Source organism: Arthrobacter sp. S39, assembly GCF_004320525.1.
GTDB lineage: Bacteria > Actinomycetota > Actinomycetes > Actinomycetales > Micrococcaceae > Arthrobacter.
Map to the genome: position 1 here is coordinate 1 of NZ_SIHX01000017.1, position 56,077 is coordinate 56,077.

Genomic DNA, 56,077 nt, shown 5'->3' on the forward strand with positions numbered 1-56,077 from the left:
ATCCCTGGACAACGAAGCGGACCACCTCCGCCCTTGGCACCAGGGCGGAACCACCGGCGTGTCGAACCTGGGAAATCCATGTCCCCGTCACCACCGGCTCAGACACACCAGCGGGTGGAGACCTACCCCGGCCACGAAAAACGAGCCGCCCGGCTGGATCTCACCGTCCGGCCGGCACTACACCAGCGAACACCAGGACTGGGAACCACCACACTTACCCAAAGAACTGCAACCGGAAGTGGCAGCCACGCCAACGTCCAACGTGGCAGCAACCGAGCACGGGCCGCCCCCAACCTCGCGTGACAAATTCTGCCGCCCGGACTTCGCCCACACCGGGCTCTCCCTGGGAGAAGACGGCCTCGAGCGGTTCCTCCATGCCCACGCCTGACCCGCGACCCACTGACACAGAGAAATCATCCGGGCGAAACACCCCGGCAACCTCGCCACGGCATGCTTGGCCTTACGGGGATACAACGAGTTGGAGGCGGCTCACATGGGAACTCAGGGGAACAACACGGGACGCGGCAGGGTCAGCACTGGCCGGATCCATACCGGACCGGTCCAGACCGAACGGGTCGGCACTGACCGGCTGCAGGCCGGCGACTACATCGAGGCGTGGCACAACGGCAAGCTTTTCCACCAGGGCCGGGTGACCGACGTCGTACCCAAACTGGATCTGTTCTGGATCCTGGACGCACGGTCCGGCACCCGCAGGCTGCTGGACCCGGAGGCGCTGGACATCATCAGGCGCGAAGACATGGCACTGGACGGCAGCGAACCCCGTAACTACCCAGCGGGAGCGCCGGACCGAACCCCTAACGCGGAGCCGATGTCCGCCTGAATTAGGGAGGTCCGCGTCCGGCTGCGGGTGTACCGTCAAAAGGGGACCTGGCTTCGGCGAAGGAGGCGGAACATTTGAACCAGAACCAGCTGGGGGCAACCACCGGTGAGAGCCGGACGGCGCGCGATGCGCCAGCGGGCGGGGACGAACACAGACTTTTGGAGCTTGTCCTGGACAGCCCGGAAATCACGTCGTTCCTCACCGAGCTGGCCATCATGACGGCGTCCTGCCTCTCCACCCAGGACAACCTCATTGAGTGCGGCGTGACTGTTGTACGGGAGAAAAAACCTGCGACGGCGGCCTGCAGCGACGCGCGGGCGGCATCCCTCGATGAACTCCAGAACGGCTTCGGCGAAGGGCCGTGCCTGACTGCCCTGCACGAGAACAGCACCACGCTGGTACCCGACCTCCTGGCCGAGGAGCGCTGGCACCGCTACACCGAGGCCGCGCTGGATAACGGCGTCCGGTCCATCCTGGCCGTCCCCCTGAACCTGGGCGGCGAGGCGCAGGGCGTCACCAACCTCTACTCCAGGCAGCCCAACGGATTTTCGGATCTGGATGTCCTGACCGCCGAAAACTTCGTGGCCAACGCGTCCCGGTCCATGCAGCTCGCCCTGAGCATGGCACGGCTCAAAGGGGTGCACGACGACCTGGTGGCAGCCATGCAGTCGCGGACCATTATCGACATGGCGGTGGGCGTGGTGATGGCGCAAAACGGCAGCAGCCAGGAGGAGGCCATCAGTATCCTCACCCGGGCGTCCAACAGCCGCAACCTGAAGCTGCGCGACGTGGCGTCCACGGTGGTGGGCTCCGTGGGCCGCAAGGATACGGAGAGCCGGGCCTCTTAAGGAGAACGGACAGTACGACGGCGGTGCGGGGCCGGCAAACAGACAAACCCCATCCACTGCAATGATGAATCCGTGACTATCGCAAAAACGGTTCTGTTGTTCGCCCTGGCCGCTGTGGCTGAAATTGGCGGGGCCTGGCTCGTTTGGCAGTCGGTCCGCGAGGGCAAGGAGTGGTGGTGGGCCGGACTGGGAGTCATTGCCCTGGGAATCTACGGCTTCGCCGCGACGCTGCAACCGGACGCCCACTTTGGCCGGATTCTCGCCGCGTACGGCGGCGTGTTCGTGGCCGGGTCCCTTGCCTGGGGCATGATCTTCGACGGGTTCCGGCCCGACCGGTGGGACGTCACGGGTTCCATGATCTGCCTGCTCGGGGTCGCCGTGATCATGTTCGCGCCGCGCAACGCGGGCTGAACAGCCCATTATGAGTACATGATTGCGTGAATACATTCACGGATGTACTTTGGTTGCGTGGAAACCCTCGTTCATGCCCCAGTACTTGCCCGGTTCGGCTACGCGGTCTCTGACCCTACCCGGGCCCGGATTCTGCTGGCTTTGGCGGATGCTCCCGGCTATCCGTCGGACCTGGCCGACTCCCTGGGCGTCTCGCGGCAGAGCATGTCCAATCACCTGACATGCCTGCGGGGCTGCGGGCTGGTGGTCGCCGTTCCGGACGGACGGCGGACCCGGTATGAGCTCGCGGATGCCAGGTTGGGCCACGCGATCAGGGACCTGCTGGGGGTAGTCCTGGCCGTGGATCCCGCCTGCTGCGCTCCGGACGGGACGTGCCTGGTATGACCACCACCATTCAAGTTGCACCTACAGCCGCCCGCCGTGCGGTCCTGAACCGCCGCATCCGCCTGTTCGCGGCCGCGACAATCACCTACAACGTCGTTGAGGCAATCGCCGCACTCTGGGCGGGCAACCTTGCTGATTCTTCGGCCCTGATCGGCTTCGGACTTGATTCGGTGATCGAGGTGGCTTCCGCCGTCGCCCTCTCCTGGCAGTTTTCCGCGAAGGACCCCGAACGCCGCGAGCGCCTGACCCTGCGGATCATCGCCATCTCCTTCTTCGCCCTTGCCCTGTTCGTCTCCGTGGATTCGGTCAGGTCCCTGACCGGCGGCGGCGAGGCGCAGCATTCCACTCCCGGCATCGTGATCGCCGCCCTGAGCCTGGCCATCATGCCCGTCCTGTCCTGGCTCCAGCGCCGCGCGGGCCGGGAACTTGGCTCCCGCACCGCCGTCGCAGATTCAAAACAGACCCTGCTGTGCACCTACCTCTCGGCAGTTCTGCTGCTGGGTCTGGTGCTCAACAGCGCACTGGGATGGTGGTGGGCAGACGCCGGCGCGGCGCTGGTCATCGCCGGGATCGCCGTCCGGGAGGGCCTCAATGCCTGGAAAGGGGACGCCTGCTGCGCCGTCGTCCCGGCCAAGGGCACCGCAGGCGACGACGGGAAAGCTGATGCTTGCTGCGCTGGCTGCGGATCCGGCACCGACCCGGACGAGGACACGTGCGCATAGAACTCCTCCACATCGATGACTGCCCGAACACGGCGGAAGCCCTCGAGCGGCTGGAACTCGCCCTCGCCGCGTTGGGGCGCCAGGACGTTCCGGTCATTTTGCGGGAGGTCAAGACGGCGGTAGATACGGCCGGGACCGGATTTGCCGGCTCGCCCACCATCACCGCAGACGGGGCCGACATCTTCCCCGACGCGGCGCCAGCGAGCGATCTCGCCTGCCGGATCTACCGCACGCCGGACGGTCTGGCTGGCGTCCCGACACTCGATCAGCTGACGGAAGCGCTGGCGCGCCATGGCCTCTGAGATGTACCGCCAATGTTCCTGCTGCGGCCGGACCGTGAAGCGCGAAAAGCTCCATGCCCTCGGTGCCGAGCCCGCCTATATCTGCCGAAGATGCGGGCTGTGGGTCGCATTCCGGCGCCGGCCCAAATCCGCGCGGCGTACCATCACCGAATGACCACGTTCATTCTGATACCCGGCGCGGGCGGGACAGCCTGGTACTGGAGCCATGTAGTCCCCCTGCTGCAGGAGGCTGGCCACGAGGCCGTCGCCGTCGACCTCCCCGGTGACGACGACGGCGCCGGGCTGCCCGAGTACACGCGCCTGGTTCTCGACGCCATCGGCGAGCGGTCCGACGTCGTGCTCATTGCGCAGTCACTCGGCGGCTTCACCGCACCGCTCGTCTGCGCCCGGGCCTCCGTGCGGGAACTGGTCCTGGTGAATGCGATGATCCCGGCACCGGGCGAGACGCCGGGCGCGTGGTGGGACAACACCGGCTGGGATGCCGCGCGGCTGGCTGCAGCGGCGGCCAACGGCTACAGCCCGGAGTTCGACGACGGCATTTACTTCCTGCACGACGTCCCGCCGGACATCGCGGCCGAAGGGGAACCGTATCAACGCCCCGAAGCGGGCGCGGTGTTTGCCTCAGTGTGCGACTTCACGGAGTGGCCCGATATCCCGACCCTTGTCCTCGCCGGCAAGGCGGACCGGTTCTTTCCCGTGGACTTCCAGCAGCGGATCGCCCGCGAGCGCCTCGGGATCGACCCTGACGTCATAGCCGGCGGCCATCTCCTCGCCCTGGCAAACCCCCGCGGCGTGGCCGACTACCTGCTGCGGGGCTGAACATAGGACCGTTTGTCCAGCTCCGGCCGTTGCACCAAAGATAAATGTCAGCCCCTGCCCGTACCCTCCGTGGAGAAGCAAAAGCCGAACCCTTGGAGAACGCGTTACCGTGACAACAACAGCAAGCGAAACAACCCTCGATGCCGCAGTGGACGTCCGCTTCATGTCCGGCCGGCCCTTGGCCATCCGGCACGCCGGGCAGATCTGGGTCGTCGCGGAAGATCCCGTGCAATGGTTCACCAGAGACTCCTGGTGGGACACCCGTCGATCGGCGCCGGTAGGTATCGGGAACGTCGTGGACATCGAACACTGGCGCGTGCAGGTCCGCCTCGGATCCTCCTCCTCGGCACTGCGGACCTTCGAGCTGCGTCGCGAGCCGTTGTCCGAACAATGGCTCCTCGAATCCATCGCCCATGGCTGAGCCCCAACCGGGGGTCCACCCGGATCGGGGGCGAATGCAGAGCAGCGTGGAACAGCCTGGTCTGCCCCCGCTTCAGCGTTAGGCCTGTTAACTGGCTTCGCCCGCTTCCCCGTGGGGGGGAGGCGGGCGGAGTCGTTTGCCGCGGAGTGCCCTGCCGTGGGCGGCGCTCGGCCTCAGCTGATCTTGCGGCGGTAGATGGCGATCGCGAAGGCGTAGCCGACGGCCAGCAGGCCGACGAGCCAGGCGAGGGCGACCCAGATGTCACTGCCGACGGGCTCCTGCGCGAACAGGGCCCGGATGGTGTTCACGATGGAGGTCACTGGCTGGTTCTCGGCGAACCAGGCGACCGGGCCGGGCATCGAGTCGGTGGGCGCGAAGGCCGAGCTGATGAACGGCAGGAAGATCAGCGGGTAGCTGAACGCGCTTGCGCCGTCCACAGTCTTCGCCGAGAGCCCGGCGATCACTGCGATCCAGGTCAGGGCGAGGGTGAACAGGATCAGCACGCCGGCGACGGCAAACCAGGCGGTCACGGATGCTCCGGTGCGGAACCCCATGAGCAGCGCGACGCCAATGACGAGCGCCACCGAGACCAGGTTCGCGGCCAGGGAGGTGAGCACGTGCGCCCAGAGCACGCTCGACCTCGCGATCGGCATGGACTGGAAGCGCTCGAAGATGCCGCCCTGCATGTCAAGGAACAGCCGGTACGCGGTGTAGGCAATACCGGACGCGATGGTGATGAGCAGGATGCCGGGGAGCATGTAGTTGATGTACGACTGGTCGGATCCGGTGTTGATCGCACCGCCGAAGACGTACACAAACAGCAGCATCAGCGCGATCGGGGTGACGGCGGTGGTGATGATCGTGTCTGGGCTGCGGAGGATGTGGCGCAGCGAGCGGCTCGTCAGGACCCTTGTGTCGCCGAGAACGTGGGTGGTCATCGGACTTCCTTTCGTACTGGAACCGGGCCGGCGCTGCGGTCGGCGTCGGCGGTGTTGGTCGGGTCGTCGTCGGCGGTGCCGGTCTCGCCGGTGTCGCCGACGAGGGCGAGGAAGACGTCCTCGAGAGAGGGCTGCTTCTCCACGTATTCGACCTTGGCGGGCGGGAGGAGCTGCTTGAGTTCGGCGAGGGTCCCGTTCTGGATGATGGTGCCCTTGTGCAGGATGGCGATGCGGTCGGCAAGCTGTTCGGCCTCGTCCAGGTACTGCGTGGTGAGCAGCACCGTGGTGCCCTGGCCGGCCAGACGCTTCACGGTCTGCCACACCTCGATGCGCGCCTGGGGGTCGAGCCCCGTGGTCGGTTCGTCGAGGAAGATGACCGGCGGGTTCCCGATCAGGCTCATCGCAATGTCGAGCCTGCGTCGCATGCCGCCCGAGTACGTCGCCACCTTCCGGGAACCCGCATCGGTGAGGGTGAACTGCGCGAGCAGCCCATCCGCGATCGCCCCCGGGTCCGTCAGGTGCCGCAACTTGGCGATGAGCACGAGGTTCTCCCGGCCGGTGAGTACTTCATCGACCGCAGCGAACTGGCCGGTCAGGCTGATCGACTCGCGCACATCGCCGGGCTTCGCGGCGACGTCGAACCCATTGACCGTGGCTGTGCCGGCGTCGGCCTTCAGCAGCGTGGACAGGATCTTCACCATGGTGGTCTTCCCGGCCCCGTTGGAGCCGAGGAGGGCGAAAATGCTGCCCGCCGCCACCTCGAAGTCCACCCCGCGCAGGACGTGCAGGTCCTTGAACGACTTCTCGATGCCCTGCACCCGGATCGCGGGTCCGCTGACCCGGTTTCGTGTCACCTCGGTGCTCATGACCCTGCCTCCTTCGCTTTCGCCTTGTCGACCGCCTCGTTCAGGCGGGCCCGTTCCTTGTCGATCCACCGTTTTCCGCCGTAGGCCTGGGCGAAGCTCTCGGCGAACTCGATGGGGTCTTCGCCGACGATCTCGCTCACGGGTGTGCCGTCTATGGCGGCGCGTTCCCAGAGGTCCGCGAGGTCCACGAACATCTGCACGATGGTGTCCCCCTCGGTGACCCCGCCGTAGTACATGAAGTACCTGTTGAAGGCGGTCGCCACGGAGCGGTAGGGCTCAGGCAGGGCATCCAGCCGGGCCTTGGCCTGCTTGTACTGCTTCTTCTGCTCGAGCGAGCCGGTTACCAGCTCGATCCATTTTGCTGCCATGTCACTTTCCTCCCGTGCGGAGCTGTTCAAGCCGTTCGGACAAGAAGCTCCATGTGTTCCAGAATTCGTCCAGTTCTTTTTCGCCCAGTGCGTTGAGCGTGTACACCTTGCGTGGCGGCCCTTTTTCGGAGGGCCGCTTCTCGACGTCCACCAGGCCTTTTTGCTCGATCCTGACGAGCAGTGCGTACACGGTGCCCTCAGCGATTTCGGTGAAACCCTGCGCCCGGAGCAGCGTCGTGATTTCGTACCCGTAGGCCGGGCTCCCGGTCAGGAGGGCCAGAACAATGCCCTCCAGCGTCCCTTTGAGCATCTCCGTCATTTGCTTGCCCACCGGACACCTCCTCCACTACTCAGTGTTACTAGCTACTAGTACATAGTATCGCTAAGTAGCTGATGCGCAAGCCCCCAATTTGCGGCAGGAATGGACCGCCGGTTGTGGCTGGTCCACGTTGCCGTTAAGACCGCGTCAAGATTCCGTACGGGTGCATTAAGGATTCGTCAGGAACGCGTCGCGCCCAGATTCCCGGGGGTTGACTGGGACCAGCCCCACACGGGGGTGCGTTCGAAAGGAACCTGCAATGGCCGACGCGGCTGTAGTTGGAATCCTCATGGTGTCCATGGGATTCGTCATGTGGATCGGCCACCTTCTGGCCGAAGTGGTCAGCGGTGCAAGTGATCGCGGCGAGGACGGACTATGAGCCTGGATGCGATCATCTGGCTGGCGTTGGCCGTTGCCGGCGTGTGCCTGTCCGGGTACCTGCTGGCGGCCCTGATCCACCCCGAAAAGTGGTGATCCAGCCATGACATTCAACACCGCATCATTCCTGATCCAGGTCTCGGCGCTGCTGCTGGCCCTTGCCGCGTTGCATAAACCTCTCGGCGTCTACCTTGCACGCGTATTTGAGGGCACCACCTCCACCAGGCCGGAGCGGCTGTTCTACCGCCTCGCCGGCGTCGACGCGGGCACCGAACAGACCTGGTCCGTTTACCTGCGCAGCGTCCTGGCGTTCTCCGCGGTGTCCATCCTGGTGGTCTTCCTGCTCCAGCGGCTCCAGGGCGTGCTCCCGGGCAGCGGGACACTGACCGGGGTGGACCCCTGGGTGGCCATGAACACTGCCATCTCGTTTGTTACCAACACCAACTGGCAGACCTACGTGCCAGAAACCACCGTCGGCATCTTCGTGCAGATGGCACTGCTGGCGGTGCAGAATTTTCTGTCCGCGGCGGTCGGAATCGTCGTCGCTGTGGCACTGATCCGTGGCATCGCCAGGGCGAAAACCGACAGGCTGGGGAACTTCTGGGTGGACCTGGCCCGGACAACGTTCCGCGTCCTGCTGCCGATGGCCGTGGTAGCGGCTGTGGTGATGGTCATTGGCGGAGTGGTGCAGAACTTCTCGCCCACCGACGTCATCAACCAGGCAACCGGCACAACCCAGAGCATTCCGGGCGGTCCGGTGGCCTCCCAGGAAGCGATCAAAATCCTCGGCACCAACGGAGGCGGCTATTTCAACGCAAACTCCGCCCACCCGTTTGAGAATCCCAACGTCTTCATCAGCCTGTTCCAGGTGTTCCTGCTGCTGCTGATTCCCTCTGCCCTCCCCTACGCCTTCGGCCGGATGGTGGGCGACCAGAAGCAGGGCTACACCGTGGCCGCCGTGATGGGAACACTCTGGCTGACCTCCGTTTCCCTGACCGGGTGGGCCGTCGCAGCCGGCCAGGGAACCGCGACGGCGGTTGCCGGCGGGCTGGGCGAAGGGTTCGAGCAGCGCTTCGGCGCGGCTCCCAGCGCCATCTTCGCCGCCGCCACCACCCTGACCTCCACGGGAGCCGTCAATGTCGCCCACGATTCACTGCCGCCGCTGGCCGGCGGGGTGGCCATGGTGAACATGATGCTCGGTGAAGTGGCCCCCGGCGGAACCGGATCCGGGCTGTACGGGATGCTGATCCTGTCCATCATCTCCGTGTTCATCGCCGGGCTGATGGTCGGCCGGACACCCGAATACCTGGGCAAGAAAATCGGCCCACCCCAGATGAAGCTCTCCGCCATGTACATCCTGGTCACCCCGATCCTGGTGCTGGCCCTTGCCGGCATCACTGTCCTGCTGCCGGACGTGATGACCAACGTGCCCGCGTCCGGGCCGCACCAGTTCAGCGAACTGCTTTATGCCTTCACCTCCGGGGCGAACAACAACGGCTCCGCGTTCGGCGGGATCACCAGCTCGGGACCGTATCTTTCGACGATGCTCGGAATCGCCATGCTGCTGGGGCGGTTCCTCCCGATCGTCCTGGTTCTGGCCCTGGCTGGATCGTTCGCCCGGCAAGGCAAAATCCCCACGTCCGCCGGGACAGTGCCCACACACGGTCCCCTGTTCGGCGCGCTGCTGCTGGGCGTGACCGTCATCCTGACAGCCCTCAGCTATTTTCCCGCCCTCGCCCTGGGCCCGCTCGCAGAAGGACTCCTCCAATGACGCGCACGACGACCCGCACCCAGACGGGCCTGGCCACCGTCCCGGAAACCTTGGCCGACGGCAACCCGCTCGGCACCCCCGGCGACCACAAGCACCACACCAAGGCCCCGGCGAAACTGACCGCATCCAGCGTGGCGGCAGCCCTTCCGGTCGCCATCCGCAAACTCGCACCGCGCCAGATGATCCATTCACCGGTCATGTTTACCGTGCTCGTCGGGGCAGGCCTGTGCACGGCCATCTGCCTGGTCCGCCCGTCGGTATTCAGCATCGCGGTGACGGCTTGGCTGTGGCTGACGGTCCTGTTCGGCACACTTTCCGAAGCCATCGCCGAGGGCCGTGGCAAGGCCCAGGCCGACAGCCTCCGGGCCAGCCGGCAGGGCGTGCAGGCGAAGCTCCGGCTGCCCGACGGCGGCACTAAGGAGGTCGCCGGCACGGAACTGCGCCTGAACGACGTCGTCATTTGTGAGGCCGGGGACGTGATCCCGTCCGACGGCGAGATCATCGAGGGCCTGGCCAGCGTTGATGAATCAACCATCACCGGCGAATCAGCACCGGTCATCCGCGAATCCGGCGGAGACCGTTCCTCGGTCACCGGCGGCACCAAGGTCCTCTCGGACCGTATCGTCGTGCGCATCACGGCCGAGCCGGGTCAGACGTTCATCGACCGGATGATCAAACTCGTCGAAGGCGCCGTCAGGCAGAAGACCCCTAACGAGATTGCCCTGCACGTCCTGCTCGTGTCGCTCACTATCGTGTTCCTGGTGGTCACGATGTCCTTGGCACCGTTCGCGTCCCTCGCGGGGGCAACGCCGTCACCGATCGTGCTCGTGGCGCTGCTCGTGTGCCTGATCCCCACCACCATCGGTGCCCTGGTCCCGGCCATCGGCATCGCCGGAATGGACCGGCTCGTCCAGCACAATGTCCTGGCCACGTCCGGACGGGCCGTCGAAACAGCAGGTGACATCACCACGCTGCTGCTGGACAAGACCGGAACCATCACCTACGGCAACCGCCGCGCCGTCAACTTCTTCCCCGCCAACACCGTCGACATGACCGAACTCATCGAAGCGGCCCGGCTCTCCAGCCTCGCCGACGAAACCCCCGAAGGGCGGTCAGTGGTGGACCTCGCGGCCGGGAAGGGCGTGAGCGGGCCCGAGCTGGCGGAGCTCGGCCGCGGCCCGGAACAGCTCACCGTGGTCGAATTCAGCGCCAGCACCCGCATGAGCGGCCTCGACCTGGACGGCCGGCAGGTCCGCAAGGGTGCGGCGTCCGCAGTAACCGCCTTCGTTGCGGACCTGGGCGGCAGCATTCCGGCCGAGGTTGGCCGCCGGGTGCAGGAAATCTCAGCCCAGGGCGGCACCCCGCTGCTGGTTGCCACGGCAACCCACGACGGCGCCCGGATCCTGGGCACGATCCACCTCGCCGACGTCGTCAAACCCGGCATGCAGGCCCGATTCGCCGAGCTGCGGAAAATGGGCATCCGTACCGTAATGGTCACCGGCGACAACCCCGTGACCGCGAAGGCAATCGCCGCCGAGGCCGGCGTTGATGACTTCCTCGCCGAAGCCACCCCCGAGGACAAGCTTGCCGTCATCAAAAAGGAGCAGGCCGCCGGGCGCCTCGTGGCCATGACCGGGGACGGCACCAATGACGCCCCGGCGCTGGCCGCCGCGGACGTTGGCGTCGCGATGAACTCCGGCACCCCGGCCGCCAAGGAGGCAGCCAACATGGTGGACCTCGACTCGGACCCGACGAAGCTCATCAACATCGTGGGCATCGGCAAGCAGCTGCTGATCACCCGGGGCGCCCTCACCACCTTCTCCATCGCCAACGACGTCGCGAAGTACTTCGCCATCGTCCCCGCCCTGTTCACCGCGACCTATCCGGGCCTGGGGCTGCTGAACATCATGGGGCTCACCAGCCCCGCATCCGCCATCCTGTCCGCCGTCATCTTCAACGCCCTGATCATCATCGCCCTGATTCCCCTGGCGCTCCGCGGCGTGAAATACCGGGCTGTCTCCGCCAACCAGGCGCTCGGCCGGAACCTGCTCGTCTACGGGCTCGGCGGGCTCATCGCACCGTTTATCGGGATCAAAATCATTGACCTGATCATCTCCCTCATCCCCGGCATCGGCTAGGAACATCCCATGAACACGCTCACCGGCTACCTCCGCCAGGCCGGAACCGCCGTCCGGTTCCTGCTCCTCGCCACCGTGATCCTCGGGCTGGCCTACCCGCTCGCCGTCTTCGGCGTCGGACAGCTCATCGCCCCGTACCAGGCCAATGGCTCCATCATTAAGGACGACGGCGGCGCTCCCGCGGCGTCCGCGCTGATCGTCCAGGCCACGGCCGACGACGCCGGCACCCAGGACCCCAACTGGTTCCATGCCCGGCCCTCGGCCGTGGCCTGGGACCCGGCGTCATCCTCGGCCACCAACCTCGGCCCCAACGAGCCCAAACTCGTTGACGCCGTCACAGCCAACCGTGCCGCCGTCGCCGCGGCTGAGGGCGTGAAGGAAGCCGACGTGCCTGCCGACGCAGTGACCGCCTCCGGGTCCGGGCTGGACCCGGACATTTCTCCGGCGTACGCCAGGCTGCAGGTGGCCCGGGTGGCGGCAGCCCACGGGCTCGGCGTCGACACCGTCAAGGACCTCGTGGACCGGAACACCAGCAACGGCATGGAGGCGTTCCTGGGCCAGCCGTCCGTCAACGTCACAACCCTGAACCTGGATCTCGCTGCCGCCGCAGCCGGCTCCCGGCCGCAGCAATGACCCGGCCACTCCCAGTGGGAGAATGACGGCATGGCACGTGGAACGCTGCGGATCTTCCTCGGGGCCGCCCCCGGGGTCGGCAAAACGTACGAAATGCTCGAAGAAGCCCACCGCCTCGGCACGCGCGGCGAGGATGTCGTCGTCGCGTTCGCCCTGGACCACGGCCGCGCCGAGACGCGGGCTCTCCTTGAAGGACTCGAGATCATCCCGCCCCGGCGGCTGCCGTACCGGGGCACGGACTTCGAAGAGATGGACGTGGACGCAGTGCTCCACCGGGCACCGGCAACGGCCATCGTGGACGAATACGCGCATTCGAATATCCCCGGCAGCCGGCATGCCAAACGCTGGGAGGACATCGACGAACTGCTCGCCGCCGGCATCAACGTCCTGTCCACCGTCAACATCCAGCACCTGGCATCGCTGGGCGACGTTGTCAGCGCCGTCACCGAGGTGCGGCAGGCCGAAACGGTGCCCGACGACGTCGTACGCCGGGCCGACCAGATCCACCTGGTGGACATTTCGCCGGAACTGCTGCGCCAGCGCCTGAGCGACGGAAAGATCTACGCCCCGGACAAGATCGACGCCGCACTCTCGAACTACTTCCGCCTCGGCAACCTGACTGCGCTGCGCGAACTGGCGCTCCTCTGGCTGGCGGACCGGGTGGACGAAGGACTGGCCAAGTACCGGGCGGACAACGACATCCAGGCCACGTGGCCTGCCCGCGAACGCATCGTCATCGGGCTGACCGGCGGGCCCGAAGGGGAAATCCTCATCCGCCGCGGGGCAAGGATCCTCAACCGCGTCAGCGGCGGCGGCCTCCTTGCCGTCCACGTCCGCGCAGCCGACGGCGTCGGCGTCGGCGGCGAATCCCCGCAGGCACTGGAAGCCCAGCGCCGCCTGATCCAGGACCTGGGCGGCAGCTATCACATCGTTGCCGGGGAAGACCCCGCCACGGCGCTGCTGGAATTTGCCCGCAGCGTCAATGCCACCCAGGTGGTCGTCGGCATTTCACGCCGCGGCAAACTCGCCGGACTCCTCGGCGCCCTCGTCGGTGGGGGCATCGGCACCAGGGTGGTCCGGGACTCCGGCGACATCGACGTCCACATGGTCTCCCACCCCCTCGGGGGAGGCGGCGCGGGACCCCGCCGCCAAGGGGATCTCGGCCGGATCCGCGTGGCGGCCGGCTTTGTCCTCGCCGTCCTGCTGCCCGTTCTCCTCCAGTTACTGCTTGCCCTGAACCCGGACCAGAACGTCGCCACTGCCGTGCTGGTCCAACTGGCGGGGTCAGTCACTGTGGCGCTGGTGGGCGGGCTCTGGCCGGCCATTCTCGCTGCGCTCTGGAGCAGCCTGCTGGTCAACTATTTCTCCACCCCTCCGGTGGGAACACTGACCATCAACGACCCCCAGAATGTGCTCGCCCTGCTGGTATTTGTTGGTGTTTCTGCCGCCGTTGCCGTGGTGGTGGACGTCTCAGCGCGCCGCTCCAAGGAGGCCGCTCGGGCACGCGCTGAAGCCACCACCCTCTCCGACCTCACCCGCGGCGCGGCCAGCTCCGAGGACACCGTCCAGAGCCTGCTGGAACAGGCACTTGCCGTCTTCAATGTCCGTGGTGCGGCGCTCTACAGCCCGGCTGAACCCGGCGACGGCGGACACCGCGAAAACTGGGCACGCATCGCCCGTGCCGGGGAGCTCCCGGACGCCCGTACAGCCAACGGCGCGCCGTCCCCTGACCAGCCGGACTTCCCCACCGAAAATACAGAACAGATCGATGCGGCCACCCGGCTGGTGCTTTTCGGACGGGCCCTGCCGGCCAGCGACCGGCGGCTGCTGGGGGCATTCGGCGTCCACCTTGCCGCCCAGCTTGAACGGCAGCAACTGGCCGCCAGCCGCCGCGAGGTGCTGCGCCTCGCTGAAGGCAACACCATGCGCACCTCGATCCTGCGCGCCGTCTCCCACGACCTGCGCACACCCCTGGCAAGCATCAAACTCGCCGTCGGTAGCCTCCTCCAAAAAGACGTGCACTACGGCCCCGAACTCGTGCACGAGCTGCTGCTGGCCATCGACGAATCCTCGGACCGGCTGGACGTGCTCGTCGGGAACCTGCTGGACATGTCCCGGATCAGCACGGACGCAGCGAAACCGCTGTTGAAGCCGGTGCGCTGGAGCGAGGTTATCCCGGCCGCCCTCCACGGCATCCCCGCCGGCAGTGCGCGGACGGAACTACCCCGGAATATGCCCGAAATCGAGGCGGACCCCGGGATGCTGGAGCGCGTCATCGCCAACATCGTCGAAAACGCCGTCAAGTACGCCCCCGAATCCGACATAGTCCTGGTCGGAACAGCCGGCGGACTCAGCAGCGAAACACTCGCCGGCCAGCCCGCAGGCGAGCTGCGCATCATCGATCACGGCCGGGGCGTCCCCGCGGAAAACGTCGTGGAAATGTTCCGGCCCTTCCAACGGCTCACGGACGTCCCGCAAACCACCGGCGTGGGCCTGGGACTGGCCGTCGCGAAAGGATTCACCGAAGCAATGGGTGGCACACTGACAGCAGAACAAACCCCCGGAGGAGGACTCACGATGGTCATCAGGCTGCCACTGTCCACGGGCGCCCCCGCCCATCAAACGGCAGCCCAGTCGCCCGTGAAGCCCCAGTCCCTGCTGTCCGCGTGGACCGCCACACCACGCCATCACACCCAGGAAAAACCGTGACCGCCGTTCTCGTCGTCGACGACGACCCGCACCTGCTCAAGGTCCTCAACATCGCCCTCCAGGCCAACGGCTACGCCGTCACAACCGCCACAAACGGCAAGTCGGCCCTCCTCGCCGCCACCCAACAGGCTCTGGCCCTGATTATCCTGGACCTTGGCCTGCCCGATATTGATGGCACCGCTGTCATCAAACAGCTGCGGACCTGGAACGAGGTCCCGATCCTGGTCCTCTCGGCCCGCCACACCTCCGATGACAAAGTCGAAGCCCTGGACGCCGGCGCCGACGACTACATCACCAAACCGTTCGGCCCCGACGAGTTACTCGCCCGCCTCCGCGCCCTGCTCCGCCGCAGCCCCGATCACAAGGCTCCCGAGCCCGTCATCACCACCGACAACTTCACCGTCGACCTCGCCAAGCACCGCGTCACCCGCGACGGCGCAGACGTCCGCCTGACTCCGATCGAGTGGAACATCCTGGAAATCCTGGTCAGAAACCCCGAGAAACTCATCACCCAACGCCAGCTCCTGACCGAGGTCTGGGGTCCCGCCTACGCAAAAGACTCCAACTACCTCCGCGTCTACATGGCCCAGCTGCGCCGCAAGCTTGAACCCGACACCGGTAACCCCCGCCACCTCCTGACCGAAGCGGGTATCGGCTACAGATTTCAGCCCTAAGGGCGTCCGCCGGCCAACGCCCGCGCCGGAGGCGTTAAGAACGCGTTAAGAACCCGGGTTTTCCCCTTGGAGGCCTCCGGCCCGGTGCTACGCTCCGTTGGTTATTCACGCCGATCCCGCCTGCGCGGGGTACAGAAAGTAACCCGTTGACTGCATCCACCCGTTTCTCCATTCCCGCCAGCGTCCCCAACCCGGAACGTGACGGCGAACCCGGAAACCGGCTGACCCGGTGGCTGCTCGAACACACGGTGCATCAGCCCGTGGGCCCCGAATCCGCCGAGGACGACGCACACACCCAGAGCTGGTGGAAGGTCATGTGCCTCACCGGGGTGGACTACTTCTCCACGCTGTCCTACCTGCCCGGCATCGCCGCCCTCGCGGCCGGGGCTCTGTCCCCGCTGGCCACCCTGCTGATCGTCGGGCTTACCCTGCTGGGCATGCTGCCGATGTACCGGCGGGTGGCGCACGAAAGCCCGCACGGCCAGGGATCGGTGGCGATGCTGGAGAAGCTGCTGCCGTTCTGGCGCGGCAAGATCTTTGTGCTGGTGCTGCTCGGCTTCGTAGCGACGTCCTGGATCATCACCATCACCCTCTCCGCCGCCGACGCCACCGTCCATATGCTCGAGAACCCCTACCTGCCGCCCTTCCTGGACGGCCAGGCAGTCGCCATCACCGTGGTGCTCCTGCTCATCCTCGGCGGCGTGTTCCTGCTCGGCTTCTCCGAAGCCGTGGCCGTGGCCATCCCCCTGGTGGCCATTTTCCTCCTGCTGAACGCCGTGGTCATCGGCGTGGGACTGTACGACGCCGTTACGCAACCGGGTGCCCTGGCTAACTGGACCGCGGCACTCACCTCCTCCGGGACCGGTTTCGGCGACATCGCCGGGCCCGCCCTGCTCGCCTTCCCGCTGCTGGTCCTGGGCCTGTCCGGCTTCGAGACCGGCGTCAGCATGATGCCGCTGGTCGCGGCCGACGGCGCCACCGCCGAGGAACGCCTAGCCACCCGCGTCCGGAACACCCGCAAGCTCCTCACCGCCGCCGCCCTGATCATGAGCGTCTACCTCCTGGGCAGCAGCTTTGTCACCACGGTCCTGATCCCTGCCGAAGCCTTCCACGATGGCGGCGAAGCCAACGGGCGTGCCCTGGCCTACCTCGCCCACGAACTCCTGGGCAACGGTTTCGGCTCCGTCTACGACGTCAGCAGCATCCTGATCCTGTGGTTCGCCGGCGCGTCCGCCATGGCCGGGCTGATCAACATCGTGCCCCGCTACCTGCCCTCCTACGGCATGGCACCGGACTGGTCGCGCGCTGTCCGGCCCGTGGTCCTGGTCTACACCGCCATCAGCATCCTGATCACCATCGGCTTCAACGCCGACGTCAACGCCCAGGCCGGCGCCTACGCCACCGGCATCCTGGCCATGATGGTTTCCGGCGCAGTAGCCGTGACCATCTCTGCGGCCCGCAGCAAAAGGCGGCGCGCCGCCGTCGGATTTTCTATCCTGTCCCTGATCCTGCTGTATGCCCTGGGCGCCAACGTGATTTCCAAACCGGACGGCATCGCGATCTCCGGCTTCTTCATCCTGGGCATCATCGCCGTCTCACTGGTCTCCCGCGTCAGCCGCACCACCGAACTCCGGGTCCACAACATCGAGTTCGACGACGAAGCCCGCCGGTTCATCACCGACACCATTGATTTCGACGGGCGGATCAACCTGATCGCCAACCGCCCGCAGGCCCGCGACGCCGAGGAATACCGCGCCAAGGAAGCCGAGCAGCGGGAGAACAACCCGGTACCCGGAACCGCGGACGTGATCTTCCTGGAAATCGATGTGACCGATCCTTCTGGCTTCAGCGACGTCCTGGCGGTACGCGGAATCGAGGTGGACGGGCACCGTGTCCTCCGCGCCGAAAGCCCCGCCGCACCCAACGCGATCGCCGCGATCCTGCTGGCGCTTCGCGACGCCACGGGTGTGCGGCCGCACGCCTACTTTGAATGGGCCGAAGGCAATCCGCTGGCGCACCTTATGCGCTACCTGCTGCTGGGGCGCGGCGACACCGCCCCCGTGGTCCGCGAGATCATCAGGGAAAACGAGCCGGACCCTGACCGCCGCCCCGGCATCCACGTGGGCTAGGACATGTCGCTGAGCAAGTTCCGGAACGGCGCGCCGGCGGCCCAGAACGGCGCCGCGGTGCCGGGCCTGAGGGGCGGACGGCCCTCCAAGCCGCAGAAGGACAATCCCGTACGCCGGGCCCTCCTGCACCCGGTGCGTTCGGTCCCGCTGGCCTTCCTGGCCGTGATCATCCTGGGAGCAGCGCTGCTGAGCCTGCCCTTTGCCCGGACCGGCAGCGACCCCGCAGCCGACCCGTTGCTGGCCGCGCTTTTCACGTCCGTCTCGGCCGTGTGCGTCACCGGGCTGATCACGGTGGACACGGCAACGTACTGGACCCCGTTCGGGCAGGCCATCATCATGGGCCTGATCCAGGTGGGCGGCTTCGGCATCATGACCCTCGCCACCCTCCTGGCCCTGCTGGTCCGCAAGAGCATTGGCCTGCGCGGCCAGCTGGTGGCGCAGTCCGAAACGCACACCCTGAACCTCGGCGACGTCCGGCATGTGCTGCTGCGGGTGGCGAGGCTCATGGTCGGCATCGAGGCGGCCACCGCCGTCGTTTTGACGGCCCGTTTTTGGCTGGCCTATGACCAGAACCCCCTGACCGCCCTGTGGCACGGTGCCTTCCACGCGGTGTCGTCCTTCAACAACGCCGGCTTCGCGCTCTACAGCGACAACCTCATCGGGTTCGCCGAGGATCCCTGGATCATCGTTCCCATCTGCCTGGCGATCATCGCCGGCGGCCTGGGTTTTCCCGTGATCATCCAACTGCTCCGGGGGGACGTTACGGCCAGGAACTGGAGCGTCCACCTTCGCCTGACCGTCTACGGCACCCTGGTGCTCCTGGTTCTTGGCATCGGATTGTTTGCCGTCTTCGAATGGAACCGCGACGAGACCCTTGGCCCGCTGTCCCTGGGCGGCAAGATGCTGGGCTCCCTGGCCGGGACCGTTTTCCCCCGCACGGCCGGCTTCAACAGCATCGACTACGGCGTGGCGTCACCGGAGACCCTCATGGTGACCAACATCCTCATGTTCATTGGCGGCGGCAGCGCCGGCACCGCGGGCGGCATCAAGATCACCACGTTCCTGGTGCTGGGCTTCTCCATCTGGAACGAGGTACGGGGCCGGGACGAGGTGACCATCGCGCACCGCTCCATCAGTGCATCCTCGCAGCGGCAGGCCCTGTCCGTGGCACTTCTTGGTGTGGCCGCCGTCGTCAGTGGCACGCTGCTCCTCCTGATGGTGACCGACTACAGCCTCGAAAAGGTCCTCTTCGAGGCCATCTCCGCCTTCGCCACAGTGGGGCTGAGCACCGGCATTACGTACAACCTCCCGCCGGCCGCCGAGTGGGTGCTGATGGCGCTCATGTTCCTGGGCAGGATCGGCACCGTGACGGTGGCGTCGGCGTTGGCGCTTTCGTCACGACCGCGGCTCTACCGGCTGCCGGAGGAACGCCCCATCATCGGCTAGGTCCGGCGCGAACGTACATTTGAGGCCCCCGCTTTGAGCGCGAACGTACACTTGTGGCCCTCGCGGCTGGGCCCCAAGTGTACGTTCGCGCTATATGGACGGGGCTGTTGCGGGTATTTCGTGATGGGAATAGGTTGTGGAGATGTCCACTAGCCCCGAGCGTGACCTCCTCCTCGAACTCCAGGACCTGATTGTCGGTACGGAGTCCGTGGCTGAGTTCCTGGGCGGCTTCGCTTCGATCGCCGCCGGCGTCCTGAGCCGCAGCGCCAATGAAACCATTGAATGCGGTGTCACGCTGAAACGCATCAAGCGGACAGCCACGGTGGGCGGCAGCAGTCCCAAGGCCATCCACCTTGACCAGATCGAACAGCGCGTGGGCGACGGCCCCTGCATCGCGGCCCTCAGGACCGGGGTGCCCACCCTCCTCGGCGATGTCCGCACCGACCCGCGCTGGCCGGAGTACCAGAAAGTGCTCTATGACGAGGGGATCCTCAGCGCCCTGGGGGTCCCGCTGCAACTGGGCGAAGATACCGCCGCGGCGCTGAACTTTTTCGCCACCTCCACGGGCGTGTTCACGGCGGACATCATGAGGGAAGCCACCAGCTTTGCCGACCTTGCCGGCAGCGCCGTGCGCCTGGCGGTGAAGGTGGGCACGGCCCAGGGCGCGGCGGACGACCTCACCGCGGCCATGGCCAGCCGGACTGCCATTGATCTGGCGTGCGGGATCATCATGGGCCAGAACCGCTGCTCCCAGGCCGAGGCCATGACCATCCTGACCAACGTTTCCAGCCACCGGAACCAGAAGCTCCGCGACATCGCCGAGGAAATGGTCCTCAAGGTTTCCGGCGGCAAAGCCAGCACCCACTTCGACGCGTAAACTGGCGGCATGACACCGCAGGAACTGGCCAACCTGGCCCACCTGCGCCGGGCCCGCGACCTGATCGACCGCGAGTATGCCCGGCCCCTGGACGTGCCCACCATGGCCGCCGGCGCCCTGATGTCACCCGCCCACTTCTCCCGCCAGTTCAAGGCCGCCTACAGCGAAACACCGTACAACTACCTCATGACCCGGCGGATCGAACGGGCCATGGCACTGCTTCGTGCCGGTTCGAGCGTCACGGACGCCTGCATGGAGGTGGGCTGTACGTCGTTGGGCTCGTTCAGCTCCCGGTTCACCGAGATCGTGGGCATGACGCCCAGCGAATACCGGGCCCGCGAACACCATGCCGTGAAGGCCATGCCCAACTGCATCGCCAAGCAGCACACCAAACCGGACCGCAAGGGCAAGAAGGCAGCCCGCGAAACACTGAGCAGGATTGAAGAAGCGTCCTAGTTTCCGCTGCCATAGCGTGAAGACATGAACATTTCATTGAAGTACGCACACGTCACCGTCAACGATCTCGATGAGTCCCTCGCCTTCTACCGCGACGCCCTGGGCTTTGAAGTCCGCAACGACGTCGGCTCGGACGGACAGCGCTGGGTCACCCTCGGCAGTGCCGCCCAGCCCGACCTCGAGCTCGTCCTGTCCCCTCCGCACGCCGGCCGCTCCCAGGCCGACGGGGATGCCATCCAGGAGCTGCTCACCAAGGGCGTGATGCCCATGCTGGTGTTCACCACGGACGATCTCGACGCCACGTTCGAAACCCTCCGCGCGTCCGGCGCCGAGGTCCTCCAGGAACCGATCGTGCAGCCCTGGGGCCCGCGCGACTGCGCCTTCCGCGACCCGTCAGGGAACATGATCCGCATCAACCAGGGCTGAGCCGGGTCTCGGGTCCGGTGATTGAGCCTGTCGAAATCCGCGTCTCGACAAGCTCGACCACCGGGCTTCGGTGATTGAGCCTGTCGAAATCCATTGCCGTCCGTCTCCGCCGAGGCGTACAATTCGGGCATCTGAGGCGCAGCCCTCACCCAGCCTCCGGTTCCGGGTTGGGCGTGGACGGGCGGCGTACTTATCTGGGAAGTACCTGCCTGTTCAACTGCGCGTCGGAGTAGCCAGCCCTACTCGTTGAACAGAGGAACCCCATGAACACCAAGTTCGCCATTCCCTGTGCGATTGTCATCGCCTCCGCAGGACTGCTGGGCTCGCCAGCGGCCGCGGCGCCCCCGAGCACCATCTCAGGAGCCATCTTCACCTCGGACGTGTCGGGCGTCCCGGTGAACCTGAACATCTACGAAGCCAAAGAGGACGTCTACCTCAACGGCGGACCCGGGATCAACGCCCCCGACGGCGCCGCCGGCCTGCCCGACGGGACCTACTCGTTCCAGGTGACCGACCCCTCCGGAAAGGTGCTGCTCTCCACGGACGCGGTGGTCTGCCGGCAGTTCACCGTTGTGGGCGGGGTCATCGAGGACGTTGTCGACGTTGGTGGCTGTGAGCACGCCACCGGAGCTGACGGGGAAGACGGCGGGGCCACAGTACAGCTGTTCCCGTACAACAACACCCCCAACAACGGCGGCGTCTACAAGGTCTGGGTCAGCCCCACAAACCTCCTGGACTGCTCGGCACCGGGCAACAAGCAGTGCTTCGTTCCCCGCTACAGCAAGGTGGACAACTACAAGGTCCGCAGTGACATCATCGTGGAAATCGACGTCCGGTTCTGGAAGAACGGTGTGGCGATGGACGGCTACGCCGCTGAATGGACCGACACCAACGGAGCCAGCAACATCAAGTTCTCCGAGTGGAACCCGTCAGTTCTTGCCTTCCATGAGGCCCACTTCGAAGCCACCGAAGAAGGCCGGCACAGCATCAAGGTATCGGACCAGCCCGGCTGCGACATCACCGCCGTCGAGCTCCCTGACGGAAGCTACGGCAAGCTGCGGGGCAACACCTCAACCGTCAGCTTCGACGTAGCACCGGCCGGACCAGGCGCTGACGTCACGTACTTTGTGGACGTGAGCTGCCGGTAACCCGGATGGGTGATCGGGCCTGCCAGGACCCCCGGGTCTCGACAGGCTCGACCACCGAGTTCGGTGATTGAGCCTGTCGAAATCCGGGTCTCGACAGGCTCGACCACCGAGTTCGGTGATTGAGCCTGTCGAAATCCGGGTCTCGACAGGCTCGACCACCGAATCCCCGCGTGTCCGCCCAGTTCAAATTCGAGTACCCGCTACTCGTGTGCCCCCGTCCGCTGCCCCGTAGTCTCAACATTGGCTGCAGTAGCGACGGCCCTTCTCACTTGAAGGGGGCAATCACGTGAACGATGGTCAAGCACACACTAGTGGGGGCTCGGACGAGCTTGAGCTGGCCACCGATTGGCGCTGGGACGGCGCCGAACTCCTGTACGACCTGGTGGCCCCCACGGAGGCGGCGTCCCTGGACCTGCTGGCCGACATCGGCGCCGCAGCCCTGACCCGGGCCGCCGACGCGGTCCTTGACTGTGTGGTGACCCTCCGGGCGCCCAGACGGAAACCGGTCACGGCCGGCAGCCCGGAGGAAGCCGTGCTGCTCACCAGATGGGACCAGGAGCATTCGCACGGTCCGGCGTCGGAATCGCTGGATGGCAACGTGGCCATCTTGGTCAACGCCGAATCGCGGGACCCACGGTGGCCCCACTACCGGCAGCGGCTTCTGGCGGCCGGTTACCTCAGTGCGGTCAGTCTTCCCCTGGACGTGGACCACGGTTATGCCGGCGCCCTGACGTTCCTCGCCGCCGGGGCCAACGTCTTCACCGCCGAACTCATGGCCCACGCTTTGGGCTTCCGGGATCTTGCGTCCAGGAGCCTGCGCCTGGCCACGCAGGTCCGGCGGGCGTCCGAGTTTTCGGAGCAGCTTCGCTCGGCGCTGTCCAGCCGCACCGCCATCGACATCGCCTGCGGCGTGATCATGGGGCAGAACAGGTGCTCCTACGATGAAGCCTTCGCCATTCTGTCCAACGCCTCCAGCCACCGGAACATCAAGCTCCGCCTCGTCGCGGAAGGCATCTTGGAGGGCTACGGCGGCGCGCCGGAAACGCACTTCGAGGTGTGACCCTTGCCTCCTTACATTCCGGGGATGTGCTGTGCCTCGTGGACCTCGATCTCGCTGCCCGGCATGTTCAGGTGCGGGTGCTCCTTGGCGAGTTGCAGGGCTGCCTCAGCGTTCTCGGCCTCGATGAGGCTGTATCCGGAGACTTCGAGCTGGCTGGGCGCGGTGGCTCCGCCAGGCGAGACGCGGACACCGTTGGCCAGCGGGGTTCCGAAGTCGATCAGCCCCGCGCCGACCTTGGCACCCCAGGCGTTCCACTCCCCCATGGAGGCTTCCATGTCCTCCGGTGCTGGCGGCGCTGCCTCAGCGGGTGTCATCGGGGAGTGGTAGATGAACAGAAACTTGGACATTTTCTTTTCCTTCTTTCGTGATTGTTCTTCTGTTTACTGCGGGGGTGCATCGATTGCTCCGTAGAGGCCCTTTTGAGCCCTCAAAACGGCCGGTGGGCCCACGCCGGCAGGGTTCCCTGGCCGAGCTTGCGAGGCCAGGGGGCCGGTGGGGACAACCGATGGTCAGACGGTGACGGTCCGGCCGGTGAATGCGATGAGTCGCTCGAGGCTGCCTGCGGTCTCCGCGACGGGCCGGGCCGGCGCGAAGCTGCCGCCGGAGCGGACCTGCTCGGAGATGGTCACCAGGGCGAGGCCCTCCACGTAGTCCGTGACGACGTCGGACACGGCCAGGTCCTGGCCGCTCGCCTTCGCGAAGTCCCACGCATGGACCAGCAGCTCGAGATTCAGGATGCTCGCCACGATGGTGGCGGGGAGTTCCGCGAAGCCCATGTCGATGGTGCCGTCAACGCCGCGGCGGGCGAACGCTTCCAGCGTGGGCTGCGCCAGTTCGGCGATGCGGACCTCGGGAGCCGCATCGGCACGGTCCGTCACGTCGGCGCCCAGGGCGGCACCGATGTTCTTCAGCGACCCGGCGAGGTGCTCGAGGAGTTCGTGGGCAGTGAAGTCCTCGCACGGCGTCGGCTTTTCCCGGTCTTCCGGGGTGAGCTTGCGCAGGACTCCGAGCAGGACTGCCAGTGACGCGTCGGCGGAGATGAGGTGGTCGATGGGGTCCGGGGCGGCCGCCCATTCGTCCGGGCCGGCACCCGCATCTGACGACGCCTCTTTGACCAGGCGTCCCAGGAAGTGGTTCCAGCCTTCGGCGTGTGCCGTGGACTGCTCGGGCGTGAGGCCCTCGTGCACCAGGCGAAGCGAGGTGCCGCCGTCGACCGGCTCCAGCGTTATGGTCACCGTGGACGCGCCCGGCGGCAGGTCCGTGGCGGACTCCCAGCCCCAAGTGAACACAATGCGCTTGCCCGGCTCGATTTCCTGGAACGTCCCCGCGGCGTGGTGGCCCGGAACGATGGTCCAGCGGTACCCGCCGCCGACGCGAAGGTCCACCCTGGCGGCGACCGTCTTCCAGCGGCGCAGGCGTTCCGGCTGCGTGATCAGGGCGAAGGCCTCGTCAGCGTCGACGGGAAGAAGGATGGTTTTATCGAAGCTCATCTGAGCGGTCCTTTGTCTGGGAATGAAGTATCTAACGTGGTGGTGCAGGGTCTCCTGGCCGGGGACGGTTCCCGGCCAGCTCGGCGGCGTCTGCAGCCAGCAGGTCCAGCTCGTCCGTCCAGAACTGCTCGACCAGCGCACGGAGCCGGCCCATGCCTGCGGGATCGAGCCTGTAGTACCTGTTCCGCCCCTCTTTGCGGGCAGCCACCAGGCCTGCCTGCTCGAGCAACAGCAGGTGCTGGGAGACTGCGGAGCGGCTGACCGTGAAGTGGGCGGCCAACTCCCCCACAGGCTGTTCCTGGCGTGCCAGAAGATGCAAAAGCCGGCGCCGGTTCGGCTCCGCAGCGATCTCCAAGGCATCCAACACAATTAATACGTTAGTCGTCACTAACGTATTAGGCAAGCCCCCGCACTCCCGGGCGGCGCGGGTTCTAATGAGCCGGAGTCCCCACCCACGTGGCGAAGTCCGGCATGCTGCTTTCGACGGCGGTGCCCATTCCGATCCGCGCGTAGCGGCCCACAGTGATGCCCTCGCGGATGCAGGAGTTCATCCCGACGTGCACGCCGCGGCCCAGGCTCGCCCCGCCGCCCAGGGACGCCCCGGCACAAAGGGTGGAGAAGTCGGCTATGTGGACGTCGCAGCCGAGGTGGACGTTCGGCATCGCCACAACATGCCTTCCCAGACTGACCGACGGCGCAAAACTGACGTTGTGCAGGAGGATGCTTCCCTGTCCGACGAATGCCACGTCCCTAAGGGGGATGCCCGGGTCCATCGCCGTGGCATACCTGCCTTCGGGGAGCCCCAGCTGCGCGAGCCGGCCCACCGCCGCCTCGCGCTCAAACTCGGATTCGATGCACACGATCACCTTGGCGTTCGCGTAGCGCAGCACACTCCCGATGCCCCCAAGGACCGTGGCTCCATCAACGGAAACGCCCAGCAGTTCGAAGTCGTCATCGAGGATGCCGATGACGTCGTACTGGCCACTGCTGCGGACCATCGCCAACACCTCGCGCGCCAGTCCGCTGGCCGAAACAATCAGCAATTCCTCCACGAGGCACTCCCGGAGTCGTCCTGCAGGATTGACTTCAGATCCCCCTTCCAGCAATGATAAGCATGCTTACAGATCAAGGGAAGAGTTGTTTTCTTAGCCTCCACATCCCGGGCATAACGAGTGCCCCCAGGCGCCGGAAGGAACGGTTACCGTGGCGGAATCGCCCAGCTCCAACATGAATGACGTGGTTGCCGGACGCTACCGGCTGGGTGAGGTGATCGGCCGGGGCGGCATGTCGTCCGTCTACTCTGCACGGGACAGGAATTTGGGCCGCGACGTAGCGTTGAAGCTCTTCGCACCGCAGGCGCCCGATGCGGGTGAGCTCAAACGCCAGGAAGCCGAGATCAGGATGCTGGCCACCTTGAACCATCCCAGCCTGGTGACGCTTTTTGATGCCGGCATCGATACGCGCATCCCGGATGAGCCCCGCCCGTTCCTCACCATGGAACTGGCGGACGGACAGGACCTGCGGACACGCATCAGGCACAGCCCGGTCCCGCTGGACGAACTCGCAGTCATTGGCGCCGGGGTCGCCGACGCGCTGTCCTACGTCCACAGCCTGGGGATCATCCACCGGGACATCAAACCCGCCAACATCCTCCTGGCGCAGACCCGCCCCGGGGAACCGCTGCGGGCCAAGCTCACAGACTTCGGAATAGCCAGAATCACCGATGCCACCCGCCTGACAGAAACAGGGGCCATGGTGGGAACGGCGGCGTACCTCAGCCCGGAGCAGGCCATGGGCTCGCCGCTCACCCCGGCCACGGACGTCTACTCGCTGGGACTGGTTCTGCTCGAGTGCATCAAGCAGACGATCGAGTATCCCGGCAGCGCAGTGGAATCCGCTGTGGCCAGACTGCACCGGCCGCCCGAAATTCCAGCAGACCTCCCGGCTGAGTGGGCGGACCTGATCCGCTCAATGACGGCAATCGAGCCACTGGACCGCCCGGCCTCGGCAGACATTGAAACGGCGCTGCGGCAGGCCCTCGTTTCGCCGGAGTCCACCCCCGGCAGCCTCGCCCCGGAACCCACGCGGGTCCTGCCCAGCATGCCGTTCCGGGCGCCGTCCATCAGTGCTGCGCCAGAGGCGGCGACCACGGCGCCGACCACAGACCCGACCCCTGCCCCCACCCCCAAAGTTTCGGAAGCGCCCCGCCCCGCGCGGCCGGCCCGGGCGCGGCCGGCCCGAACGCTGAGGCGGCTCTGGCCGGCCGCCGTCCTGATCCTCCTCGCGGCAGCGGGCGGGTCTGTTGCACTCACGGCGGGCCTGCCCTCAGAGTCAACAGCCGACGTCGTGCCTTACCCGACGGTCACGGGCGCCCTCGGCGACCACCTCCAGGAACTTCAGAAGAAGGTGGAACCATGACGCTTTTAAGGTCCCGCGGCGGACGCTCGGGCGCGCGGCGATGCATTCGGCTGGCCGCCGCCCTGGCGCTGGCAGCGCTGCTCGCCGGCTGCGGCCCCGCCGAGACGGGTCTGCAGCGCGACGCTGCCCGCCAGCTTCAGGAGCAAGTACTCAGTGTCAGCCAGGCTGCGGCCGCGAACGATCCCGCGGCAGCCCTCAAGGCGCTGGACGGCCTGGAGGCCGGCGTGGCGTCCGCAGCGGACCGCGGCCAGGTTTCCGAGGACCGGCGCCGGGGCATCATGACCAGCGTCGCCGCTGTCCGGGCCGATCTCACCGCCGCCGTGGAAGCCCTCGCAGCAGCGGCGAAAGCGGCGGAGGAAGCAGCAGCCGCTACAGCCGCTGCCGAGGCCGAGAAGGCCCGGGCGGAGGCGGAGGCTTCGGCTCAAGCCGCCGCGGAGAGCGCTGCGGCAGCTGCACCCGTCCCCGCACCGGCCCAGGCCCCCGCGCCCGCACCGGCCAAGGGCGAGAGCAAAGGCAAGGGCAAGAACGGCTGACGAAGGGTCTGCAGCCGTCCATTCCGGCAGGATGCTGCCGATTAGGCTTCCGCACCCTGCGCACGCGCCCACCCTGGCACCAAACGGCAGCATATTGCCGAATTCGGAGTTCTAGGGCACACTTGGCAGTGCCGGCGCTCCGATCGGCAGCATCCTGCCGATTTGGAGAGAAGGAATGGGCGACGTCGAAGTGATCGGCGAGTTGGTCCGGGCCGCCCGCAAGGACGCCATGTTGACGCAAAGCGGCCTCGCCGACCTGGCGGGGGTGTCGGAGCGGACCGTCCGTGCCATTGAAACCGGCACGGGCAATCCCACGCTGGCCGCCGTCGTCGCCGTCGCCAATACGCTCGGCTTGCACCTGGATGCCCGCTGATGGCCGCAGACCTGCAGCGGCTGCGCTTCCTTCCTGCCGCCGACGTCTACAAACAGGGAAGGCTCGCCGCGCACCTCACCCGGACCGCCACCGGCGGCACGGCATTCGCCTACGATGCTTCGTACGTGTCCTCAGGATTCCCGCCGGTTGCCACGACTTTGTCGCTCAATACCGAGCCGGTGGAGACGCCTGGAGGTGGCCTGCCCGCGTTCTTCGCGGGCCTGCTTCCGGAAGGGCACAGGCTGACGGTCCTGAAGGAAGCCGCAAAAACCAGCGTCAACGATGAGCTGACGCTGCTGATGGCCGTGGGAGCCGACGTGCCGGGTGACGTGCAAATCGTCCCGGCCGGCGAGTATCCCGCCGAGCCGGAACCGCTGGCCGACACAGCCGATTTTGGAAACCTGGACTTCAGCGCCCTTGCCGAGGCCGTGGACCTCCACGCCCTGCCGGGGGTCCAGCCGAAGGCCAGCGCCTCGATGCTCTCTGCCCCACTGGCTGCCCGCAACGGCCGGTACATCCTGAAGCTGGACCCGCCGCAGCATCCACACCTGGTACGGAACGAAATCCACCACCTGACGGCCGCCAAGGCCTTGAAAATTCCAGTCTCGGCGGCGGCGGTGGTCCAGGACCGGAACGGACTGGACGGTCTGCTGGTGACACGCTTCGACCGATTGCACATCGATGGACAATGGCTCCACCTCCCACTGGAAGACGCGGCACAGGCGCTCGGCCTGCCGCCGTCGTCCAAGTACAACGTCAGCTCCGAGGAAGTGGTCGCCGCGCTTGCCCGCGCCTGCAAGGCACCCGCCGTGGCGGTCCGGAATCTGTACCTGCAGTTTGCCTTCGCCTGGCTGACGGGCAACGGGGACCTCCATGCTAAGAACGCCTCCGTCCTGGGCGGCCGGCACGGCGGTTTTGTCGTCGCTCCGATGTACGACGTGCCCTGCACGCTGCTTTACGGGGACGATACCCTGGCGTTGCCCATCGCCGGGAAACTGAAGAACCTCCGGGCCAGGCACTGGGAAGAGTTCGCGGCGGCAATCGGATTGCCCAGGCGTGCCGCCGAATCAGCGAACATACTCGCCTTGCGCGCAGCGGCGGCCGCCGATCTGACAGCCCTTCCGTTTACGGGTTCACCCCTCAATGGGGCGTTGCGGGAGCTGCGCCACCGCCGCTCGGAACTGTCCAGCTAAACCTCGTCCCCTTTCCAGCGCGAACGTACACTTGCGGCCCCCCGGCCTGAACCCGCTCCCGCGGCGAGGACACAAATGCTTGCAACTTCAACAATTGGCGCGTATATTTACTTTAAGCTTCAAGTAAGTGCCTCTCTTGTTTCGAGTGCAAGGAATCCCGGATGACCACGTTCTTCGAGTCCATCGCCGCGTCACTGACCGCCCCGGCAACTGTCCGCAGCCGGGTGACGGTTCCGCTGCGTTTCCCGGACGGCTTCAGCGCCGTGGCCGAGGTCCTCACCTTCCACGGGCTGGCCGACGGCAAGGAACACCTGCTGCTGGCCTTTGGCGACTGGGACGGCCTGCTGCATGAAGCGGCCGACGGCGGCAACACGCCCCTGGTCCGGCTGCACAGCGAGTGCCTCACCGGCGATGTCTTCGGCAGCGAGCGCTGCGACTGCGGCCCCCAGCTCCGCGAGGCCGTGGAACAGATCTCGGCCGCCGGCGGCTTCCTTCTCTACCTCCGGCAGGAAGGCCGCGGCATCGGCCTGTACTCCAAGCTCGACGCCTACGCCCTGCAGGACACCGGCCTGGACACCTACGAAGCCAACCGGGCCCTGGGCCACGGCGACGACGAGCGCGACTACACAGCGGCCGCCCAGATGCTCGACGCCGTCGGGGCAACCTCCGTCCGGCTGCTCACCAACAACCCGGACAAGGCCGCCCAGCTCACCTCCCTCGGGATCAGCATCACCGAGCAGGTCCCTACCGGAGTCCACCTGTCCGAAGCCAACCACCGGTACCTTGCCGCCAAACGCGACCACACGGCCCACACGCTCGACCTGCCGACGGCCGCCGTCGAGACCGTCCCCAGCCCGGCCGCCGTCGCACCCGCCCCGACCCACGACGAGATCCTGGCCCGCGTGGACGCCCTCATCCCCCGGCTGCGGGAACGCGCTGAGGAGACGGAGCAACTGCGGCGCCTGCCGGCATCCACCATGTCGGAGCTCAAGGCCGCCGGGGTTTTCCAGATCCTTTCCCCCAAGGCGCTGGGCGGATCCGGGCTGGGTGTTGAAACCTACGCTGAGGTGATCCGGCGGCTGTCCCGGGGTGATGCCTCCGCCGCGTGGACGGCCGGGCACCTGGCCGAGCACGTCTGGATGCTGGCGCGCTGGCCGCAGCAGGTCCAGCAGGAGGTCTTCGCCGGCGGTCCCGCTCCCCTGGCGGCCGCAACCGGCGCCCCCGCGGGCACGGCTGAAAAGGTTCCGGGCGGCTACTCGATCTCCGGACATTGGAGCTTCGCGTCCGGCGTGATGCACTCGGAGTGGGCCCTCCTGGCCGTCCAGCACCACGGCGTCCGCATGCAGGCCCTGGTCCCTGTGTCCGAGCTCGAACTGCTGGACGTCTGGCACACGGCAGGCCTGCGCGGCACGGGCAGCAACGACCTCACGGCCGAGCAGCTCTTTGTGCCCGAACACCGCGTGCAGGACTGGGCCCTGTTGAGCGCAGCAGACAACCCCGGCAGCCGGATCCACCCCGACCCCATCCTCCACACGCCCATGGCCATCCTGCTGAACCTGGTGGCGCCGTCCGCCGCGCTGGGAGCCGCGGAGCACGCCGTCGAACTTTTCCGGGAAGGGATGATGGTGCGCAGGGTCAAGAACACCGTGGAGACGCGGCAGTCGGATTCGCCGCTGGCTCAGGCCCGCTTCGCGCAGGCCTACGGGCAGCTGGCCACGGCGCGGCTGCACTGGGAGGAGGCGGTCCGGCTGGCCGCGGCCTCGAACACCGGGCTGACGGACCTGGACGACGGCGAACGCGCCGCCTACCGCCTCTCGCTCGCCCTCAGCGGGGAAGCCTCCGCCGAAGCCGTGCGCCTGGTGGCCGCGGGGTCCGGCGGGAGCGCGCAGCGGCTGACCCACCCGCTCCAGCGGATCCAGCGCGACGTGAACGTGCTGCTCAGCCATCCCACGCTCGCGATCGACCCGATCCTGGAGCAGGCGGGCAGGGGCTTGCTGGGACTGGGCTTTACGGTCCCGTCGTTTTAGCGGTCGCCGCTGCCGAGAGCTGCTTCAGGCCCTTTTCGAAGTCGCCGCCCACGAGCTTGTCCATGTTCATGAACAGGGCGAAGACCTTGGCCAGCCCCTTGTTCTCGCCGGTCATGGTCCACTTCACGGTGGTACCGCCGCTGGTCGGGGTCAGGGTGAAGCTGGTGGGGTTGACGGCTTTGAACGGCTTGGTGAATTCGAGCCGGACCCGGAGGACGCTGGGAGCGGACGATTCGACGATTTCCATGTTGCCGCTGCCGGCCTTGCGGTTGCCGCTCCAGGTGTACTTCGCGCCGACGCCGGCGTCATTGCCGGAATAGTGGCGTTCCATGGTGGGGTCCACGGTCTCCCAGGGCGACCATTTGGTCCACTCATGGAAGCTGTTGATCAGGGGGAAAATTGCCTCGGCCGGGGCCGGAATGAATGCGCTGCGGGTCACTTCATAGGTAGCCATGCAGCCAGCATAGTGGCTGGTCAGGCCGCCGGGGAGGCGTGCGCCCGGTTGTTTCTACTGCCCTGGAATCAGGATGGGCTGAGGGCGCCGATTTTGCGTTCGAGTGCCGCCCGTTCCGCGGCGTTCCCGCACAGCTCCAGGGCCTCGCTGAGCGCAGCCCGAGCCTCGTCCCCGCGGCCCAGCCGGGTGAGGAGCTCGCCGCGGACCGACGGAAGCAGGTGCGTCCCACCCAGTTCGCCGCGCGCTGCAATCGCCTCCACCAGGGCCAGCCCGTCGGCAGGGCCCGATGCCATGGCCACCGCCACCGCACGGTTGAGCTCGATGATGGGCGACGGCGTGAGCTGGCCGAGTGCCTCATACAGGCCAACGATCCGGGGCCAGTCGGTCCCGGCCACAGACCCCGCCACCGCATGGCACTCGGCGATGGACGCCTGCAGGCCGTAGGCACCCAGCCCGCGGCCGCCGTCGGCCTTTGCCAGCGCCGCACGTCCCCGCCGGATCGCGGACTGGTCCCACAGCCGCCGGTCCTGGTCCTCGAGCAGGACCGGCTGGCCGGACGCGTCCACGCGGGCCGGGAATCGGGCCGCGGTCAGTTCCATCAGCGCGAGCAGCCCGAAGACCTCCGGCTGAGGATCCAGCCGGACCAGCGTGCGGCCCAGCCGCTGCGCCTCGGCGGCGAGATCACGGCGGATCCACGAGTCCCCGCCGGACGCGAACGACCCCTCCGTGAAGATCAGGTACACCGCCTGCAGCACGGAGCCCAGCCGTTCGGCCCGCTCCTTCGGCTCCGGGACTTTGAAAGGCACCTGCGCGGCTGCGAGGGTTTTCTTGGCGCGGGTGATGCGGGCCTGGATGGTGGCCACCGGAACCAGGAAGGCCTTGGCTATGGCGTCGGTCCCCAGGCCGCCCACCACCCGCAGCGTCAACGCGATCCGGGCCTCCTTGGACAGCACCGGATGGCAGGAGATGAACATCAGGGCCAGCACGTCGTCGTCGACCGCTTCCGGGTCAAACAGTGCATCCGGCCCGGGCGCCGCCGGCTCCAAGTCCCGGGCGAGCAGGACGTAGCGCTCGTCGCCGGCCGCCCGCCGTCGGAATGAATCGATGGCACGACGGCGGCCCGTGGTCAGGAGCCAGCCCGTCGGTTCGTTGGGGATGCCGTTCACTGACCAGGACACGAGCGCTTCGGCGAGCGCCTCCTGCGCCAGGTCCTCGGCGAGGGCAAAGTCCCCGGTAAAGCGGGCGAGGGCGCCGACGATGCGGGCGGCTTCCATCCGCCACACAGCCTCGACGGCGGCCCTCGCCGCGGTGGAACCCACCGTGTCCCAGGCTGCCGGTCAGAGCTGCCCGGTCTGCTCGCGCCAGGCGCGTTCCTTCTGGATCCATTCGTTGTCCTGCGGGAATTCGTCGATGGTGGGCACCCTGCGGATCTCGGTCTTGCTGCCCTCGGTCATCGGTGCCCGCTTGGCCCACTCGATGGCTTCCTCCTTGGAGGCGACGTCCAGGAGGTAGAAGCCGTTGAACAGCTCCTTCGTTTCCCCGTAGGGCCCGTCGGTGACCACCGGCTGCTCCCCGGTGAAGTCCACCACGACGCCCTCCTTGGCGTCGTCCAGGCCTTCAGCCGCCAGCAGGACGCCGGCCCGGATGAGTTCGTCGTTGAACTTGCCCATGGCGGTCAGCGCCTCGGTGAAGTCGACGTCCGTGAACTTGGCGAGGGACTCGTCGGTTGCCCGCATGATCAGCATGTACTTAGCCATTGTGGTTCTCTCCTTTGGATTCGGAAGGTCGCCCTTCGACCTTCTCACCCATAGGTCGAACGGCGCCACGGCAGATCGACACAACAGAAGAAAAACTTTTGCCTAGCTCCGGGAGTCCCGCCGTTGACGCTTGGGCTTGCCGTTCAAAAGGTCATGGACGGCCGCATCGAGGCGGTCCGGGCCGTCAGGGCCTTTGGGGTCGGGGCTGTCCGCAATGGCAACCAGGTCTGCGGCCACGACGGCCAGTTTCATGTTTGTCCGGCTGCTGAGGCGGACCAGCAGCCTGAACGCCTCCTCCGAGCCCACGCGGAGCCTGCCCATGATCACTCCCCGCGCCTGGTCGATGACACTCCGGGTGGAGGTGGCACGTTCCACGGCCTCGCGTGCTGCCACCTCCGTTTCCCGCTGGAGGGTGGCCGTCAGGTCCACCATCATGCCGTCGATCGCCGTCACGGTGCCCCACGCATCAACGGTTCCCTCGCCGGAGGTCAGGACCTGATGGAGGCGGCCGTGGGCATCGATGATCCGGTGATAGATGGAAAAGTGTCCGCCATGCCGGCAGATTTCCCCGATGATCTCCTGGGCCCGCGGCTTGTCGTCCGGATGCTTGTGGGCAAGGATCAGCTCGATGGTGGGCACCACTTCGCCGCGCTCGTAGCCGTGCAGGTGATACAGCCCGTCGGACCACGCCGCCGTCCCGTTGACCAGGTCGATGTGGTACGTCCCGGCCGGGCAATCCCCCGCCCCGAGGGCACTCGAATAGGTGTAGGGGCCGCTCACGTCAGTCAATTGGGCACCTCCGGGCGTTCTGTAGGCCGCCTCCCCCGGGCGGGTCACCCCATTATGGCAAGGAATCCCGCATCTGAGACGTTTGTATCGCAAAGGTGACCTCCCCCGCCGTCGGACGCTCTCACTTGATGCGGCTTTTCCGGCGATGCTCTATCACCTGTGGTCCCTAAAAGGCAGGAATAGCAGCCACAGGTGATAGAGCATCCTTGGATTTATTGCATCAAATGAGAGTGTCCTGGAAGGTTGGGGAGCTTCGGGATGGGCTGCCACGGCGTCGATCTCGACCATTGACGAATATACCCCCTGGGGGTATATTCAAGGTGTTGTCAGTGAAGTGGTATGTCCCGGCCGGTGCCCCGCACCGCCATCACAGCCGTTCAACCCCAGCGCCCATTGAACCTTCATCAAGGAATGGAAGACTGACATGCCTGGTATTGGAAACCGCACCGAACTGCCTCAGGCCACACCCGCCGTCGGCTGCAACTGCTGCTCAACCAACGCCGCACCACGCCCAATGCAGAAAACGGCCGACGCCGAGTTCCCCGTCGAGGGCCTGACCTGCGGCCACTGTGTTGAGACTGTGCAGAAAGCCGCATCCGCTGTGGAGGGCGTGACCGCCGCCACCGTTGAACTCGTAGCCGGCGGCACGTCGCGCCTGCTCATTTCCGGGACCGCTGACCATGCCGCGGTCCGCGAGGCCGTCTCCTCAGCCCGATACACGATCCGCTGACCCAGCCCACCAGGATCCTCGCCAGGAGGCATCATGCAGGACCACGCTGCAACCACAGAGCACCATCACCACGATAACCACCGCCCACACAGTGACCACGGCGCCCAGGACGACCATGCCGTCCACACCGCCGGACAGCACGCCGGCCACAGCACTGCCATGTTCAAGAACAGGTTCTGGGCATCGCTGGCCCTGTCCGTCCCGGTGGTCTATTTCAGCCCCATGGTGGGCCACCTCCTGGGCTATATGCCGCCCATGTTCCCTGGTTCCGACTGGATTCCGCCCGTCCTGGGCACGGCGATCTTCCTTTACGGGGGCCAGCCGTTCCTCAAAGGCGGACTGCAGGAACTGAAGAACCGGCGCCCCGGCATGATGCTGCTGATCGCCATGGCCATCAGCGTCGCTTTCATCGCCTCGTGGGTCACCAGCCTGGGGATCGGCGGCTTCGACCTGGATTTCTGGTGGGAACTCGCCCTCCTGGTGGCCATCATGCTGCTGGGCCACTGGATCGAAATGCGCGCCCTCGGTTCCGCCCAAGGGGCACTGGATGCCCTGGCCGCCCTGCTTCCGGACGAGGCCGAACGGGTCACCGGCACAGGCACCGAAACCGTCCCGGTTTCCGAACTGCGCGAAGGCGACACCGTGCTGGTCCGGTCCGGCGCCCGGCTGCCGGCCGACGGCACGGTCATCGACGGACAGGCCGAGTTCGACGAGTCCATGATCACCGGCGAATCCAAAACTGTGCCGCGTTCCCCCGGCGACCCCGTCGTGGCAGGAACCGTGGCCACCGACAACACCGTCCGCGTCCGGGTGACCGCCGTCGGCAACAACACGGCGCTGGCCGGCATCCAGCGCCTGGTGGCAGAGGCCCAGGCTTCCTCCTCCAAGGCCCAGGCACTGGCCGACCGCGCCGCGGCCTTCCTGTTCTACTTCGCCGCCGGCGCCGGCGTGATCACCTTCATCGTGTGGTCCCTGCTGGGCAGCGTCCCGGACGCTGTCACGCGCACCGTCACGGTCCTGGTCATCGCCTGCCCGCACGCCCTGGGCCTGGCCATCCCGCTGGTGATCGCGATTTCCACTGAACAGGCGGCGCGGGCCGGAGTGCTCATTAAGGACCGGATGGCCCTGGAACGGATGCGCACCGTCGACGTCGTCCTCTTCGATAAAACAGGGACCCTCACGACGGGGGAACCCGAGCTCAAGGACGTCTCAGCGTTCGACGGCGGCAGTCAGGACGGGCTCCTGGCGCTCGCCGCCGCCGTGGAGGCGGACAGCGAACACCCTGTTGCCCGGGCGATCGTCAGGGCGGCGCGGCAGCGGAACCTGGACATACCGCAGGCAACCGGCTTCACGTCCATGACCGGCCGCGGAGTCCGTGCCACGGTTGACGGCCGGACGATCCACGTGGGCGGGCCAGCCCTCCTGCGCGAGCTGGGCCTTACTGAACCGGATGCCGTGGCGGCCTCAACCGCGGCCTGGATGGAACGCGGAGCAGCCGTCCTGCACGTGATCGACGGGGACCGGATCCTGGGTGCAGTCAGCCTGGAAGACTCGGTCCGGACCGAATCCCGGGACGCCGTGGCTGCCCTGCAGAACCGCGGCATCAAGGTTGCCATGGTCACCGGCGACGCCCGCCAGGTTGCCGAGGCCGTGGCCGGCGAACTGCACATCGACGAGGTATTTGCCGAAGTGCTCCCGGCAGACAAGGACAAGAAAGTGGCCGAACTGCAGGCGCGCGGGCTGAAGGTGGCCATGGTGGGTGACGGCGTCAACGACTCGCCGGCCCTGGCCCGGGCGGAGGTGGGCATTGCGATCGGCGCGGGCACCGACGTCGCGATGGAATCGGCGGGCGTGGTCCTGGCCGGCAACGATCCCCGGGCCGTCCTGTCCATGGTGGACCTGTCCCGGGCCAGCTACCGGAAGATGCGGCAGAACCTGGTCTGGGCTACCGGCTACAACCTCATTTCCGTCCCGCTGGCCGCCGGCGTGCTCGCCTTCGCCGGGGTGGCGCTCTCCCCCGCGGCGGGTGCTGTCCTGATGTCCGCGTCCACTATTGTGGTGGCACTGAACGCCCAGCTGCTGCGCCGGGTGAAACTGAACCCGGCGCAGGTGCGTTGATACTGAGGCAGATGCGTGACGTTTTGACGCAGGAAGGAGGCACACCATGACCGCGGTCCAGAGCCGTCAGCGGGCAGCTTTGCTGTGCCGCACCGCCCTGCCCGCCCTGATCCTGGCGGTCATCGCGGGGATCCTCGGCATGCATGTCATGACCGGCAACCACGCGGCACACACGCTGGGTGCCGCCCAGCCGCCGTCGTCCGTTGCCACACCTGCCACCGGGCACAGCCACGGCGCACAGACCCATGGCGGCCACAGTCCGGCCGTGCAGAGCGGGCCGGAAGCAACCACCGACTCCTGCACCAGCGGCTTTGCGGGCCACGAGCCCGCGGGTGCAGCGTGCACTCCCCTGGCCAAAGCCGGTTCCCTTGCGGCACCGCTGCCGGGCAGCACCGGCCAGCCGGCAGACGCCCGCATCGGTTCCGGCGTCGCAGCCCTGCGCTCTTACACTTACCTGCCCGCCGGGCCTTCACCCGGGGACCTGTCCATCAGCCGGACGTAAAGAGGACGACGCCGGGCCGCACCCCGCAGAAGTCCCCGCCCGGTGGCTGCACCGGGCCGTCCGCCGCGCCACCTGCGCGGCCTGCCAAGATTTCCGGCGCCCAGCGCCGGAGCACAACCTGAAGGATGTATCCCCCATGAACACCAAGAACCTGACCCTGGCCGCTGTCCTTGCCGCTGCCCTCTCGCTGGCCGGATGCGCTGCCGGCACCGGCACTACGCCGTCCCACGGCATGAACCACGGCAGTTCCAGCCCGATGTCCAGCATGATGCCGGACGCTTCGGCGGACCATAACGCGGCGGACATCATGTTCTCGCAGATGATGATTCCGCACCATGCGCAGGCTGTGGAGATGAGCGACCTCATGCTGGCGAAAACCGGCGTACCGGCGGCAGTGACAGCCCTGGCCACGCGGATCAAGGCCGCCCAGGCCCCCGAAATTGCGCAGATGACCGGCTGGCTGGAGGACTGGAACCAGCCAACGGGCATGATGACAGATCACACAATGCCCGGCGGCGGGATGTCCGGCATGGTCAGTTCCGAGGACCTGGACAGGCTCAAGGCCGCCCAGGGCGGTGAGGCCACCAAGCTCTTCCTCACCCAGATGATCGCCCATCATGAAGGTGCCATTGCCATGGCAAAGACGGAGGTCGACTCCGGCAAGTTTGCTGAGACCATCGACCTGGCCAAGGCGATCATCACCGCGCAGCAGGCGGAGATCGCGGAAATGAAGCAGCTGCTCGCCGCGCCCTGACCGGCTGAGCCGCCCGGCCGCCGTCGGACCCTCTCTCACTTGATGCGGCTTTCCCGGCGATGCTCTATCACCTACGGCCCTTAAAAGCCCTGTTTAGCGACCAAAGGTGATAGAGTATCGGCCGATTTCCTGCATCAAGTGAGAGAGCGTTTCGGACGGCGGCAGCCGCAGCTTCACGTGTTAAGTTGAAATGTGCGGACCGACCGGTCCGGCGCGCCGGCTGGAAAGAGTATCCCTTTTGCACCTCCCCGAACCTGCCCCCGCCCACGTGAGAATCCTGACCGTCTGCACGGGCAACATCTGCCGCTCCCCTGTGGCCGAGCGGCTCCTGCAGGCAGGCCTGGACCAGGCGGTTCCGGGCGGTTTTGTGGTCACCAGCGCCGGCACCCGGGCCCTGGTGGGCGAGCCCATCCAGCCGCCGTCCGCGGACATCGTGCGCACCTTCGGCGGCAACGCGGAGGACTTCGCCGCCCGCCAGCTGACCAGCAAGATCCTGCGCGGCGTGGACCTGGTCCTCACCATGACGTCGGGCCACCGCGGCGAGGTGCTGCAGCTGGACGCGTCCCTCCTGAAGCGCACCTTCACCATCCGTGAGTTCGCCCGGATGCTCGACGTGCTTGATGACCGCGCGGCCGCCGCGCCGGACGGGGCAGAAGAAGCAGCGCACGACGGCGGCGACCGGCTGGCCGCGAACGCCGCCTTCTGGCGCGGGCTGCCGGCGAGGGCTGCGGCTGTGCGGCACCTGTCCCTGCCGGCGGATTCATCCGAAAACGACATCATCGACCCGTACCGCCGCGGCCTGGAGGTCTACCACCAGATGGAAGACGAGCTGGCCCCGGCGATCGTCTCCATCCTGCGCCACGCACGGCTGAACGCGCCCGCCTGACCGGGCTGCCGCCGTCGTACTTTTCGCTGCGGCTTATTGTGCGGCTTTTCTGCGGATTCCCCCGATGTAACGCCGGAACGCCGATGCTAATTTTCGGAAATGGGCACCCTGTCCGCGCATCCGAGCTTCGCACATCCCGGCAAAACTGCACGCAATCCTGCACGCCGGCGTCGCCCGTTCCGGGCTGTCCTGCTGCTGTTGCTGGCGCTGGTGCTCCTCATCCCCGCGTCCGCCGGCGCCTACCTTTTCAACCTCGGGCGGATCTTCGATTCGGAGACCACCAAGATTGAAAACGCCTTCCCCGATGAAGCCACCCGCCCGCAGCCATCCTTCCCGGGCGGTGCGGCCGGCGGCGCTCCGGGGGCCGGCCCCGCAGCGGCGGGAGGCTCGCCCTCGGATAGCGGAAGATCGCTGAACATCCTGGTGATGGGCAGCGACAGCCGCGGCGCCACCACCGAGGAAGCCACTTCCGGCGCCGGATCGAACCAGCGCGCGGACACCCTGATGCTGGTCCACATCCCCGCCGACCGCAGCAAGATCTACTCCATCTCCCTGATGCGCGATCTCTGGGTGGGCATCCCGGACCACGGCCACGCCAAGATCAACGCGGCCCTGGCGTTCGGCGGCGTCCCGCTGATGGTGCAGACCGTTGAATCCCTTTTCGGCCAGCGCATCGACCACATCGCCATGATCGACTTCGAAGGATTCGTGGGACTGACCGACGCCCTGGGCGGGGTACAGGTGGACGTCCCGGCGCCGTTTGTCTCCTACCACGACCAGATCGCCTTTCCCGCCGGGCCGAACACCCTGGACGGGAAGCACGCCCTGGAGTTCGTCCGCGAGCGCTACGCCTTCGCCGACGGCGACTACCAGCGCGTCCGCAACCAGCAGGCGTTCGTCAAGGCGCTGCTGGCCAGGAACCTCAGCGCGGACACGCTCCTGAACCCCCTGAAGGTCCATAACGTGGTCAGCGCCATGGCCCCGTTCATCAGTGTCGACGGCGGCCTGGACGCCGCCACGATCGCAGGCCTCGCCGTGGAACTCAAGGACGTCCGCCCCCGCGACATGGTGATGTTCACCCTCCCCACCCGGGGCACCGGGACCTCCACCGACGGCCAGTCGATTGTGCTCACCGATCCCGTGGCCATCGAAGCCCTCTCCGCCGCCATGGCCGCCGACACGCTGGGCGACTATGTAGCCGCCAACGGGCTGGAGGGCGGAAACTGATGCCATGGAGGCACAACGATGAGCACCCCATCCGGTTCCGACCCCAGCGGTCCTGAACCGTCCGTTCCCGCTGCACCGCACCCGGCGCAACTGCCGTGGACAGAACGACGCCGGGCCCTGATTGCCGCCGTTCTGGCCGTCGTGCTGGTGGTGGGGGTTGTCATCGCCGTCTTCAGCGTCAACCGCACCGGCTCGGAATCCGCGGCACCCGTGGTGACGGAGACTGCCACGCCCACTGCCACCGAAACACCGGCGCCCACCGAGACCCCGGCCCCGGTCCCTGCCGCTCCCCCTTCACCCGAGCCCATCCCGGACCCCGCACCCGGCGCCATGAACGTCCTGATCATCGGCAGCGACAGCCGGGCCAACGCCCGCGAGCAGCAAAACCACACGCTGGCTACGGGCGAATCCTCAGACCACCGCTCGGACACCCTCATGGTGGTCCACGTCCCGCCGGACCGCCGGACCGTCCAGGTGGTCTCCATCATGCGGGACATGTGGGTGGACATCCCCGGCTACGGCGGTGCCAAAGTCAACACCGGCCTGCAGGTCGGCGGCATACCCCTGACGGTGCGGACCGTGGAGTCGCTGCTCGGCGTTCACATCGACCACACCATGATGCTGGACTTCGGCGGCTTCAAAGCCCTGATCGATGCGCTCGGCGGCATCGATGTTGCTGTCCCCGTGCCCTTCCAGGCCACCTTCGAGACCCACCATGTCTTCACCCCGGGGCTGAACCACCTGGACGGACAGGCGTCGCTCGAGTTCGTCCGGGAGCGCTATGCGTTCGTCGACGGCGACTACCAGCGGGTCCGCAACCAGCAGACGTTCCTCCGGGCATTGCTGGCGAAGCTGACCAGCGGCGGCGCCTTGAACGATCCCAACGTGGTCCGGCATCTCGTGGCTCTTTCCGGGCCATGGCTCACGGTCGACCAGGGCTTCGACGCCATGACAGTGGCGATCCTCGCCTACGGGATGCGCGGCATCGACTACAACGCCAGCACCTTTGTGACACTACCTACGGCCGGGGTGGGCACCGTCGCCGGAGCATCCGTGGTGCTCCCCGACTACGGAGGGATAGCCGGCGTCGCCGCGGCCCTGAGGGACGGACGGCTGGCCGAATACGCCGCTGCCAACGGACTCTGACGCTCCGGCAGCGCTCTGACGCCCTGCCCGCGGGGACCTGGCCGCGGGGCGGTCCCGCAGGGACCTGACCGCGAAGTCCAGGCAGGCCGGGTCAGCCCGCTACGCCGGGCGCTGCAGCCTTGACGCCCGGGAAACGGGTTCCTCGGCCTGGGCCATTTCGTCGGCCTTGAGCATCAGCGGGACCGCGAAGGTCACCACCAGGCGGGCATCGGCGTCGTCCGTGGACCTGATGGTCAGGCTCCGGGTGCCGAACGGCACCGAGGGCGTGAAAACCTGCAGGTTCCGGGAGCCGACGTTCGCGGAGTCCTGGAACGTGTAAACAGTGCCCCGGTGGTCCTCGATGGCAATGCCCGGCACCGGTTTCCCGACGGCGGACTCCACGTGGATGTTGACCACCAGGCACGTGCTCCACACTTCCACGGACAGCACCGTGTACTCTGCGGACCCCGTTAAATGCAGGCCGAAGGTGGGTAGCAGGAGCATCTGCCGGAGGGTGCCTTTCGGAATTAGGTTGCGCATCATGGTCCCCAATTTGCTAAGAGTGCTTATAATTACCGCGCGTTACTGACGCAGTGTCAAGGGTTCCCAGATGACAGTTCAGTATCGTTTGATCCGGCCCATCAGGCGCACCCAAACAGCCCAGTACGCCACGCCCACCGCCAGTGAAAGTGCCACCGCCAGGACCGGATGATTGTCCTTCAGGTCGGGGAAAACCACCCAGTGGGTGACGTACACATACAGCGAAGCGCTGGCCAGAACGCCCACCACACGGTGCAGGATGGCGGGCAGCGGAAGTGCCGGCACCCAGGCGAGCAGGAGGATTCCGGCGAGGATGGTGGCTTCCCGCCACGGGTCGCCAAAGTAGCCGGGAAGGGCGACGGCGGCAATTGCCGACAGTGCCAGCCGCTGCGGAATGGTGCGTGCCCGGGCGAAGGCCCAGCCCAGCGCAAAGAGCCACAGGACCGGCCGCGTGTGCAGGATGTCGAAACCGAGCAGGCCGTAACGGGCCAGCAGGCCAGCACCGATCAGCGCCACGGGGAACGCCAGCGGGAACCGGCGTTCGGTCCGGTGCACCCAGGGGATGGCCAGCAGCGCCATCATGCCGAGCAGCACGTACACCAGCACTTCGACGAACCAGAAGTGCCAGGCGTCGGTCCAGCCCGCCGGCCCGATCATCGTATTGAGCAGGACCAGGTTGAGCGGCGTGTAGTGGAACTTGTCCGTCAGGAGCATGACCGCCCCGATGAACACCACTGTGGGCACCACGATCCGCGCCACGCTGACCAGCTGGCGCCGCAGCCTGGGCAGCCTGTCGCCGCCCAGCTGGAACCGGGCAAAGTTGTAGCCGGCCAGGGCCATCAGGATGTGGGCGGTCCCGGGCCAGCGGATCAGGTCCACGTGCGTGCTGATAATGACGACGATGGCCACGGCGCGGAGTACGATGCTGGTTTCCAGCGGTGCGACGAACCGCCGTCGGCTGCGGCGTGGACGCGCCCGGGCCTGCAGGTCCCGGACCGGGGTCACGTGCCAGTCCGGCGCCAGGTGCCCGAGCGCCTTCTCCAGCCGGACGGACGCCGCCACGTAGGAGAGCGAGTCGCCGCCGATCGAAACGAACGTGTCGCCGTCGGAAATGTCCTCGATCTCCAGCGTTTCGGTGAAGATCCGGCGCACGTCCTCCGGCGCCGCCGGCGTCGTGGGCAAGGCCCCAGCGGTGGCTCCGGCGGCGGGTTCTGCAGGGCAAGGTTCTGCGCCGAGGGCCAGCACGGCACGGTAGTCGGTTTTGCCTGTACCCAGCCGGGGCAGTTCCCCGACGGTGTGCACCTCCACGGCCGCGCGGGGCAGCCCCAGGTCCTGGGCGAGCATCTTGGCCAGGAGCCGGGTGTCATGGCTTCCCTCGACGGCGGCCACCAGCTTCCGGTCCGTCCCGGCGCAGGCCGCCTGAAGACCCATCCGGTGGAGCATCTTCTCCACCTGGCCGAGGTCGATGCGCAGGCCCACGATCTTCACGAAACGGCTCCGCCGGCCCACCACCTCGTACAGTCCGGCGGCGTTCTTGCGGGCGAGGTCGCCGGTGCGCAGCTCGGTGACGGTGCGTCCGGCGGCAAAGTCGGCGGGGGTCTGTGCGTAGCCGAGCATAACGTTGGGTCCGGCGTAGACGAGCTCGCCGTCGTCGAGTCCGGGGACCGGCTCGATCCGGAAACTCCCGCCGGGCACGGGCACGCCGATGGCGCCGGGATGGGCGGCGGCCAGGTGCGGCGGGAGGTACGCCATCCGGGCCGTGGCCTCCGTCTGCCCGTACATCACGAACAGCTCCCAGCCGCGGCTGCGGCCGTGTTCGGCGTAGCGGGCCACGGCCGCGGGATCCAGCCTGCCGCCGGCCTGGGTGACGTAGCGCAGGTCCGGCAGGTCCATGTCCGTGAACCCCACCCGGTCCAGGAGCTCGAAGGTGTACGGCACGGCGGCGAAGGATGTGGCCTGGCGGTTGCGGAACAGCTGCCAGAAGCAGGGGTCCACCACCGACAGGTCCGTGAGGACAATCCCGGCGCCGCGGAGCAGGTGGCTGTTGATCACGGACAGGCCGTAGCAGTAGGACATCGGCAGCGTGGTGGCGGCCCGGTCGTCCGCACTGATGTCCAGGTACGTGGCTATGGCCTCGGCGTTGGACTGGACGTTCTCCCGCGAGAGCCGGACCAGTTTGGGTGACCCGGTGGAGCCGGACGTGCTGAGCAGGAGGGCCAGGTCCGGGTGGAAGGTGTGGTTCGTGACGGGCCGCACCTCCTCAAGGGCGGGCTCCCCCCAGGCGTCCCCCGCAGCCCCTGCCGTCCGTGGCGTCCGCGCGGTCCCGGGCCTGACGATGACGTCCGGGTCGTAGGCGGCGACCAGCGATGCCACGGCGGCGTCGTTTCCGGCCGGCGCGAGGATCAGCGGGTGCCCGGAGGCGAGGGCGGCAAGGTACGCCACCAGCGAGCCGACGCTGTTATCCGCCGCCAGCACCACCAGGCGGCGCGCCGTACCAAGGCGGCCGGCAAACGCGGCCACGCGGCCAGCGAGCTCCTGGTAGGTCAGGACGCTGCCGCCGGTCAGGATGGCGGGCCGGTCTCCATGGCGCGCGAGGTCGGCGGCAAGGGCCACCCCGGCGAGTTCTAGGGAGGGAGTCACCGCGTAACTGTAAAGGCCAGCCTTACCTAACAACAACTCGATAAAAGGCCGCGCTCCCGAACATGACACCGCGTCACATCAGCATCGGTTAACCCGGCCCACGCCCGGCGTTCACCCTGGCTCAACGGACCGTGTACCCGGGCCATGCGCAACGCGGGGTCACTTATTGCCCGATAATCCGTGGTTATCGGGCAATAAGTGACCCCGCGTTGCTGTATGGAGGCGTTATTCCGCACCAAAAGTGGGTACACCGCTAGTGATGCCTCTTGCTTTCCGCATCCGGCGGTCAGCACGCGGCACAGGGTGGATGGTGATGAACGGTGGATAGCAGCGGAATGACGCAGGCGGTGCGGGAGCCCGGCGCGGTGGAGCTCATCCTGGTCCGGCACGGCGAGAGCCAGGGCAACGTGGCCGCGACCCTGGCCGACCGGGCCGGTGCCGACATCATTGAGGTGCCGGCCCGGGACGCCGACGTCGGGCTATCCGCCACCGGACAGGACCAGGCACTCGCGCTGGGCAGGGCGCTGTCGGGTGTCGCTGAGGAGCTCCGTGCCGACGCCGTGGTGTCCTCTCCCTATGTCCGCGCCCGGCAGACGGCGGAGATCGCGGTGGAAACCGCGGGCTGGCCGGTCAAGGTGCGCACGGACGAGCGGCTCAGGGACCGTGAGCTCGGCATTTTGGACATGCTTACCCGGCGCGGCGTGCACCGGTGGCACCCGGACGAAGCCGAACGGCGGCTCTGGCTGGGCAAGTTCTACTACCGGCCGCCCGGCGGCGAATCCTGGGCCGACGTTGTGCTGCGGCTGCGCTCCGTCCTGGGCGAACTGAACAACCTGGGCAGCGGACACCGGGTAATGCTGGTCTGCCACGATGCCGTGGTCCTGCTGGTCCGGTACATCCTGGAAGGCATGAGTGAGGCCGAAATCCTGGACCTCGCCGCCAGCACCTCGGTCCTGAACGCATCCATCACACGCTACGTGCGCCCCGACGGCCAGGGCCCGTGGATGCTGGAAAGCTTCAACGTGGCTGACCACCTCACGGCCCAGGGCGTCGAAGTCACCGAACACGCCGGGGATGCCAGTGTCCACCCGCGCCGGTAAGGGGCCGGGCCTCGGTCGGGGGCCGGGCGGGCAGGCTGCGCCGGCCGGTCCGGCGGGTCCGAACGGTTCCCGGGCGACGCCCGTCACGCCGTCGCTGCTGCGCTCCTGGCCGCTGCCGTCCGCAGGCGAGGACAAGTATTCGCGCGGCGCTGTGATGGTGATCGGCGGCGCCCGAACCACCCCCGGCGCCGCCATGCTGGCCGGCACCGCCGCACTCCGTGCGGGGGCCGGCAGACTGACCCTGGCTGTGGCCGAATCGGTGGCCATGCACGTTGCCGTGACCCTCCCGGAAGCCGGCGTGACCGGGCTTCCGGAGACGGCGGACGGGTCCGTGCTGGGATCCGGGCTGCAGCCCATCCTGTCCGAACTTGGCAGCGCCGACGCAGTCCTGATCGGCCCGGGGCTGGACGACATCGATCTCACCGGGAAGCTCCTGCGGGCCCTGCTGGAGCTCGATTCCGACGGCGTCATCGGCCGCGGATCAGCGACCGGAGACGCGACCATCATCCTGGACGCCTATGCCCTGGGCTGCCTTCCCCGGCTCGAGGATTCGCTGGATCCCTGGCGGGGCCGGCTCATTCTGACACCCAACCCCCAAGAGGCCGGGATCCTGCTGGGCAAGGAGATTGACCAGCTCGAGTCCGCGGTTGCGAACATTGCGGAGCGGTACCAGGCGGTGGTCAGCTGCCAGGGTTTTGTGGCCCGGCCTGCGGCACATCCGTCGGACGGCGAGGCCTCCGGCGCTCCCGACCTGTGGGAGATCACCACCGGTTACGGCGGGCTGGGGACGTCCGGCAGCGGGGACGTCCTGGCCGGTGCCATCGCCGGGCTCCGCGCCCGCGGCACCGGCGACGCCCAGGCAGCCTGCTGGGGCAGCCACCTTCACGCGGCTGCGGCGGACCGGCTGGCCAGCAGGCTGGGTCCGCTGGGCTTCCTGGCCCGCGAACTGGCCGACGAACTGCCCGCGCTGATGCTCGAGCTAGCCACCTAAGCCGGCCCACCCGCCCGCCCACTAAGCGCGAACGTACAGTTGAGGCCCTCGTGCGGACGTGGGGATGGCCCCCGGCAACGCCGGGGGCCATCGTATCGGAGGGGATCACCGCAACTGCCGATGCGCTATTTGGCGCTGTGGCGTTCCTTAGTGGCAAATCGCCCTGAAGAGGCAGATATACAACGCGTTCGGATCCTCCCGGTACTGCCGTTTTAGCACTGGTTTGAGACCCAATACAAGGGGTTCCGGCGGGTAACTTAGCTCCGGGTCGGATCGGGGCGGAGCCGCTCGGGCCCCGGGTCCGGCACCGGCAGGGGTCCAGGTGGTTCCGGCATCGGCACCGGGCTCGGCCTGGCGGGCCCCGGGTGTCCCGGGATGGTGGGATCGGGGTTCATGGGATCGGGGCCGGGTTCCGGCGGGAACGGCTCGGGTTCGTGCACTGGCGGGATGGTCACTGAACTTCCCCTTTCAGGCGTGGTCCTGCGCGGGCTGGTTGCCTTTGCGTGATCAGGATACGCCCGCCACCCTGCCCCGAAGCCGGCTGATCTATCATTTTTGGTACTTCTGGAGCGCTCAGAGGGACCATACGTGATAGATCAATCGGCGGGGAGGGGCGAATCTCCCCCGGTAGCGAACGGGCCGCCCCGCAGGCCGGGGAGGTCTATATATTGAAGGAATGACCCAGACTCCGCTGCAGGATTCCGCAACTTCTTCCCTCACGCCGCCGGTCGCCAGGAAGGTGCCGCACGAGCGGACGCACCACGGCGACACTTTCGTGGACAACTACGAGTGGCTGCGCGAGAAGGAATCCCCCGAGGTGGTGGAGCACCTGAAGGCAGAGAACGCCTACCAGGAGGCCGTCACCGCGCACCAGGAGCCGCTGCGGGAGGCCATTTTCCAGGAAATCAAGGGCCGGACGCAGGAGACAGACTTGTCTGTCCCGAACCGCAAGGACGGCTGGTGGTACTTCAGCCGCTCGGTTGAAGGCAAGGAGTACGGCATCCAGTGCCGGGTACGCGCGCAGGACACCGGCAACCCCGTGGCCGACTGGACTCCCCCGGCAGTGGAGGCCGGCGTCGAAATCCCCGGCGAGGAAGTGCTGCTGGACGGCAACATCGAAGCCGAAGGCAAGCCGTTCTTCTCGGTGGGCGGCTCGGCCGTCACCGTGGACGGGAACCTCTACGCCTACGCCGTGGACAACTCCGGCGACGAACGCTTCACCCTCCGCATCAAGGACCTCCGCACCGGCGAGCTCCTGCCGGACGTCATCGAGAACATCTTCTACGGCGTCAGCTTCTCCCCCGACGGCACCCGCATCTTCTACACCGTGGTGGACGATTCCTGGCGCCCGTACCAGGTCAAGTCCCACGTGCTGGGCACGCCCGTCACCGACGATGAGGTGATTTACCAGGAGGACGACGTCGCCATGTGGCTGGGCTTTGAGCTCTCCTCGGACAGGCGTTACCTCGTGCTGGGCATCGGCTGCTCCGAGTACAGCGAAACCCGCCTGCTGAGCTTTGATGATCCGACGGCGGCGCTCACCACCGTGATTTCGCGCGACGAGCGCGTGCTCTACGAGGCGGAGCCCTTCCTGCTCACCGGCCAGGACGGCGAAAAACACGAGCGGATCGTCATCACGCACAACAGGAACGCCGTGAACTCCATGGTCTCCCTGATCGACCCGGCCGAGCTCGCCAAGCCGCTGGCCGAGCAGCACTGGAGCACCGTCGTCGGGCATTCCGACGACGTCCGCATCAACGGTGCCGGGGTCACCTCCACGCACCTGATCGTGTCCATCCGCAAGGACACCATCGAACGGGTCCAGGTGATGGGGCTGGCCGGGCTGGGGACACCCGCGCAGGAACCGCCGGTGGAGCCGGCGTTCGACGAAGAGCTGTACACGGCCGGTGTCGGCGGTTCGGACTACGAGGCCCCGGTGATCCGGCTGGGCTACACCAGCTACTTCACGCCGTCGCGGGTGTACGACTTTGTCCTGCCCACCCCGGCCCAGCCCGCGGGCGAACTGCTGCTGCGCAAGGAAAGCCCGGTGCTGGGCGGCTATGACGGCAGCGATTACGTGGCCACCCGAGAATGGGCGACGGCGGCGGACGGCACCCGCATTCCGCTCTCGGTCCTGCGGCACAAGTCAGTCAAGCAGGATTCGACGGCGGCTGGCTTGGTGTACGGGTACGGCTCGTATGAGCTGAGCATGGACCCCGGTTTTGGCATCGCGCGGCTGTCACTGCTGGACCGTGGCGTGGTGTTCGTCATTGCGCACATCCGCGGCGGCGGCGAGCTGGGCCGGCACTGGTACGAGGACGGCAAGAAGCTCACCAAGATGAATACGTTCACCGACTTTGTGGATGCCACCGACTGGCTGGCCACCTCCGGCTGGGTGGATCCGTCCCGGATTGCGGCCCTGGGCGGCTCGGCGGGCGGACTGCTGATGGGCGCGGTGGCCAACCTGGCGCCGGAAAAGTACGCCGCGGTGGTGGCACAGGTGCCGTTCGTGGACGCCCTCACCACCATCCTGGACCCGGAGCTTCCGCTGTCCGCGCTGGAATGGGAGGAATGGGGCAATCCGATCACGGACCCCGAGGTCTATGACTACATGAAGTCCTACTCGCCGTACGAGAATGTGCACGAGGTGGCCTACCCCAAGGTCGCCGCGGTGACGTCGTTCAACGACACCCGGGTGCTGTACGTGGAGCCTGCCAAGTGGGTCCAGGAGCTGCGCAACAAGACCACCGGGGACCAGCCGATTCTTATGAAGATCGAGATGGACGGCGGCCACGGCGGCGCGTCAGGGCGTTATGTCCAGTGGCGTGAGCGGGCGTGGGACTATGCGTTCATCGCCGATTCGGTCGGCGCCACCCAGCTGCTCCCCGGGGCCGGCCTGAAATAGGTCCATCGGACCCCTGGATCTCGACAGGCTCGATCACCGGAAGAATCCGGTGGTTGAGCCTGTCGAAACCCGGCTCAGGCGGGCCGCAACGGCGAGGCAGGGCCGGTCAGGTGTTGGGATGCTCTGCCAGGTGCTTGGCCAAGGCTTTGAGGTTGCCCCGGAGCGACCGGCCCAGGATGAAACTCACCAGCGGGGCTGGCACCTTGTCCAGGAATCCCAACCCGGACCTGACCTCAATCAGCTCCGTAAGACGCGTGCCGCCGTCGACCGGTTCCAGCATGAACGTCACGGTGATGTCGCGCTGTCCTTCGACCGAGCGGGACACCATCCGCCGGGGTGGTTGGAAGTCCGTGTACTCGACGGTCCAGTCGGAGCGCTGTCCCATGTAGCTGCTCGTGCCCCGCCCCCTGGTTCCCAACCCCACCGGGCCATCACCCACCTGCCCGGACGCAACGACAAACCGATCAAAGACCGCGAGGTTTTCGAACCTGGACAGGAAGTCAAAGACCTCCTGCTGCGGACGGGCAATGTGAACGCTTTCTTCTACGACTGGCATGGCAATGCTCCTTGGACTCGCCCGGACAGTCAACGGGGCGGGCCAGTGACCCTCAATCGAATAATGCTTACGCTTCGGTGCCCAGCTCCGGATGCTCGGCCAGCAGTTCCGCCAGTGTCTCAAGGTTGGCGCGGACTGTCCTGGCCTGGGCTTTCTCAACCAGCCGGTCGGCAAGTTTCCCGAACACCCCGCCGAGGCCGGACGCTGCGTCGATCCGGTAGTTGAGCCGGGTCCCGTCGCCTTCGGGCTCAAGGGTGGTGGTGATGGTGAACTCCAGCGGACCGTCCACCGAGCGGGACACGATGCGGCCCGGGGGCTCATATTCCGTGATCTCCGCTGTCCAGTCGAACTTCCTGCCCATCACCTTGCTTGACCCCTGCGCGCGGGTGCCCACCGCTTCGGGAACACCGCCAATGGTTTCCGCGTGCAGAACCGACGAGTCCCAGACCGGAATGTTTTCGTTCTTCGACACAAAATTGAACACGTCCTGCGGAGGACGGGCAATGTGGACACTTTCTTCTACGACTGGCATGGGAAGCTCTCCTTGAACACACCTGTTGCCAGCCCGGCTTGGCCGGCAGTCTAGGCACAGCGCCAGTGTGGCCCGGAGGCATTGGGTCGTCAAGGGGTCGACGCCCAGCCGGCGTAGGCGGGCACCACCTGCTGCCTGCGCCCTCCATCGGTTGCTCCATAGGCGCCGTTTTGGGCGGTCATAACGGCCGTTACGGAGCAATCGATCGGTCTATGAGTGGCTCCGCGCCTGCCACTCATCGGCCAGGACCGCATAGATGAGCTCCGTGGCCCACTGGCCTTTGTAGTGCCATTTGTCCACATGGCGGGCTTCGAGCCGCATCCCGAGCCGTTCGCAGAGACCTGCTGATGCAGTGTTGAGGGCATCCAGCCGCGCCTCGATCCGGTGAAAACCAAGTTCGCCGAACCCCAGGTCCAGCACGGCGGCAGCCGCTTCGGTGCCGTAGCCCTTGCCGCGGGCTGCCGGGGCCAGGGTCCAGCCCACCTCGCCCTGGCCACGGCCCGGCAGCCATTTGAGGACCACCTCGCCCATCAGGCCCGGCTGCCCCTTGGCCTCGATGGCCAGGCACACCCAGTCGCCCTCTTTTTCAAACACGAAGTTGGCGTACTTGCCCACCCGCTCCATGGACTGCGTGTAGCTTTTGGCCGGTCCCGGCAGGAAACGGGCCGTCTCCGGCATCGAATGGTACGCATGGAACGCGTTCAGGTCGCGGCCGTCGAAGCGGCGCAGGACCAGCCGCTCCGTGCGGAGGGGCAAGGCGATGGCGGGCATGGTGTGGGGTTGCGTCATGGGATCTCGACAGGCTCGATCACCGGACGGACAGGCTCGATCACCGGACCGACAGGCTCGATCACCGGACCGACAGGCTCGATCACCGGACGGACAGGCTCGATCACCGGGAGCCGACGACGGCGGCAGTCGCCTCCGCGATGGCGCGCTCCTCGTCGGTGGGAACCACGAGAACGGGGATGGCGGACTCCGCCGTGGAAATGACGCGCGGTTCCTTGGACCGCTGACTGTTCAGGCCGGCGTCGAGCTCTATGCCCAGCGCACCCAGCTTCGCCGCCACCAGGGCACGGAACTGGTGCGAGTTCTCGCCGATGCCGGCGGTGAACACGAGGGCCTTGGCTCCCCCGACGGCCACGTGGTAGCCGCCGATGTACTTGGCCAGCCGGTACGACGTGACCGCGAGCGCCGTCGCAGCGCGGGCGTCGCCGGACTCGGACGCTTCCACCACCGAGCGCATGTCGTTGTTGCCGGCGAGCCCCTTCAGGCCTGATTCGCGGTTGAGCATGCTGTCGATGTCCTCCGGTGTCCACCCCTGACGGCCGAGGAAGACCAGGATGGAGGGGTCAAGGTCGCCCGAGCGGGTACCCATCACGAGGCCTTCCAGCGGGGTGAAGCCCATGGACGTGTCCACGGACTTGCCGCCCCGGATGGCCGTGACGGAGGCGCCGTTCCCCAGGTGGGCGATCACGCCGTCGAACTCCTCCACCGGCAGGTCCAGCAGCGCGGCGGCCCGGTGCGTCACGTATTCGTGCGAGGTGCCGTGGAAGCCGTAGCGGCGGATCCCGTGGTTGGTGTAGAGCTCGTCCGGCACCGCGTAGCGCCAGGCGTGCTCGGGCAGGGTGCGGTGGAAGGCGGTATCGAACACGGCAACCTGCGGCAGGTCCGGCCACTTCTTGCTGATGGCGCGGATGCCCAGCACGTTCGCTGGGTTGTGAAGCGGCGCCAGCGGATTGAGGCGCTCGATGGCGCGGGTGATCTCGTTGTCGATCAGCACGGGCTCGGCGAACCGCTCGCCGCCGTGCACCACCCGGTGGCCGACTGCCGCGAGTTCGAGGTCCCCGAGTTCCGCGTGGATGGCGGCGTCCACCTGTTCCAGCGCCTCAGCGTGGTCGCGCGGGCCTTCGATTTCGCCGTCCCCGTCGCCGCCGTTGCCCATACCGATCTTTTCGATCAGCCCTTCGGTCAGCACACTGCCGGCCGCGACGTCGCGGACCTGGTACTTGAGCGAGGACGAGCCGGAATTGATGACGAGCACGAGCACTGGGGCCTCCTGAGCCTTGCTTCGGATGCTGCCGGGGCAGCGGTGGGCGTCACGCCGGAGCCTGGCACAGCACTCCGCACTGCCCACTTTAGTAGCCAGCCTTCAGTTTTGTATTTGAGAATCATTCTCATTAGACTGACTGGCATGCATCTCACCGTGATCAGCTCCTTGGACGCCCTCTGCCGCCAGCAGGCCTGCGAGGCCATGGCGGCCGCGAATGCCCAGGCCGTGTTGGTCCTCCACGATCTGCTGGAGAACGGGCTCGTCATCCGCAGGATCTTCACCAACGGCGCACTTGTGGAACGCACGGAAACGCAGCTGGAGCACGGCTGCCTGAGCTGTACGATCCGGCTCGACGTGGTTCCCACTGTGGAACGGCTACTGGAGCGCGGCGAAGAAATGGTGATCATCGGTCTCCCGCCGGGAGTGTCCTCCGAATCGGCCATCGGGGCATTACGGCGGGGGCTGCCCCACAGCGTCACGGTTGATTCCGCGGTCCTGGCCTGCGCGCCGGACACCCTGGAGGACCATCTCTGGGACAAACACACGCTGTTCGAATCCGGGTTCACGCCAGTCCCGGAGGACCACCGGACGCCCGGCGAATTCCTCATCGGCGAGCTCTGCTTCAACGACACCGCCCTGCTCGCCGAACCCGCCCTCGTTCCGGTGGACGCCGCCCTGCGCCGCCGCGGCATCCAGCTGGTCCGGGAACTGGCACCGCACGCGGACGTGGTGGTGGACCCCGCAGAGATCCGCACCGGCCGCCACGACTACCAGGAGGCACGGTGCCGGACCGTCCCAGGTTCCGTGCGGATCCCGGCCGCGGTATCGGCGTCGCCCTTCACCACCGTCACCCACCGGGCCGGGCGGCCGCTGCACCCGGAGCGGTTCCGGGACGCGCTGGCCTCCCTCGCAGAGGGCTGCTGCTGGCTGCGCGGCCGGCTGTGGATCGCCGCCGCACCCCGCTGCCGGATCGCCATCCAGGGCATCGGCCCGCTGGTATGGCTGGAAAACACGGGGCCGTGGCTGGCGGACCGGGAGGCCAGTGCAGCACCGGATCACCTGGACAACGTGGACGCCCGCCTGGACTGGCATCCGGAGCACGGCGACCGCTGCACCGTGATCGCGGCGACCGGTGAGGGACTCGATCCCGCCGAAATCGCCGGGCTGCTGGCTGGCTGCGAACTCACGGACGCGGAAATGGACGCCGGATTCGCCGCACTGGCGGACCCGTTCCAGCTGGACCCCGCGCCGCACTTCGCGCCGCACTCAAACTGACCCACCAGACCCCGCAAGCCCAGCCACCAACAAAAAAAGGAGCACCACCATGAAAGTCAGAAACTCCCTTCGCGCCCTGAAGAAGGTTCCCGGCGCACAGATCGTCCGACGCCGGGGCCGCACCTTTGTGATCAACAAAAAGGACCCGCGGATGAAGGCCCGCCAGGGCTAGGCAGCCGCCCACCTCGCCGGGCGTCTGCCGTTGCGTTGGCAGCGGCAGGCGCCTAGAGTCGGCGGACACGCAGCACCACGCAGAGAGGGACTTCCATGACGAACGGCACCACTCAGCCCGACAACACCGAGCCTGACGCCACCGGCTCCGGCAGCACCGGGTCAGGCACGAAGGACCCCACCGGCGTCGAGGGCGGCAACCCCGCGCTGGACGACACCGGGAAACCCAAGGCCGAGGAGCTGGGCGACGCCGCCGAGCAGCCCAAGGATCCCGAAAACCTGGACCTCACGCCGGAGGCACTGTCCGACGAGCCCGCCAAGGAAGAGGACCCGGACAGCCTGGCCAAACCCGAAAACAGCTGACCGCCCTACCAGGAAGCAACGCGGGGTCACTCCACGCCCAATGTGGGGCCCGAATTGGGCCTGTAGTGACCCCGCGTTGCTTTGAAAAGCCCTAGGAGACTGGCGCCTGCGCCTGGATGGCCGTGATGGCCACGGTGTTGACGATATCCTCCACGGTGCAGCCGCGGGACAGGTCGTTGACCGGCTTCCGCAGGCCCTGCAGCACCGGCCCGACAGCCACCGCCCCGGAGCTCTGCTGCACGGCCTTGTACGTGTTGTTGCCGGTATTGAGGTCCGGGAAGATGAACACCGTGGCCTGCCCGGCCACCGAGGACCCGGGCATCTTGGACTCCGCGATCGAGGCGTCCACGGCGGCGTCATACTGGATGGGACCTTCGACGGCGAGGTCCGGGCGGCGTTCACGCACCAGTTCGGTGGCCTGCCGGACTTCGTCCACAGCCTCGCCGGACCCGGAGCCGCCGGTGGAGTAGGACAGCATGGCCACCCTCGGCTCCACGCCGAACTGCACGGCGGTTTCGGCGGAGGCGAGGGCGATGTCCGCGAGCTGCTCCACGTTGGGGTCGGGGTTGACGGCGCAGTCGCCGTACACCAGCACCCGGTCAGGCATCAGCATCAGGAACACCGAGGACACGATCTTGACGCCGTCACGGGTCTTCACGAACTCCAGCGCCGGCCGGATGGTGTGGGCGGTGGTGTGCGCGGCGCCGGACACCATGCCGTCCACCACGCCCAGCTGGACCATCATGGTGCCGAAGTAGCTGCCGTCCTGCATGATCTCCAGCGCCTTGGCCAGGTCCACACCCTTGTGCGCCCGCAGCTCGGCGTACTTCTCCGCGAAGCCCTGCCGCAGCTCGGACGTGGCCGGGTCCACGATGTTGATCCCGGAGAGGTCGATGCCCCGTGCCGCGGCCAGCTCACGGACGTCGGTTTCGCGGCCCAGGACGGTCAGGTCGCAGACGTCGCGGCGGTGCAGGATCTCGGCGGCGCGCAGGATCCGCACGTCCGTCCCCTCGGGCAGTACCACGTGCCGGCGCTCCGCCCTGGCCCGCTCGATCAGGTCGTGCAGGAACCGCAGCGGCGTCATCCGCTCGGCCCGAGGGAGGTGCAGGCGCTCCACCAGCTCCACCTCGTCCACGCGCCGGGACCACAGGCCCAGCGCGGAGGCCACCTTGCGGCGGTGCCCCGACCAGATCTCGCTGCGCACCTCGGACACGCGCTTGGCGGTGGTGTACGTGTCCTGTGACGCGGCAAATACGGGGAAGGGTGCCTGCGCCAGGAGCGGGTAGATGTTGGCGTCCGGGGCCAGGCCGCCCGTGAGGATCAGCGCCGACGGCACGGGGAACTCCGGCGAGAACGACGACGCCAGGCACGCCACCATCACGTCAGCCCGGTCCCCCGGCACAATTACCAGCGCGCCCTCGTCCAGCACGTTCAGGAAGTTGCCCACGTTCATGGCCGCCACCTTGATGTCCTTCACGTCGCGCTCCATGT

Annotated in this window: 60 protein-coding genes (1 of these 60 cut by a window edge); 40 read left to right on the forward strand and 20 right to left on the reverse strand. The window is 67.1% G+C overall.

Annotation, left to right across the window (positions count from 1 at the left end):
- The 9 genes from EYS21_RS23850 to EYS21_RS21280 form a co-directional block, all read left to right on the forward strand.
- On the forward strand, positions 1-388 hold a 388-nt coding region (locus tag EYS21_RS23850), incomplete at its 5' end, for an HNH endonuclease signature motif containing protein (RefSeq protein WP_242633548.1).
- 105 nt (positions 389-493) lie between these two features.
- On the forward strand, positions 494-841 hold the full coding sequence (locus EYS21_RS21245; RefSeq protein WP_242633549.1) for a hypothetical protein: 348 nt from the start codon (positions 494-496) through the stop codon (positions 839-841).
- A gap of 74 nt (positions 842-915) precedes the next feature.
- Complete coding sequence (locus EYS21_RS21250; protein WP_242633550.1) at positions 916-1,689, forward strand: GAF and ANTAR domain-containing protein; 774 nt, start codon at positions 916-918, stop codon at positions 1,687-1,689.
- A gap of 72 nt (positions 1,690-1,761) precedes the next feature.
- Positions 1,762-2,100: a YnfA family protein gene (locus EYS21_RS21255; protein WP_131135234.1), complete on the forward strand. Its 339-nt coding sequence runs from the start codon at positions 1,762-1,764 to the stop codon at positions 2,098-2,100.
- A 57-nt stretch (positions 2,101-2,157) separates the two neighbouring features.
- Complete coding sequence (locus EYS21_RS21260) at positions 2,158-2,484, forward strand: winged helix-turn-helix domain-containing protein (protein WP_131135235.1); 327 nt, start codon at positions 2,158-2,160, stop codon at positions 2,482-2,484.
- The gene (locus EYS21_RS21265; RefSeq protein ID WP_131135236.1) at positions 2,481-3,206 is read left to right on the forward strand and encodes a cation transporter; all 726 of its coding nucleotides are present in this window, start codon (positions 2,481-2,483) and stop codon (positions 3,204-3,206) included. The genes EYS21_RS21260 and EYS21_RS21265 overlap by 4 nt, the downstream gene beginning before the upstream one ends.
- Positions 3,197-3,508, forward strand: a complete 312-nt coding sequence (locus tag EYS21_RS21270; protein WP_131135237.1) for a thioredoxin family protein — start codon at positions 3,197-3,199, stop codon at positions 3,506-3,508. The genes EYS21_RS21265 and EYS21_RS21270 overlap by 10 nt, the downstream gene beginning before the upstream one ends.
- A 150-nt stretch (positions 3,509-3,658) precedes the next feature.
- Positions 3,659-4,327: an alpha/beta hydrolase gene (locus tag EYS21_RS21275; protein WP_131135238.1), complete on the forward strand. Its 669-nt coding sequence runs from the start codon at positions 3,659-3,661 to the stop codon at positions 4,325-4,327.
- 163 nt (positions 4,328-4,490) lie between these two features.
- Entirely contained in the window at positions 4,491-4,748 is a 258-nt protein-coding gene (locus tag EYS21_RS21280) for a hypothetical protein (RefSeq protein ID WP_165478373.1), read from the forward strand.
- 173 nt (positions 4,749-4,921) lie between these two features.
- Here the strand turns inward: EYS21_RS21280 and EYS21_RS21285 are convergent, their stop codons facing one another.
- The 4 genes from EYS21_RS21285 to EYS21_RS21300 are packed head-to-tail and all read right to left on the reverse strand — an operon-like array spanning position 4,922 to position 7,251.
- Positions 4,922-5,686, reverse strand: coding sequence for an ABC transporter permease (locus EYS21_RS21285; protein WP_131135239.1), 765 nt, complete (start codon positions 5,684-5,686; stop codon positions 4,922-4,924).
- A complete protein-coding gene (locus EYS21_RS21290; RefSeq protein ID WP_131135240.1) occupies positions 5,683-6,552 on the reverse strand; it encodes an ATP-binding cassette domain-containing protein in 870 nt (289 codons plus the stop codon). Before EYS21_RS21290 ends, EYS21_RS21285 begins: the two co-directional genes overlap by 4 nt.
- Complete coding sequence (locus EYS21_RS21295; protein ID WP_131135241.1) at positions 6,549-6,920, reverse strand: DUF1048 domain-containing protein; 372 nt, start codon at positions 6,918-6,920, stop codon at positions 6,549-6,551. The genes EYS21_RS21290 and EYS21_RS21295 overlap by 4 nt, the downstream gene beginning before the upstream one ends.
- 1 nt (position 6,921) lies before the next feature.
- A complete protein-coding gene (locus EYS21_RS21300) occupies positions 6,922-7,251 on the reverse strand; it encodes a PadR family transcriptional regulator (protein ID WP_131135242.1) in 330 nt (109 codons plus the stop codon).
- A gap of 363 nt (positions 7,252-7,614) precedes the next feature.
- Here EYS21_RS21300 and EYS21_RS21305 point away from each other — a divergent pair, with 363 nt between their 5' ends.
- The 13 genes from EYS21_RS21305 (at position 7,615) to EYS21_RS21365 (ending at position 23,084) form a co-directional block, all read left to right on the forward strand.
- A complete protein-coding gene (locus EYS21_RS21305; protein WP_131135243.1) occupies positions 7,615-7,713 on the forward strand; it encodes a potassium-transporting ATPase subunit F in 99 nt (32 codons plus the stop codon).
- A 7-nt stretch (positions 7,714-7,720) separates the two neighbouring features.
- The gene (gene kdpA, locus EYS21_RS21310; protein WP_131135244.1) at positions 7,721-9,388 is read left to right on the forward strand and encodes a potassium-transporting ATPase subunit KdpA; all 1,668 of its coding nucleotides are present in this window, start codon (positions 7,721-7,723) and stop codon (positions 9,386-9,388) included.
- Positions 9,385-11,526: a potassium-transporting ATPase subunit KdpB gene (kdpB, locus tag EYS21_RS21315; protein WP_131135245.1), complete on the forward strand. Its 2,142-nt coding sequence runs from the start codon at positions 9,385-9,387 to the stop codon at positions 11,524-11,526. Before kdpA ends, kdpB begins: the two co-directional genes overlap by 4 nt.
- A gap of 9 nt (positions 11,527-11,535) precedes the next feature.
- Entirely contained in the window at positions 11,536-12,159 is a 624-nt protein-coding gene (kdpC, locus tag EYS21_RS21320; RefSeq protein ID WP_131135246.1) for a K(+)-transporting ATPase subunit C, read from the forward strand.
- Positions 12,160-12,189: 30 nt separating this feature from the next.
- A complete protein-coding gene (locus tag EYS21_RS21325) occupies positions 12,190-14,868 on the forward strand; it encodes a DUF4118 domain-containing protein (protein ID WP_131135247.1) in 2,679 nt (892 codons plus the stop codon).
- On the forward strand, positions 14,865-15,542 hold the full coding sequence (locus tag EYS21_RS21330) for a response regulator (RefSeq protein WP_131135248.1): 678 nt from the start codon (positions 14,865-14,867) through the stop codon (positions 15,540-15,542). Before EYS21_RS21325 ends, EYS21_RS21330 begins: the two co-directional genes overlap by 4 nt.
- A 146-nt stretch (positions 15,543-15,688) precedes the next feature.
- Entirely contained in the window at positions 15,689-17,671 is a 1,983-nt protein-coding gene (locus EYS21_RS21335) for an APC family permease (RefSeq protein WP_131135249.1), read from the forward strand.
- Between the two features lie 3 nt (positions 17,672-17,674).
- Positions 17,675-19,117 (forward strand): potassium transporter TrkG, encoded by a 1,443-nt coding sequence (locus EYS21_RS21340; protein ID WP_131135250.1) that lies wholly within the window; start codon positions 17,675-17,677, stop codon positions 19,115-19,117.
- A gap of 142 nt (positions 19,118-19,259) precedes the next feature.
- Complete coding sequence (locus tag EYS21_RS21345; RefSeq protein ID WP_131135251.1) at positions 19,260-19,994, forward strand: GAF and ANTAR domain-containing protein; 735 nt, start codon at positions 19,260-19,262, stop codon at positions 19,992-19,994.
- Between the two features lie 9 nt (positions 19,995-20,003).
- Positions 20,004-20,450 carry a helix-turn-helix transcriptional regulator gene (locus EYS21_RS21350; RefSeq protein ID WP_131135252.1) on the forward strand — a complete coding sequence of 149 codons (447 nt, stop codon included), beginning with the start codon at positions 20,004-20,006 and terminating at the stop codon, positions 20,448-20,450.
- 24 nt (positions 20,451-20,474) lie between these two features.
- A complete protein-coding gene (locus EYS21_RS21355) occupies positions 20,475-20,876 on the forward strand; it encodes a VOC family protein (RefSeq protein WP_131135253.1) in 402 nt (133 codons plus the stop codon).
- 263 nt (positions 20,877-21,139) lie between these two features.
- Entirely contained in the window at positions 21,140-22,024 is an 885-nt protein-coding gene (locus EYS21_RS21360; RefSeq protein ID WP_207307848.1) for a hypothetical protein, read from the forward strand.
- A gap of 286 nt (positions 22,025-22,310) precedes the next feature.
- Positions 22,311-23,084: an ANTAR domain-containing protein gene (locus EYS21_RS21365; protein WP_131135254.1), complete on the forward strand. Its 774-nt coding sequence runs from the start codon at positions 22,311-22,313 to the stop codon at positions 23,082-23,084.
- A gap of 11 nt (positions 23,085-23,095) precedes the next feature.
- Here the strand turns inward: EYS21_RS21365 and EYS21_RS21370 are convergent, their stop codons facing one another.
- From EYS21_RS21370 to EYS21_RS21385, 4 genes are all read right to left on the reverse strand, one after another.
- The gene (locus EYS21_RS21370) at positions 23,096-23,431 is read right to left on the reverse strand and encodes a hypothetical protein (protein WP_131135255.1); all 336 of its coding nucleotides are present in this window, start codon (positions 23,429-23,431) and stop codon (positions 23,096-23,098) included.
- A gap of 162 nt (positions 23,432-23,593) precedes the next feature.
- On the reverse strand, positions 23,594-24,574 hold the full coding sequence (locus EYS21_RS21375; protein ID WP_131135256.1) for a TIGR03086 family metal-binding protein: 981 nt from the start codon (positions 24,572-24,574) through the stop codon (positions 23,594-23,596).
- Positions 24,575-24,605: 31 nt separating this feature from the next.
- Positions 24,606-24,941 (reverse strand): metalloregulator ArsR/SmtB family transcription factor, encoded by a 336-nt coding sequence (locus tag EYS21_RS21380; protein WP_131135257.1) that lies wholly within the window; start codon positions 24,939-24,941, stop codon positions 24,606-24,608.
- Positions 24,942-25,005: 64 nt separating this feature from the next.
- Positions 25,006-25,626, reverse strand: coding sequence for an acetyltransferase (locus tag EYS21_RS21385; RefSeq protein WP_131135258.1), 621 nt, complete (start codon positions 25,624-25,626; stop codon positions 25,006-25,008).
- A 175-nt stretch (positions 25,627-25,801) separates the two neighbouring features.
- On the opposite strand from EYS21_RS21385, the gene EYS21_RS21390 reads away from it, so the two are divergent.
- The 5 genes from EYS21_RS21390 to ribA all read left to right on the forward strand — a co-directional run bounded on the left by EYS21_RS21390 (position 25,802) and on the right by ribA (position 31,118).
- Positions 25,802-26,992 carry a serine/threonine-protein kinase gene (locus EYS21_RS21390; protein ID WP_131135293.1) on the forward strand — a complete coding sequence of 397 codons (1,191 nt, stop codon included), beginning with the start codon at positions 25,802-25,804 and terminating at the stop codon, positions 26,990-26,992.
- Positions 26,989-27,525 carry a hypothetical protein gene (locus EYS21_RS21395; RefSeq protein WP_131135259.1) on the forward strand — a complete coding sequence of 179 codons (537 nt, stop codon included), beginning with the start codon at positions 26,989-26,991 and terminating at the stop codon, positions 27,523-27,525. The genes EYS21_RS21390 and EYS21_RS21395 overlap by 4 nt, the downstream gene beginning before the upstream one ends.
- 175 nt (positions 27,526-27,700) lie before the next feature.
- On the forward strand, positions 27,701-27,898 hold the full coding sequence (locus EYS21_RS21400) for a helix-turn-helix domain-containing protein (protein ID WP_131135260.1): 198 nt from the start codon (positions 27,701-27,703) through the stop codon (positions 27,896-27,898).
- On the forward strand, positions 27,898-29,091 hold the full coding sequence (locus tag EYS21_RS21405; protein WP_131135261.1) for a HipA domain-containing protein: 1,194 nt from the start codon (positions 27,898-27,900) through the stop codon (positions 29,089-29,091). The genes EYS21_RS21400 and EYS21_RS21405 overlap by 1 nt, the downstream gene beginning before the upstream one ends.
- Positions 29,092-29,252: 161 nt before the next feature.
- Positions 29,253-31,118, forward strand: a complete 1,866-nt coding sequence (ribA, locus tag EYS21_RS23970; protein WP_131135262.1) for a GTP cyclohydrolase II RibA — start codon at positions 29,253-29,255, stop codon at positions 31,116-31,118.
- Here the strand turns inward: ribA and EYS21_RS21415 are convergent.
- From EYS21_RS21415 to EYS21_RS21430, 4 genes are all read right to left on the reverse strand, one after another.
- Entirely contained in the window at positions 31,099-31,572 is a 474-nt protein-coding gene (locus tag EYS21_RS21415; RefSeq protein WP_131135263.1) for an SRPBCC family protein, read from the reverse strand. The two genes, ribA and EYS21_RS21415, sit on opposite strands and share 20 nt — an antisense overlap.
- Positions 31,573-31,640: 68 nt before the next feature.
- Complete coding sequence (locus EYS21_RS21420) at positions 31,641-32,891, reverse strand: RNA polymerase sigma factor (protein WP_131135264.1); 1,251 nt, start codon at positions 32,889-32,891, stop codon at positions 31,641-31,643.
- Between the two features lie 18 nt (positions 32,892-32,909).
- Entirely contained in the window at positions 32,910-33,329 is a 420-nt protein-coding gene (locus tag EYS21_RS21425) for a YciI family protein (RefSeq protein WP_131135265.1), read from the reverse strand.
- Positions 33,330-33,431: 102 nt separating this feature from the next.
- Positions 33,432-34,109: a PAS and ANTAR domain-containing protein gene (locus EYS21_RS21430; RefSeq protein ID WP_242633553.1), complete on the reverse strand. Its 678-nt coding sequence runs from the start codon at positions 34,107-34,109 to the stop codon at positions 33,432-33,434.
- A gap of 433 nt (positions 34,110-34,542) precedes the next feature.
- Between EYS21_RS21430 and EYS21_RS21435 the strand changes: the two genes are divergently transcribed.
- The 7 genes from EYS21_RS21435 (at position 34,543) to EYS21_RS21465 (ending at position 41,481) form a co-directional block, all read left to right on the forward strand.
- Positions 34,543-34,848: a heavy-metal-associated domain-containing protein gene (locus tag EYS21_RS21435; protein WP_131135267.1), complete on the forward strand. Its 306-nt coding sequence runs from the start codon at positions 34,543-34,545 to the stop codon at positions 34,846-34,848.
- Between the two features lie 33 nt (positions 34,849-34,881).
- A complete protein-coding gene (locus EYS21_RS21440; protein WP_131135268.1) occupies positions 34,882-36,966 on the forward strand; it encodes a copper-translocating P-type ATPase in 2,085 nt (694 codons plus the stop codon).
- A gap of 46 nt (positions 36,967-37,012) precedes the next feature.
- Positions 37,013-37,468 (forward strand): hypothetical protein, encoded by a 456-nt coding sequence (locus EYS21_RS21445; RefSeq protein WP_131135269.1) that lies wholly within the window; start codon positions 37,013-37,015, stop codon positions 37,466-37,468.
- Positions 37,469-37,604: 136 nt separating this feature from the next.
- Positions 37,605-38,222, forward strand: a complete 618-nt coding sequence (locus EYS21_RS21450; protein WP_131135270.1) for a DUF305 domain-containing protein — start codon at positions 37,605-37,607, stop codon at positions 38,220-38,222.
- A 238-nt stretch (positions 38,223-38,460) separates the two neighbouring features.
- Positions 38,461-39,108 carry a low molecular weight phosphatase family protein gene (locus tag EYS21_RS21455; protein WP_242633551.1) on the forward strand — a complete coding sequence of 216 codons (648 nt, stop codon included), beginning with the start codon at positions 38,461-38,463 and terminating at the stop codon, positions 39,106-39,108.
- A 99-nt stretch (positions 39,109-39,207) separates the two neighbouring features.
- Complete coding sequence (locus EYS21_RS21460) at positions 39,208-40,335, forward strand: LCP family protein (protein WP_131135272.1); 1,128 nt, start codon at positions 39,208-39,210, stop codon at positions 40,333-40,335.
- A gap of 18 nt (positions 40,336-40,353) precedes the next feature.
- Positions 40,354-41,481: an LCP family protein gene (locus tag EYS21_RS21465; RefSeq protein WP_131135273.1), complete on the forward strand. Its 1,128-nt coding sequence runs from the start codon at positions 40,354-40,356 to the stop codon at positions 41,479-41,481.
- Positions 41,482-41,580: 99 nt separating this feature from the next.
- Here EYS21_RS21465 and EYS21_RS21470 read toward each other — a convergent pair whose 3' ends face one another.
- Positions 41,581-42,003: a hypothetical protein gene (locus EYS21_RS21470; RefSeq protein WP_131135274.1), complete on the reverse strand. Its 423-nt coding sequence runs from the start codon at positions 42,001-42,003 to the stop codon at positions 41,581-41,583.
- Positions 42,004-42,078: 75 nt separating this feature from the next.
- Positions 42,079-44,640: an AMP-binding protein gene (locus tag EYS21_RS21475; protein WP_131135275.1), complete on the reverse strand. Its 2,562-nt coding sequence runs from the start codon at positions 44,638-44,640 to the stop codon at positions 42,079-42,081.
- A gap of 335 nt (positions 44,641-44,975) precedes the next feature.
- On the opposite strand from EYS21_RS21475, the gene EYS21_RS21480 reads away from it, so the two are divergent.
- Together EYS21_RS21480 and EYS21_RS21485 are read left to right on the forward strand one after the other, a co-directional pair.
- The gene (locus EYS21_RS21480) at positions 44,976-45,740 is read left to right on the forward strand and encodes a histidine phosphatase family protein (protein WP_131135294.1); all 765 of its coding nucleotides are present in this window, start codon (positions 44,976-44,978) and stop codon (positions 45,738-45,740) included.
- A gap of 94 nt (positions 45,741-45,834) precedes the next feature.
- Positions 45,835-46,731 carry an NAD(P)H-hydrate dehydratase gene (locus EYS21_RS21485; RefSeq protein ID WP_242633554.1) on the forward strand — a complete coding sequence of 299 codons (897 nt, stop codon included), beginning with the start codon at positions 45,835-45,837 and terminating at the stop codon, positions 46,729-46,731.
- A gap of 257 nt (positions 46,732-46,988) precedes the next feature.
- Here EYS21_RS21485 and EYS21_RS21490 read toward each other — a convergent pair whose 3' ends face one another.
- A complete protein-coding gene (locus tag EYS21_RS21490) occupies positions 46,989-47,186 on the reverse strand; it encodes a hypothetical protein (RefSeq protein ID WP_131135277.1) in 198 nt (65 codons plus the stop codon).
- A gap of 221 nt (positions 47,187-47,407) precedes the next feature.
- Here EYS21_RS21490 and EYS21_RS21495 point away from each other — a divergent pair, with 221 nt between their 5' ends.
- Positions 47,408-49,636: a S9 family peptidase gene (locus EYS21_RS21495; protein ID WP_131135278.1), complete on the forward strand. Its 2,229-nt coding sequence runs from the start codon at positions 47,408-47,410 to the stop codon at positions 49,634-49,636.
- A gap of 106 nt (positions 49,637-49,742) precedes the next feature.
- On the opposite strand, the gene EYS21_RS21500 is transcribed toward EYS21_RS21495, so the two are convergent.
- The 4 genes from EYS21_RS21500 to EYS21_RS21515 all read right to left on the reverse strand — a co-directional run bounded on the left by EYS21_RS21500 (position 49,743) and on the right by EYS21_RS21515 (position 52,774).
- Positions 49,743-50,192, reverse strand: coding sequence for an SRPBCC family protein (locus tag EYS21_RS21500; protein ID WP_131135279.1), 450 nt, complete (start codon positions 50,190-50,192; stop codon positions 49,743-49,745).
- A 67-nt stretch (positions 50,193-50,259) separates the two neighbouring features.
- A complete protein-coding gene (locus tag EYS21_RS21505) occupies positions 50,260-50,724 on the reverse strand; it encodes an SRPBCC family protein (protein WP_131135280.1) in 465 nt (154 codons plus the stop codon).
- Positions 50,725-50,934: 210 nt separating this feature from the next.
- Entirely contained in the window at positions 50,935-51,495 is a 561-nt protein-coding gene (locus EYS21_RS21510; RefSeq protein WP_131135295.1) for a GNAT family protein, read from the reverse strand.
- A gap of 121 nt (positions 51,496-51,616) precedes the next feature.
- Positions 51,617-52,774 (reverse strand): acetate kinase, encoded by a 1,158-nt coding sequence (locus EYS21_RS21515; protein ID WP_131135281.1) that lies wholly within the window; start codon positions 52,772-52,774, stop codon positions 51,617-51,619.
- Between the two features lie 144 nt (positions 52,775-52,918).
- On the opposite strand from EYS21_RS21515, the gene EYS21_RS21520 reads away from it, so the two are divergent.
- From EYS21_RS21520 to EYS21_RS21530, 3 genes are all read left to right on the forward strand, one after another.
- On the forward strand, positions 52,919-54,052 hold the full coding sequence (locus EYS21_RS21520) for a GTP-binding protein (protein WP_131135282.1): 1,134 nt from the start codon (positions 52,919-52,921) through the stop codon (positions 54,050-54,052).
- A gap of 49 nt (positions 54,053-54,101) precedes the next feature.
- Complete coding sequence (gene ykgO, locus EYS21_RS21525; protein WP_131135283.1) at positions 54,102-54,224, forward strand: type B 50S ribosomal protein L36; 123 nt, start codon at positions 54,102-54,104, stop codon at positions 54,222-54,224.
- 95 nt (positions 54,225-54,319) lie between these two features.
- Positions 54,320-54,586 (forward strand): hypothetical protein, encoded by a 267-nt coding sequence (locus tag EYS21_RS21530; RefSeq protein WP_131135284.1) that lies wholly within the window; start codon positions 54,320-54,322, stop codon positions 54,584-54,586.
- 91 nt (positions 54,587-54,677) lie between these two features.
- Here the strand turns inward: EYS21_RS21530 and pta are convergent, their stop codons facing one another.
- On the reverse strand, positions 54,678-56,077 hold the 3' portion of the coding sequence (gene pta, locus EYS21_RS21535) for a phosphate acetyltransferase (protein WP_131135285.1). The gene runs 679 nt beyond the window's last position; the window shows 1,400 of its 2,079 coding nt (coding positions 680-2,079); the start codon falls outside the window, past its right edge; its stop codon occupies positions 54,678-54,680.

Excerpts from the sequence above, each read along its gene's own strand:
- EYS21_RS21350 (WP_131135252.1), top strand. The coding sequence starts at position 20,004 with ATGACACCGCAGGAACTGGCCAACCTGGCCCACCTGCGCCGGGCCCGC.
- EYS21_RS21520 (WP_131135282.1), top strand. The coding sequence starts at position 52,919 with ATGCATCTCACCGTGATCAGCTCCTTGGACGCCCTCTGCCGCCAGCAG.
- kdpA (WP_131135244.1), top strand. The coding sequence starts at position 7,721 with ATGACATTCAACACCGCATCATTCCTGATCCAGGTCTCGGCGCTGCTG.
- kdpB (WP_131135245.1), top strand. The coding sequence starts at position 9,385 with ATGACGCGCACGACGACCCGCACCCAGACGGGCCTGGCCACCGTCCCG.
- EYS21_RS21390 (WP_131135293.1), top strand. The coding sequence starts at position 25,802 with ATGAATGACGTGGTTGCCGGACGCTACCGGCTGGGTGAGGTGATCGGC.
- kdpC (WP_131135246.1), top strand. The coding sequence starts at position 11,536 with ATGAACACGCTCACCGGCTACCTCCGCCAGGCCGGAACCGCCGTCCGG.
- EYS21_RS21360 (WP_207307848.1), top strand. The coding sequence starts at position 21,140 with ATGAACACCAAGTTCGCCATTCCCTGTGCGATTGTCATCGCCTCCGCA.
- EYS21_RS21445 (WP_131135269.1), top strand. The coding sequence starts at position 37,013 with ATGACCGCGGTCCAGAGCCGTCAGCGGGCAGCTTTGCTGTGCCGCACC.
- EYS21_RS21435 (WP_131135267.1), top strand. The coding sequence starts at position 34,543 with ATGCCTGGTATTGGAAACCGCACCGAACTGCCTCAGGCCACACCCGCC.
- EYS21_RS21275 (WP_131135238.1), top strand. The coding sequence starts at position 3,659 with ATGACCACGTTCATTCTGATACCCGGCGCGGGCGGGACAGCCTGGTAC.
- EYS21_RS21505 (WP_131135280.1), bottom strand. The coding sequence starts at position 50,724 with ATGCCAGTCGTAGAAGAAAGTGTCCACATTGCCCGTCCTCCGCAGGAC.
- EYS21_RS21440 (WP_131135268.1), top strand. The coding sequence starts at position 34,882 with ATGCAGGACCACGCTGCAACCACAGAGCACCATCACCACGATAACCAC.
- EYS21_RS21400 (WP_131135260.1), top strand. The coding sequence starts at position 27,701 with ATGGGCGACGTCGAAGTGATCGGCGAGTTGGTCCGGGCCGCCCGCAAG.
- ykgO (WP_131135283.1), top strand. The coding sequence starts at position 54,102 with ATGAAAGTCAGAAACTCCCTTCGCGCCCTGAAGAAGGTTCCCGGCGCA.
- EYS21_RS21450 (WP_131135270.1), top strand. The coding sequence starts at position 37,605 with ATGAACACCAAGAACCTGACCCTGGCCGCTGTCCTTGCCGCTGCCCTC.
- EYS21_RS21285 (WP_131135239.1), bottom strand. The coding sequence starts at position 5,686 with ATGACCACCCACGTTCTCGGCGACACAAGGGTCCTGACGAGCCGCTCG.
- EYS21_RS21500 (WP_131135279.1), bottom strand. The coding sequence starts at position 50,192 with ATGCCAGTCGTAGAAGAAAGCGTTCACATTGCCCGTCCGCAGCAGGAG.
- EYS21_RS21345 (WP_131135251.1), top strand. The coding sequence starts at position 19,260 with ATGTCCACTAGCCCCGAGCGTGACCTCCTCCTCGAACTCCAGGACCTG.
- EYS21_RS21415 (WP_131135263.1), bottom strand. The coding sequence starts at position 31,572 with ATGGCTACCTATGAAGTGACCCGCAGCGCATTCATTCCGGCCCCGGCC.
- ribA (WP_131135262.1), top strand. The coding sequence starts at position 29,253 with ATGACCACGTTCTTCGAGTCCATCGCCGCGTCACTGACCGCCCCGGCA.
- EYS21_RS21340 (WP_131135250.1), top strand. The coding sequence starts at position 17,675 with ATGTCGCTGAGCAAGTTCCGGAACGGCGCGCCGGCGGCCCAGAACGGC.
- EYS21_RS21295 (WP_131135241.1), bottom strand. The coding sequence starts at position 6,920 with ATGGCAGCAAAATGGATCGAGCTGGTAACCGGCTCGCTCGAGCAGAAG.
- EYS21_RS21375 (WP_131135256.1), bottom strand. The coding sequence starts at position 24,574 with ATGAGCTTCGATAAAACCATCCTTCTTCCCGTCGACGCTGACGAGGCC.
- EYS21_RS21370 (WP_131135255.1), bottom strand. The coding sequence starts at position 23,431 with ATGTCCAAGTTTCTGTTCATCTACCACTCCCCGATGACACCCGCTGAG.
- EYS21_RS21280 (WP_165478373.1), top strand. The coding sequence starts at position 4,491 with ATGTCCGGCCGGCCCTTGGCCATCCGGCACGCCGGGCAGATCTGGGTC.
- EYS21_RS21265 (WP_131135236.1), top strand. The coding sequence starts at position 2,481 with ATGACCACCACCATTCAAGTTGCACCTACAGCCGCCCGCCGTGCGGTC.
- EYS21_RS21395 (WP_131135259.1), top strand. The coding sequence starts at position 26,989 with ATGACGCTTTTAAGGTCCCGCGGCGGACGCTCGGGCGCGCGGCGATGC.
- EYS21_RS21510 (WP_131135295.1), bottom strand. The coding sequence starts at position 51,495 with ATGCCCGCCATCGCCTTGCCCCTCCGCACGGAGCGGCTGGTCCTGCGC.
- EYS21_RS21290 (WP_131135240.1), bottom strand. The coding sequence starts at position 6,552 with ATGAGCACCGAGGTGACACGAAACCGGGTCAGCGGACCCGCGATCCGG.
- EYS21_RS21305 (WP_131135243.1), top strand. The coding sequence starts at position 7,615 with ATGAGCCTGGATGCGATCATCTGGCTGGCGTTGGCCGTTGCCGGCGTG.
- EYS21_RS21405 (WP_131135261.1), top strand. The coding sequence starts at position 27,898 with ATGGCCGCAGACCTGCAGCGGCTGCGCTTCCTTCCTGCCGCCGACGTC.
- EYS21_RS21425 (WP_131135265.1), bottom strand. The coding sequence starts at position 33,329 with ATGGCTAAGTACATGCTGATCATGCGGGCAACCGACGAGTCCCTCGCC.
- EYS21_RS21480 (WP_131135294.1), top strand. The coding sequence starts at position 44,976 with ATGACGCAGGCGGTGCGGGAGCCCGGCGCGGTGGAGCTCATCCTGGTC.
- EYS21_RS21460 (WP_131135272.1), top strand. The coding sequence starts at position 39,208 with ATGGGCACCCTGTCCGCGCATCCGAGCTTCGCACATCCCGGCAAAACT.
- EYS21_RS21530 (WP_131135284.1), top strand. The coding sequence starts at position 54,320 with ATGACGAACGGCACCACTCAGCCCGACAACACCGAGCCTGACGCCACC.
- EYS21_RS21245 (WP_242633549.1), top strand. The coding sequence starts at position 494 with ATGGGAACTCAGGGGAACAACACGGGACGCGGCAGGGTCAGCACTGGC.
- EYS21_RS21355 (WP_131135253.1), top strand. The coding sequence starts at position 20,475 with ATGAACATTTCATTGAAGTACGCACACGTCACCGTCAACGATCTCGAT.
- EYS21_RS21495 (WP_131135278.1), top strand. The coding sequence starts at position 47,408 with ATGACCCAGACTCCGCTGCAGGATTCCGCAACTTCTTCCCTCACGCCG.
- EYS21_RS21325 (WP_131135247.1), top strand. The coding sequence starts at position 12,190 with ATGGCACGTGGAACGCTGCGGATCTTCCTCGGGGCCGCCCCCGGGGTC.
- EYS21_RS21470 (WP_131135274.1), bottom strand. The coding sequence starts at position 42,003 with ATGATGCGCAACCTAATTCCGAAAGGCACCCTCCGGCAGATGCTCCTG.
- EYS21_RS21465 (WP_131135273.1), top strand. The coding sequence starts at position 40,354 with ATGAGCACCCCATCCGGTTCCGACCCCAGCGGTCCTGAACCGTCCGTT.